Here is a 43,738-nt window from a genome sequence, read left to right as displayed (position 1 = left end):
GGCCGGGGCGGCGGAGGCGCTCGGCGGGTGGTCGTCGTAGGACGGTACGGGCGCGGTGGTGCGGACGGCCAGGGAGCCGTCCTTCCCTCCGGTGCCGCCGAGGACGGCCGTGCCGACGGCCACGGCGGCGACGGCGACCGCGCCGGCGACGACGGTGCCGATGCCCTGGTAGGTCCAGCGCTGCTTCGCGCGGCGGCGCGGCACCACGGCACCGGCCCGGCGGCCGGTGGCGCGACGGCGGCTGTGGCGGGCCGCCGGCCGGCCCGCCCCCCGGTGCGGCCCCGGACGGCCGTGGTGGTCCTGGAGGTCTCGGGGGTCTCGGGGGTCTCGGGGGTGCTGTGCGGTCACTTCTCTCTCCGCTCCGTGTACAGGGGTCGAGGGCCGGCTGCGGGCCGGCGGAGAGGAGACCCGGCACGACCGCCGCGACAACACTTCTCGCGGAAGAACGCGCGCTGCGGGCGGGTCCGGAGCCGGCCGGGGGCGGTGGCAGGGGGGTGGCCGCGCCGCGGCCGGTTCTCCCGTGCCGCCCGGCGTGCGGTGCCGGCGCGACGGCGGGAGACTGGCTCCGTGAGCCAGCGGATCGCGTTCGAGGTGGGCGACGGCGGTGGCGGCACGGCCGTCTTCGAGGTGGACGACGACCTGGTGCCGGTGGAGCCGGAGGGCCTTCCCGGCGGGGCGGTCGCGGGGCGGGCCCGGGTCTCGCTCCAGGAGGCCCTCGACCAGTTGGGCCCCGCCCTGTCGCAGGTCTTCGGCGTGCTGCGCCGGCTGGGGCCCCAGACGGCGGTGGTGGACTTCGGCCTCAAGGTGAGCGGTGAGGGCGGCATCGTCGTGGCGAAGGGCACGACGGAGGTGAACTTCGCCGTGCGCCTGGTGTGGAGGCGCGGCCCCGACCCCTCCGACGACGTGGAGGACGACCCCGGTCCCTCCGGGGGCACGGAGCCGGACGGGAGGTGACCGGGCCCCGGCCGGGCGGTCCCGTACGCGGAACCGGGCGGTCCCGTACGCGGGGCCGGGCGGTCCCGTACGCGAGGTCGGACGGTGGGCGCGGGGGTCGCGGCGGGGCACCGGCCCCGGTGCCCCGACCCGGCGGAACGGCGCCGTCCGCCGGGGTTGTCCACAGGGGTTGCCGGGCCTCCCCGGTACGCGAAAAGATCGTTCCCGATCCGGACGCCGACGGAGGGGGGAAGCGATGAGGCCTCGTCTGGTGTTCGTCCACGGCATCGGCGGTTCCCGTGATGCCGCGGCGGACCTGGAGGAGTGGTTACGCGCGGCGGCGCACGGCGCCCGCGCGGCCGGGCACGGCCGCAGGCTGTCCGGTCTGACGGGAGGATGGGCCGCCGACGCCCGCCTCGCCTACTACGGCGACCTGTTCCGCACGCCCGGCTCCCAGGGGACGGGCGGTGCCGCGGCCGGGCCGCGGGCGGCCGACCCGGACGGGGAACTGGTCGCCGGGCTGCTCCTGGAGGCCGTCGACGAGCGGCTGGCGGACCCGGGGCTGGCGCCGCAGGAGGCCCGGGTGCTGCGCCACGCCCGGGCGCAACTGGCCCCGCCCGGCGGCGCGCAGGGGGTGGGCGCGCCCGGCCGGCACGTGGTGAACGCGCTGACGAGCCTGATGGCGCTGCCCGGGCTGCGGTCCGCGGGCGGCTGGCTGAGCGCCCGGCTCACCGCGGGCACGCTCGGCCAGGTCGCCCGCTACCTCAACCGCGGCGAGCCCGGGCAGGACGGGACGACCCTGGACGCCCGGATCCGCCGGCGGGTGGCCGACTGCCTGGACGGCGACGGGCCGACGGTGGTGGTCGCGCACTCGCTGGGGACGGTCGTCGCCCTGGAGGCCCTGCACGCGCACCGGGGCGAGGTGCCGCTGCTGATCACCCTGGGGTCGCCCCTCGGGACGCGGACGGCGGTGCTGCCCCGTGTGCGGCCCCAGCCGCCGAGCACCCCGGCGTGCGTCGGCCGGTGGCTGAACTTCTGGGACCGCGACGACATCGTGGCCGCCCGCCCCCGGCTGGAGGAGATCGTCCGTCCGAACGCCTCCTCGGTCGGCCCCGTGAGCACCCGGGTCGACTCGGACGGCGCGTGGGTGCACCCGGCCGCCAAGTACCTGGCGCAGGCCGCCGTGGCGGGCCCGCTCGTCGAGGCCCTGACCGCCGCCGCGGAGTCGTGACCGGCCCGCGGCACGCCCTGGTGATCGGGGCGCAGTGCCCCGACCTGGGCCTGCTGGAGGAGTTGGAGGAGGCCGCCCGGGCCCTGCACGACACGCTGACGGCGCCGTGGGCGGGCGGCTGCGAGAAGGACCCGCCGGGCAGGTCGACGCTGCTGTGCGGCGGCGCGGTGACGCGTGCGGAGGTCGAGGCGGCGATCCGGGCGGCGGCGCTCGGCGCGGGCGAGGCGGGGGCGGTGCTGGTCGTGGCGCTGCTCGGCCACGGGATGGCCTCCGGGACGGGTCTGCACTTCATGGCGGGCGACTCGCTGGCGGAGGCGCCGCTGACGGCGGTGGACGTGGGGTCGCTGCTGACGCAGGCGCTGGACACGCAGGGCCTGGCGGGTGTCATCGCCATCGTGGACACCTGCCACGCGGGGAACGCGGTGCCGGACCTGAAGTCCGTCGCCAACGGCATCCGGCAGGGCGACACGCGGTTGTCGCTCCTGATGGGGTCGGGTGCGGCGGAGGAGGCGTACGGGCTGCGGTTCAGCCGGACGCTGGTGAGGGTGCTGCGGGAGGGGTTGCCCTCGGCGGGCGAGACGCTGGCGCCGGAGGCCGTGGTGGAGGCCGTGCGCGGCGACGGCGGCACGGCGGGGCAAACGATCCTGCGGGCCGAGTTCGACGGGGCGCGTTTCGCCCCCGGTCCGCTGTGGCTGGCCCGCAACCCCCGGTACGCGGCCGCCGGCGCGCTGCTGGGCCGCGTCGGGACGGAGGAACTGGCCCGGGTGGTCGAGGCGGTCGGCGGGGCGCCGCCCGCCGGACCGGTGACGACGGCCCGGGACCTCGACGCGGTACGGCACGGACTGGCGGCGGCCCCGCCGTCCCCCGCCCGGGAGTGGGCGCTGGAGGTGATGGACGCGCTGGACGCCGCGGCGCGGACCGTCGCCCTGCTCGGGGCCTGGCCGGGGGAGCCGCTCACCTCGGGGCTGCTGCGGCGGACGTTCACCGCGGCGTGCCCCGGCCCCGTGGAGTCGCCGCCCGCCTCGTCGGGCACGGACCTGCTGCGCGACACGGTCGAGCACCTGCTGCTGCGGGCGCCGGCGGCGGGCGGACGGCGGCTGGGGCCGCTCGTCGACTTCGTGGCGCTGCTGGCGCACGGCACCGGGGTGGACCCGGGGACGCCGGCGGTGCGCGGCTGGGCGGCGGCCCTGGGTGCGGTGATCGACCTGAACGACGCGTTCGAGCGGCTGGCCGACCGGACGCGCGAGATGCGGCTGCGGCTGGTGGTGAGCCTGCACGCGGCCGTCGGCGACGAGTGGCCGGAGTCGCTGGCGGCCTGGCTGCTGGACGGCGGCGAGGTGCGCGACCGCGAGGAGTTCGCGTGCGCTCCGGACCGGGCCGGGGTGGAGCGGCAGTTGGGCGCCGCCCTGCGGTGGGCGTCCCGGCTGGCCGCCGCGATGGACGTGCCGCTGCGCCGGGTGGAGGTCGCCGCGCCCGCCCCGCTGCTGCTGCAGTGGCGCCCGGAGGAGACCGACTTCGGGATGCGGCTGGGGGCCGAGTACGACGTCGTCCTGCGGTGGAGCGACCGCATCCGGCCGCCCGACCACCTGTGGTGGATCAACGACCGGGCGCGCCGGACGCTCCGCGCCATGGAGGAGGGCGGTTCCGGCGGGACGCGGCTGGAGTGGCTCGGCGAGACCGACACCCGGCAGGTGCGGGAGCTGCGCGACCGGCTGCTCGGCGGGCCGCGCGCCCGCGCGGTCGCCCTGGAGCACCGGCCGCCGAACCTCGGCGACATGCTGGAGACGCTGCTGGCGTCCTCCCCCATCGTGCTGTGGCCGGAGGAGGAGGCGGACCGCGTCCCGGCCGAGGCGCGCCGCTACCTGGACGCGTACTGGCACCTGCTGCCCGGTGAGTTCTGCCGGGCGTACCGCGACCGGTGGGGCGGCTGCGGCGCACCGGCCGCCGGGCGGGCGGGCCGCGGGCACCTGGCCCGGCTGCGCACGGTGTGGGACGACGCGGAGTGGCTGGATTTCTGCAGGTGGTTCGAGCAGTTCACGACGGATGGGGAGAGTCCCGCATGACCTGGCAGCCTTTCTACGCGGGAACGGGCACGCCGCGCGAGCGGGTGGAGCTGGCTCCGCCGCCCCCGTGGCGGGTCTTCCCCCGCCGGTCCCTGCACGAGCAGTTCGTCCCCCCGCGGGGCCTGGTCGAGGCGGTGAACGCCGCGCTGGTCCTGCGCCGCCCCCTGCTGCTGACCGGCCCGGCGGGATCGGGCAAGTCCACGGTGATCGAGCAGGTCGCGGCGGAGCTGGAGCTGGGCCCGGTGCTGCGCTGGCACATCACGTCCCGCAGCGGTCTCGGCGACGCCCTGTACCGGTACGACGCCCTGGGCAGGATCCACGCGCAGCGGCTGGAGGGGACGGGCGGCGGCGACGACATCGCGCCGTTCCTGCGGATGGGTCCCCTGGGCACGGCGCTCCTGCCGTCGCGCCGGCCCCGGGCGCTGCTCGTCGACGAGATCGACAAGAGCGACCTGGACCTGCCCAGCGACCTGCTGGACGTGCTGGAGCGGGGTGAGTTCGAAATCCCGGAGCTGGCCCGGTACGGCAGGGACGTGGTGGCCGTCCGGGAGTGGGGCGGCGACGCGCACCACGAGGTGACGCGGGGCCGGGTGCAGTGCACGGAGTTCCCGTTCATCGTGATGACCAGCAACGGCGAACGGGACTTCCCGGCGGCGTTCCTGCGCCGCTGCATCCGTTTCACGATGCCGAAGCCGACACCGGAGACCCTGCTCAGGGTCGTCGCGGCGCACCTGGGCGCCGACGCGGCGCGGTCGGAGGCGGCCGGGGAGCTGGTGGAGGCGTTCGTCGGGCGGCTCACGGCCGGCGAGAGCCTCGCCGTGGACCAGTTGCTCAACGCCGTCCACCTGCTGACCGGGGACGGGGCACCGGACGGCGAGCAGCGGCAGGCCGTCGTGGAGCTGCTGCTGCGGGAGCTGTCCCGTGTCTGACGCGCTGCGCCGGGTCCTGTCCGCGCTGCGCACGGCCGTCCCCCACCTCGACCCGGCCCGGGACGGCGGGGCGGGGCCGGGCGTCGGGCTCGACGGGACGGCGCTGGCGGAGGCCCTCTGGCTGGCGGCCTCGATGGCGCAGGACCGCCCGGCGGCCCCGCCGGCGCCCGGTCCGCCGCCGCCCGCCGCGTCGGGGGGCGGCACACCCGGGCCCGAGGAGGCGGGGCCGCGGGGACTCCCGGAGCGGCCGGCGGNGCAGGCGCCCCNGCCGGCGCCCCCGTCCCCGGCGGGGCGCTCCGCGGGAGACGGGGAGCGCGGGTTGCACGAGCGGCTGCCCGGGGCCGGGGCGCGCCTGCGCGGTCACGCCGTGGCGGCGCCCCGCGCCGCGGGCCTGCCCCGCGCGCTGGAGGTGACGAGGGCGCTGCGGCCGTGGAAGCGCCCGTGGCCGGAGGGGCGGCGCGGCGCGCTGGACATCGAGGCGACCGTGGACGGCTACGCCCGCAGCGGCGAGCTGCTCCCGGTGTTCTCGGCCGCCCCGGAGCGGTGGTTCGACCTGACGCTGGTCGTCGACCGCTCCCCCACCATGCGGGTGTGGGAGGAGACCCTCGACGACTTCGCCGCCGTCCTGGACCGGCTGGGCGCCTTCCGCACGCTCAGGGTGCGAGACCTGCTGTTCGACGGTGCCGGGCGTCCGCGGGCGCCCGGCCAGCTGCGCCAGGCGGACGGCCGGAGGCTGGTCGTCGTCGTGTCCGACTGCGCGTCCGAGCCGTGGCGGGCGCCGCCCGTGTGGCGGCTGCTGCGGGAGTGGGCGTCCACCACCCCGACGGCACTGCTGAACCCGCTCCCGGCGAAGCTGTGGCGGCGCGGTGGGCTGAACCTCCCCACGGTCCGCTTCGCGCCCGCCGCGCCCGGTACCCACCGCAGCCGCGTCCCGCACGAGCCACCCGCGCTGCTCGATCCCACCGGACCGGACGGCGCCCCCCTCGGCGGCACGGCCGCCGGGCCGGACACCGGGCGGGACGACGCGGGGCAGGGGGCCGCGGCAGCGTGGCTGCCGGTCCCGGTGCTGTCGCTGTCGCCGCACTCCCTGGACCGCTGGTCCCGGGCCGTGATGCGCGGCGCCCCCGAGGGCTGCACGGCCGTCCTGGTCCCGCCGGGCGGGCGGCTGCCGGGCCGGTCCCGGCCGCGCGCCGTGCCGCTGCCGCCCGGGGAGGCCGCACGGGGCTTCCTCCGTACGGCCGCCCCCCGGGCGGTGCGGCTCGCGGTGCTGTGCGCGCCGTTCGACCGGTTCAGCCTGCGGCTGCTGCACGTGATCCGCCGGGAGCTGGTGCCCGACGCGACGACCGCCGACGTGGCGGAGGCCGTGACGAGCGGGCTGTTCGAGCTGGAGCAGCCGGCGGGCGGCTCCGGTCCGCTGGAGCTGGTCCTGCCCGAGGAGGCGAGGGCGGTCCTGAGGGAACGGCTGCCCGCGCACGAGGCGTGGCGGGTCCACCGGGCCCTCGACCGCCATGTGGCGTCCCTCGGCGACGGCCGGCCGGGGCCGCGCTCGGTGGCACACGACGCGTCCGGACCGCTCGAACTCCCGGCCGAACGGGAGGCGTTCGCCCGGGCGTCCCGGCGGACGCTGGAGTTGCTGGGGCTCGCGGCGCCCGGGGAGGGGACGGCCGCGCCGGGCCGGGCCGCGCCGGAGGGCGGCGCCGGGGAGCCCGGCGCGTTCCCGCCCCCGCCCGAGAGGTTCGTCGGCCGGGAGCACGCCGTCGACTCCCTCCTCGCCCGGCTCGCGGACCCGGCCGCCGGGACCGTGTGGGTGACCGCGGCCGGGGACGGCCCGGGCGCGGGGCGGACGGCGCTGGCGCTGCACGTGGCCCACCGCTTCCCCGGCGAGCGGCACTACGTGGACATGCGCGGTTCGGGCGGCCACCCCGTGCCGCCCGAGGCGGCGCTGCACCGCCTGCTGGCCTCCCTGGGGACGTCCGGTGACGGTGAGGCGCGCACGGCCGAGGAACTGGCCGCCGGACTGGCGCGGGCGGTCGCCGGGCGGCGCGTGCTGCTCGTCCTCGACGACGTGCCCGAGCCCGCGCGGATGGAGCAGCTGCTGCCGTCCGTGCCCGGTTGCGCCGTGCTCGCCACCACCCGGAGCACGGACGCGCCGCCGGGGTACCGGCTGATGCCGCTGTCCGACCGGGGGGCGGCGGACCTCCTCGCCGCCTGGGCCGGCGCGGAGGGCTCCGAGGAGCGCGCCGCCCTGCGGGAGGTGACGGCCGGCCGCTCGTGGCTGCCGCTCACCCTCCGCGTCCTCGGCTCCTGGATCGCCTCGGGTTCCGCGCCGCCGCTGCCCGAACTGGCCCGGCTGATCCGCCATGCAGGGGCCGGTACGTCGCGGCCGTTGCCGCAGAAGGACTTCGAAACCGTCTTCGACCTGCGGCTGCGGGCTCTGCCGGCCCGGGAGCAGGAGGCGCTGCGCCGCTTCGTGCTCGCCCCGACCGGGGAGCTGACCCGCACGGAGGCGTGGGCCCTCCTCGGTGACGACCGAACCGCCCGCGCCGTGCTCGGCCGGCTGTCCGCCGCGGGCCTGCTGGACCGGCGGGGCGCCGGGACGTACCGCGTTCCGGAGGCGGTGCGCCTCGTGGTGGCCCGGGAGGTCGGGTACGAGATGCTGATGGAGCCGTCCCTCCGGCGGCTCATCGGCCACTACCTCGCCCGCGCCGCCGCGCTGTACGAGGAGGACCACCCCGGCTCCGCCCTCACGGAGAACCTGCGGACACGGGCCTCCGGCGCCGCCGACGACCCGGCCTCGCGGCACGTGTGGCTCGACAACGCCCTGGCCCTGGCCACCACGGCCGACGCCCTGCCGCCCGAGCACCTGGCGGCCCTCCTGCTGCTCCTCCACGCCTGCGGCGCCTCGCCCCCCTACCGGTCGCGGTTCGAGGCCGCCGCGGACGCCGTGATCCGGGTGTCCGCCACGTGGTCCCGGGAGGCGACGGTCCGGCCCGTGGTCGCCCTGGCCCTGGCGCAGCACGCCGCCGGGGCGGTCGCGGAGGCCGCGCTGACCCTGAAGAGGGTGCCGGGCGACTGGTGGGACCGGGACGGGGCCGTGCGCGGACCGGCGAACCGGCTGGCCGGGCAGCTCGCCGCGGCGAGGGGGGCCACGGCCGAGGCCGAAGGGTTCCTGAAGCGGGCGCTGGACGCCTTCCGCGCCGACGGCGACCGCTTCGGCGTGACGGCGACCTGCCTGGACCTGGCGTCGGTCCTCACCCGCCTCGGCAGGACCGACGAGGTGCTGCGGACGGTGACGGAGGCGCTCGGCGGCCACCCCGACCCGGTCCCCCACTCCCTGATACGCAGCGCCCTCCTGGCCCTCGAGGGCGCGTTCGCGGAGGCCGGCAGGTACGGCGAACTGCTCGCCGTACAGGAGGCGCTCCTCGACCAGTACCGGACGGAGGGCGGGGATCCCCGCGCCGAGGGACTGCTCCTGACCCGCATCGCGCGGACACTGGCCTCGCTCGGCCGACATGCCGAGGCCCGGGGCGCCGCCCTGGAGTCCCTGGCGCTTCTGGACGGCCCGGACACGGAGGCGGACCGGGAGGAGGCCCGGCGGCTGCTCGCCGCCGCGCTCGAAGCGGATGCCGGCGCTTCCGCCCCCCTGGGCGCCGCCGGAGTTCACGTCGGTCCCCCGGTCACCGCGATCGGAGCGGACGCCCGCGCTCCGCGCCCCTCGGTCGTCGTCGCCGTGGGGACGGACGGCGATCCGATGGCGACGGGCGAGGCCCTCACGCTCGCCCTGGCCTCCCTGGCCGGGAGCGGCGTCCCCGGGGTGTCGGGCCACCGCCTGCTGGTCGGCGAGGACCGATGCCTGCTGTTCCTGCCCGACGACGCCCCGCTCGGCGCGCTGCTCGGCGGGCTGGCGGAGCGGTTGCCGGACGAACTGGAGGCCACCGGGCGGCACCCGGCGGCGCGCCTGGCCGTCCATGCCGGTCCCGTCGGCGAGGTCGACGCGGAGCGGGCGGAGTCCGATCCGCAGGTGCGGCTCACCACGGCCATGCTGGACTCCGCGGAGTTCCGGGCGCTCCTGGGGAACTTCCCCTTCCATCCCGCCCTGTGCGTCTCGCCCGAGGCGTTCGGCCTGCTCGGCCGCCGGGACGGCGCCGGGCTCGTCGCCGGACGGTTCGTACCGCGCGAGGTCACCGGACCGGACGGCCGCGTCGTGTGCGTCGTCCTCACCCCGCACCTCGACCTGTCCGCGTACGATCCCGAACTGCTCATGCTGGCCCGGATGTTCAACGACCTCGATCCGGACGGGCGGATGACGGCGGCGGCCGTGCGGGAGTCCCTGGACGCGGTGCTCGACCCGGAGGGCACCGGCCGCTACGACGTGGCGGAGCTGGACGAGCGGGAGAAGACCCTGATCGGGTCGCGGCTGGAGCAGGCGCTGTGGCGCGCCTTCCCCGCCGCGGCGCCGTTCCGGCTGGAGCTGTCGCTGGGCGGCGGCCGGGGCCGGGCGGTGTTCTCGCGGGCCGAACCCGGCGACCTCTGCCTGACCGTCCGGGTCCACGACGCGCACGCCCGCTGGTCGGCCGGGCTGCTGCGGGTACGCCCGGACACCACGGCCGCGCCGGCGCGCCGGGACGCGCCGCCACCGCTCGCGGCGGGGGCGGGGATGGCGGTGCTGTGGCTGCACCGGGGCGCACCACTGCCGGAGAACGTGCTGCTGCGCCTGAGCGCGGTGGACCGCGCCGCGATCCTGGCGCCCGCGTCCGCCGCGGACCGTGCGGCGGAGCTGTTCCGGCGGGTGCGGGAGCGTCCGGTGCCCGAGGCGGCGCTGCGCCCCGTGACGCGGCGCCGCGACAGCATCCGCGTGGTCCGGGAGGCCGCCGCGACGCTCCGGGAGGAGGGCGTGCTGGTGGTGGGCGGCAACCGGCGGGGGGGGAGCTGNNGCCGGGGCGCTGCGCATCCCCGTGCCGGACGCGGACGCCTATGTGAGCATGCGGTTGACCCGTCGGCGTCCGCACCACAGCGGCCCCTCGATCCTCGCGGGCGGCGTGGCCTGGGTCGCGGCCGGCCCGGACGACCCGGTGGAGCCGCTCCCGCAGGACCTTCCGGTCCCCCGCCGTCCCCGATGACCCGTCCCCGGTGACCCGTCCCCGGTGGAGTACGGCGGCCGACGGCGGGGGCGCCGGCCCGGCCCCTCCGCGCACGGCGGCCCCGCCCGGCGACTGCATGCCAGCAGACCCTGGTGCGCAGAAACGGGCCGGCTTCCCGCGGGACTTCTCCTGCCGGGGTTTCCTGGCGGAACTCCTTCCATGCCCAGGCCGCGGGGCCCTCTTGCCGGGCGACCGGCGAAGGACAACCGGCTCGGAATGCAGGTCCGTGGCCTGCGGCGCGGGAACGCGGACCGACGGCGTACCGGTCGACCGGTGGGATGAGCACGGCCGACGACATCACTGCGATGGCGAGAACGTCCGCATACGACTCGTCGACCCGACAAGGAAAGGATACGATCACCGACGCTCAGAACTCCGGCCGTTCCTGATCGCCGCGACGGTACGCCCCCGGAGACGGACTGAGCGAATTCCCGACCTCCCGGTCACGTTTCCCGACGAGCACGAACGGTGGCCATGGAAGAACCTCCCCTGGAACGCCTCCGTTGCCTGGTCGTGTGTGCCGGCGCGGGTGGGCTCGCACTCGGTCTGGAACAGGCCGGTTTCGATCCCGTACTGCTCTTGGACAACCGGGCCGTGGCCTGCGAGACACTGCGCTCGAACCGCCCCGAGTGGAAGGTGCTCGAAACCGATCTCCTGGACTTCGACCCGGTGGACCATCAGGCGACCTATGACGTGGACCTTCTGGCCGCCGGTCTGCCTCGGGTGAAGGCGAGCGCCGCGGTGGCGCGTCAGGACAGCGTCGAGGAGATCCGTCTGCTCGAAGCGACGATCATGCTCATGCACGGCGTACAACCACGAAGTCTGCTCATCGAAAATGTCCCCGACCTGGTTTCCAGACCCGCCTACGAGTCCGTCCGCGCGGATATCACCACCGAGCTCGAACACCTCGGGTATCGGCACCATTGGTTCGTCCTCAACGCGATGGACCACGGCGTGCCCCAGGACCGCAGGCAGGGAATCCTGGTGGCTTTCAAAGGGGACACCGGCGAGGACTTCGCCGCCCCGGCGCCCACCGTCGCACAGCCGACCACCGTGGGTGAGGCGCTGGGTGCTTCCATGGCCTCGCGTGGCTGGCCTCATGCGGCCGCCTGGGCAGCGCAGGCCGATCGGGTCGCCCCGACATTGGTCGGAGGTTCCTGGAAACGGGGCGGGGCCGATCTGGGACCCACCGGGTCGAAGCGCTCCTGGGCCCGTATGCGCGTGAACGGCGGCACCGTCGCCGACGAGCCCCCCGGACCCGAGTTCCCTTGGGACCTCTCTCTCGGTGTCAAGGGCATGGTGGCGTTGACCGTCGAGCAGGTGGCGCGGTTGCAGGGGTTCCCTCAGGACTGGTCCTTCGCCGGCCGCAAGACGGCCCGTTACCGGCAGGCAGGACACGCCTTCCCGCCCCCGGTAGGCCGAGCCCTCGGGCTCGCGATCCGGGCCGTGCTGGAACGTTGAACATCGGCGCCCGCACGGTACGCCGGCGGGGCGCTGGGAGACTCCCTGCCGTCATCGGTCGGGCTTCGCACGCAACGGACACCACCGACCGGAGGCATCGACCGCACACCCCCCTCGGAACCGTTCCCGCCCGGACAGGCCGGAGCGGGAGGAGGTCGTCCCCTCCCGTCCGGCCTCACCGCCCGGTGCTCACCGAGTGAGCAGGTGGGAAAAGAAACCGACCGACGGGTCTTCCGGGGTTCCGACGAGGAGGGCCCGGTCGAGCAGGCCGTTGTTGTGCTCGCAGCTGGTCTCCGGGAGCATCACACAGGCGTGACAGGCGGCCAGGTTGGTCCCACCCGCCTCGGAGGTCTCGGTCTCGATGCAGAGCGGGTCGGCGGAGCACCACTCGGCACGGTGGACGGCCGAGTACACGGCCTGGGCCAGGCGGTCGGTCTCGCCCTGGGCCACCAGACCACCGAGACTGCCAGCCGAGTCGCTGGTCGCCGTGTAGATCAAAACGCCGGCCATCTCGTCACCCGCGTAGATCCGCTCGCGGAGCGAGGCGGCCGGGTAACCGGAGTCCAGGCTCCACTCGTTGATCATCACGTGCGCGAAAGTGTGCAGCAGGACCATGCGCGGGGTGGCGGGAGAGTCCGGGACCCGGGTCGGCTCGGAGGCCCGCTCGGCGAGGATCCGCTGGTGCCGGTAGCGGATACGCTCCACGCGGGCGGCGACGGCGGGCAGTTCGGCCCAGGTGTCGAGCCTGTCCTCGTCGAGTCGGAGGAAGACTCCTTCCCCGTGGACCTCCATGGCGGGCAGCCAGTCGGTGGGGGTGAGGGAAAGCTCCGCCTCGTGCCCCTCGGGCGAGGTTTCCGCGTCGATGACCCGTGTGAAGGCCTTGAGGACGCGGACCTCCCGAAGCTTCTTCACCAACATCGGGGTGACCAGGCCCAGGCCGGCGAGCGACTTCCCGTCTCCGGTCGGGGGCTCACAGACGAACTGCTCGGTGTGGGAGCCGGAGCTCTCCGGGTTGCCCGCGCACAGCCGCTCGTACTCCAGGTCTCGTAGGGCGCGGTAATGCTGCTCCTGGTCGAGGTCGGGGCCGTCCTCTCCGGTGAGGTCCTCGACCTCCATCGCGGTGAGCAATTCCATGACCTGTTCGGGGCTCACCGGGGAGGGCACCCCGTCGAAGACGTACTTCAGATGGATCTCGATCTCGGCAGGGGTGGTGCAGGAACGGAGCTTGTCCCAGTGCTCGGCCAGGGGGTGCACCTGTGTGTCGCTCCACGGCGGGATGGACAGGGCCGACCGGAGCACCGGCTGCCATACCGAGGAGGAACCGCGCTGGAGGGTCCGGGGCGGCCGGGAGCAGAGGAGGACGGGGGCGTCCTTCAGCCACGGGCGCCTGCCCTCGCAGCGGATGTTCAGGTCCTTGAGGGCGTCGCGCCGGAAGGATCCCTCCATGGAGACCTCCGGCACCCCGCACGAGCAGGAGAGGACCACCGAACGGAGCGAGGAGGTACGTCCCGAGGAACCGAGGCTCATCCGGCCGCCGCAAAAACCGGCCTCGCCGTCGCCGCGTCGGCCCCGGTGCAGCCACTTCCAGTACGGGAAGTCGGCGATGTGCCCGTCCTCGCAGGCCATCACGAAGCGGGACGGCACCAACGCCTCGGAGCACTCGGCGCACTCGTTCCGTCCGGGAGGCGAGTTGAACTTCCTCACGTGGTCGAGCGCGTGGCACTGGGGGCAGTGGTGCCACAGGGGGAAGCGGCGCACCCGGATGCCGTCGCGGCTGTCGTCGCCGGAGGCGGGTGGGAGGCGGAACCGTTTCACGCCCAGCACACGGGCGAGACGTGGTTCGTGGATCTCCGGGGCTTCGTCACGGGACCACTGCCGCTCGGCGCCGTCGAGACCCGAGACGATGAACGACTCCTGCTCCACGGCGATCAGCGACCCCACGCCGTAGGTGGTGATGGCCTGGGCGCGGCGGACCGTGCCACGACGGGGCAGGCTGCGGGCCGGTGCGGCGGAGCCGTCGGCGCCACGCCGACGGCGGGGAGGGGGCGGGGTCATCGGGATGCCTCCATGAACAGGGCGGACTCGGCGTCGACATCGCGGAGGGACCACAGGGTCTCCCACGCCTCGACGTCTTCCAGGGCGTCGTCGTAGGGCTTGAGCAGCGAGGGAGCGCGGCGTCCGCGCTTCGGCTCGTAGTACAGGCCACCGTGCCTCTCGGCCTGCTCGTACCACCAGTCGACGAACTCGTCGAAGGCGGCGGCCACGTGGGCGACCTCCTCCGCGGCGACCTTCTCGACCCGTTCGAGGATCCGCGGACGGACCCTGTCCCTCAGCTCGTTCAGGAAGAGATCGATGTCCCCCGCGGCCTCGTCGGCCCGGGCGGCGGGGATCAGGATGCGGGCCAAAGCGACGATCACCGCGTGCAGGCCGCGGTCGCGGGCGCGGGCCGAGAAAGGAGTCACCGAGGTGGACTCGACCTCGCGGTAAAGAGCGGAGTGGAAGTGCTGGAAGTTCTCGTAATGGGAACGGTCACGAGGACGGACCGCGTTGAGCATCACCGCCACCAGACCGGGGTGGGCACGACCCACACGGCTGGTGGCCTGGATGTACTCGGCGGTGGTCTGCGGCTGGCCCATGACGGCCATCAGACCGAGCCGGTCCACGTCCACGCCCACGGCGATCATGTTCGTGGCCAGGAGCACGTCCACCACGTCGTCACCCGGCAGCCGACGCTCGATCTGCTTCAGTCGGGCCGGGATGTCGCTGGCATCGACCCGGCTGGTCAGTTCGGAGTAGGTGCCGACCGGGCGGGGCTCACAACCGTCACGGTCGGCCAGGTGCTCCAGGTGGGCCACTACGTCGTCGTGGACCTGGAGTTCGGCGGCGGACAGCAGGCGCAGGCTGTTGAAGTAACCGACCAGCGTCCAGTAAGCGTCGCGCACCTCCTGGGCGGTATCGACCCGCATCGCCTGATGCAACAGGGTGGCGTAGGTGCGGATCAGCAGGGTGGACTGGCTGGTACCGGGGGCGAGCAGGCCCACGTAGCGGCGGGACGCCTTGTCGCGGGCAGGCGTCTCCACGGCGAACCACGAATCGCGGGAGTCCAGCCCTGCGGGCGGGAATTGTCGCACTTCGCGGGAGAAAAGGGCTCTTCCCTGGTCGGCGGCGCGGCGAATGGTGGCGGTCGAGGCGATCACTTTGGGGCGGTCGGCGAGCACGTCGACGGCCGTCTCGTACAGACCGGTCAGGGTGCCCAGCGGACCGGAGATCAAGTGCAACTCGTCCTGCACGATCAGCTCCGGGGGCGGGGTGGAGTCCTGGCGGTCCCGGTTGAAGAGGGCGGCCGTCCGTTCACGCCACGGCATCGAGGCGAACTTGTCGACGGTGGCGATGACCAGGGTGGGCCGCGCCTGGTAGACGGCCTCGTCGACCATGTGCACGGGCAGCCCTCCGGAGAACGCACAATCCGTGCCGGGACAGCGCACGTCCATCCGGACGGCCTTCTCGTCGACCGAGTAGTGGTGGGCGTCGAGGGCCGTCCCACACCACGGACAGGCATGCAGCTGTACCGGGTTCTCCTTCTGGAGCACCCTGCCGGAACGGGCGGCACGGAGCTGTCCGGCGGCGGCCTCCAAGGTGTTCGGGGTGGCGGAACGCCCCACCCACATGCCGAGGGAGATCTCCTCGCGGCCCAGCTCGTCGGGGTTCTCGCGACGCATCTTCTCCATGGCGCAGATCAGAATCGCGGCGCGCTCGAACTGCTGGAGGGTGAGGAGGCGCAGCGTGTACCTCATCAGGACGGTGACACCGCCGCCCGCCGTGCCGAGCCTCATCCGGCGTAGGAAGGCAGTCAGCGCGATCAGCCCCAGGTACGCCTCGGTCTTACCGCCACCGGTGGGAAACCACAGCAGGTCCGATACGCCGCGGTCGGAGTGCTTGGAGTCGTCCACCCCGGACAGGCACAGCAGGACGAAGGCGATCTGGAACGGCCGCCAGCGCGCGGAGGACAGGTCCGGTTCACCGACCTTGCCGCCCTTGCTCCAGGCGCTCCGGGCCCGTTGGGTCGCCATCGCCCGGTTGGCCAGCCGGAACGCCCGCATCAGATCGGGTTTGTCACCCAGCCGCGTGATGCCCTCCCGGATCCGACCCAGAGCCTCCGCGCAGGACGCGACCTGGTCGGACGCGGCCTTCTCGTACGAGGTGCCGGCAAGCGCGGCGGCTTCGCGTCGTTTCCGGTCGATCCACCGCTCGTAGCCCACGGCCAATCCCTTCAGGGCGTCGATCACCTTGGTGTCGGGCGCCGTGGCGAGTCCCAGCATGGTGAGGGCATGGGCGTCGATCTCCGGGTTGGAGTCGGTGAGCAGCACCTCGTGCGTGGGCACGAACTCGGTGCGCACCTCCGCCACGCGCGCAGGCTTCATCTCGGTGAGGCCGACCGGTGGCGGGGTCCAGTCCCACACCGCGGCGCAGCCGTGGCCGGTGGCGAAGGTGGGGGCGTGTCGGTGCAGCAACCGACCGATCTCCAGCTCGGAGTCCACCGCGGACAGGCCGGCAGGGCGTTCCACGAACGCGCCCGCCCCGTTGGCGGCGCGAACCGTCAAACCGGGCTGGAACAGCGCGAAGGCATCCTGGAGTTCCCGCCCGCTCACCCTCTGGAGATTGACCAGGGTGACCGTGACGGTGACCGTGCCGGTCGTCGGCGACGGAGGACGCATACGCACCTCCAGCCGAACCGTGTCATCGACCAGGTCGCGTGAGGCTCCACGTCCCGGGCACGTCACGTCAACTGTGGTGTTCGGCAGGTCCAGTTCCACCCGTCGCCAGCGTTCCCGCTGGTCGGAGGTGGTACGGGCCTCGCTGCGGCGGGCCGGGATCTTGCGGCCCTCCGCGTCCTCCGGTTCGTACACGGCGGCGCGCGCCGAGATCGTGATCTCCCGGCACACGACGGGGTCGACCGCGAAGGTGAGACCGACGGAGGAGGGGCGGCGGCCACCGGGGCCGGGGCGTTCGTCGGCGGGCCCGGAGTCGTCGGCGTTCTCCGTCCGACCCACAGGTGCCTCGTCCGCTCCCTCTTGCTCCTCGTCCTCCTCGAGACGCATACGGGCCTCGTCGTCCGCCGGGCGGGGGAAAAGCACGCCCATGGGGTAGCGGGTGATCGGGGCGTCCTGGTCCAGCACCTCGGCACGGTCCTCGGCGGACGAGTCGACGTCGGGGCCCAGCAGTTCCCGGCGGAGCCGGGCCACCAGGTCCTCCCGAACCTCGTAGTGCGCGGCGTGTCGCCCTGCGTGGATGGTCATCCCTGCTCCTCCTCGATGCCGGTGGACCACCGGAACCGTCCGATTCCGCTGAGGCGCGGAGCGATCCACACCCCGTGGTCGCCCAGGCCGGCGTTGGCCCCGGCGGCGGTGCTGCCGGCGACGGACTCCAGGCAGTCGACCCGCAGACCGGAGATCTCCTCGGGCCACCGGATGTGCCAGGCCGTACCGACCTTGAGGAGGGAGTACAACTCGCTCCTGAAGGCCTCCGAGGCGTCACCGATCTCCCGTCCCTCGTGCAACACCGCGTACCGGGGGCTCTGCTCCGCCCCCATGGGAAGGGTGTCGCGCAGTCGGAATGTCACCGCGTCCCCCGGTCGCACCCGTTCCGACAGGTACGTCTGGGCCCCCAGGGGGTCGTTCGGGGCGTCGGCCGGTTCCAGGGCGCACACGTCGCCGGCTCGCACCTCCACGCCGTCGCGCCGCCACCTGTGACGCGGGTTCGGGACTCCCCGGTACCACCGCCCGGTCGGCTTGTGCCTGAGCACCGTCACCGTGTCCGGAGGGGTGACGCGGTACAGATCCTCCCGGGCCCTGGTCATCGCCACGTAGAGCGCCCGTGCCTCGGCGGGCACGTCGAGTTCGTCGTCACGGCGACGCAGCTCGGCCACGGTGGGAGGGGTGAGCAGCACCACTCGGTCGAATTCCAGCCCCTTGGAGCGGTGCACCGTGGACACGACCAGTCGGGCCGGTTCCGGGTCGGCCAGCTCGTCCGGGAAGCGACGCTCCGCCACCAGTCTGCGCAGCCTCGTCACGTCGAGCGTTCCCCGGCCGGCGCCGCGCGCCACTCCACGCAGGGCCCGCCACACCCGGTCCGGGTCGGTGCCTTCGGGCAGCGACATCCCGCCGAGCAGCTCGCGCAGCCGCTTCTCGGTGAGTGTGAGGGCCTCGGTGCGGCGCAGCAGCTCGGCGACCCAGTACGGCACCGGCCGGTCCTGGAGTGATCGCCGCAGGACGTGTCGCACGCCCCGGGTGTGCAGCAGCTCCGAGACGAGCAGGGCCTGCCGGTTGTCACGGGTCAGGATCGCGCAGGTGCCGGGGAAGGACCGCAGTGAGTCCAGGGTGAACGAGTCGGTGAGAGGACCCGGGTCGGGGAAGTCGAGCAGCAACTCGCGCAGTTCGCCGTGGAGCCGTTCGGCTGCCGCGTCCGCGCCCTCGGGGGCGCTGCCGATGCCCTGTACGGCGGGGCCGAGCGGAAGCGCGGTACGCGCTTCGGGTGTGAGGGCCCGAAAGTTCCGCGTCAGTCGCAGCTCCACCAGGTCGTCGGCGTAGGAGGCACGCACCCAGCGGAGGAAGAGGTCGGCTCGGTCGGCGTACTCCTCCGGGTCCTCGATCTGGAAGTCGTGGATGGCCTGGGCCGAGTCGCCGACCAGGGTGAACCCGCAGGAGTCCTGGAGCCGGTCGAGCAACGATTCCACCATCTCCCGCCGTGCCCCGACGAGGTCCTGCACCTCGTCGACGATCACGTGCGCGGGTGGCCCGGATTCGAGGGACGCGAGCGCACCTTTTTCGATCGCGTCGGTGGCCGCCCGAATGCGCCGGTCGAAGGAAAGCGTCGACCACTCGCTCTCCGGGTAAGCCTGCCGCAAAAGGGAGTAGGCCCAGGAGTCGAAGGTCTGCACCCGTACTCGGCGGGCGTGTTCACCGTGTCGGGCGATACGGTCCTGCAGCTCACGGACAGCGGCGCGGGAGAAGCTGAGGACCAGCAACTCGGATGCCTCCAGCGCCTCCTCCGGATCGATGTGGCCGACGAGCGCGTCCAAGCGGCGCACCAACGTGTGGGTCTTGCCCGTGCCCGCTCCGGCAGTGACCAGCATGCGGGTGTCCCAGGGCTGGTCCACGACGGCCTGCTGCTCCGGGGTGAGGGCCGGACCGTCCTCGGGAGAGGAGATCACTTCTTGCTCCACAGGTGTTCGAATTTGGTGAAGGCGAGAGCGGTGTCGAAGTTGCGGATGTTGTCACGGACGTTGAGGATCAGACAGGTTTCCTTACCTCCGTTGAGGGGGCCCCGCAGACCGCGTCCGATCATCTGCTGATACACGTTCGGGCTGTAGACGGGGCGGGCGACGACCACCGCGCGAGTGGCGGGTGCGTCGAAGCCCTGGGTAAGGACGCCGTAGTTGGTGAGCACCCGCACCCTGCCGTCGCGGAAGTCGCGGACACGGGCACGGCGATCGCTGTCGGAAGTGGTGGAGTCCACGGAGGACGCGGAGATCCCGTGGTCCTTCAGGCGGGCCGTCAGGTACTTGGCGTGCTCCACCGAGGTGGCGAAGACCAACACCGGCCAGTCCTCCGGCATCTCCGCTATCTCCGCCACGATACGGCGACTGCGATCGTGGTCGTCCGCCAGGCGCTGTTCGGCAGCCTTGGACAACAGGCTGAACTGCTCGGCGTTCTCCCGCTCCTGACGGGACAGTTCGATGGTGCCTCCGGTCAGCTCACGGTGCTCGACCTGCGCCAGCACTCCCAGCTCCTGAAGGTGGCTGTAGGGGTCCCCGGAACCGAAGACGCCCTCGTCCAACCGTCGCCCGCCGAAGCGGTTGACCAGTCGGCGGGTTTCTTCCTCTCCGTGGCCACGGAACGGGGTGGCAGTGAGACCGAGCAGGTGCCGCTCGGTCCGGTGCTGGGTCAGGCCGAGCAAGCCCAGGATCTCGGTGTAGCGGGGGCTGGTCGCCACGTGGGCCTCGTCCACCACGACCAGTGCGGCGTCCCTCAGCCAGGCGTACCGGCCGGTGCCCAGGCACACCTGGAGCTTGGCGTCGGTGGCGACGACGAGTTGCGGTCCGTCGACCGCCGGAGCGGCTTCGTTCGAGGTCCACAACCTGTTGATCGTCAGCCGGGTCCGCGCTCCGGCCTTGCTCCAGACGAACTGCCAGCTCTGGACGGCTTGCTCGCACAGTTCCTCGGTCTGGGCGATCCACAGGAGCGGACCCTTGAGATCACCGGTCTGTTTCACCCAACGGATGACGGCCTCGGCGGTGACGCGCGTCTTGCCGGCGCCGGTGGGCAGCGACAGCATGGCGCGCTGCGGGGCCAGCCGGTCCAACATCTCGAAGACGTTGAGGGCGAGCCGTTCCTGGTAGTCGTGCAGGCGCGGGAAGTCACGCGGCCCCTCCACCGTCAGGCTTTGTTCGAGCGTCGGGGCCCGGTAGCCGGCGAAGGGGGCAGGCAGGCCCAGGTCGACGACGAAGGAGACCGCCGCCGAGCCGCCGGTGTAGGACGACGGGGCGTTCGGGAAGCGTTCCTGGATGTCACGGGCGTGAGTCTTGAGGATGGCGTCGCCGTGTGCGTTGAACGCCATCTGCGCGATCCGTAGTCCCGAGGGCTCCCGCCCGTCCAACTCCTGCCGCTCGGCCTCCATCAGGCCTGCGGGAAGTCGGTCGCGTAGTGCCTCCGCACCGATCAGCAGCTCCAGCTTGGCCGTCACGTCCTCGGTCTCGCGCACCGCCTTCAGCGCGGATCGCGCTTTCTCGTCCTGTTCCTGTCGGGCCTGAGCGTCCAGGACCGCGCAGCAACCGACCTCTCCCATCCGCAATCCCAGCTCACGATCGACCGCCCGGAGCACACCGAGCCGATCCAACGAGTCCAGAACCTTGATGACGTTGCCCTGGCGAGCGCTCTCCAGGGACTTGGCACGCGCGCCGTGCGGGGTGCGGACGACTTCTTCCAGCGTGGAGCAGCGCAGCAGGGAGTACGTGCCGACGGAGGCCCCCATCCTCTGGCGTAGCGTCGGGAACTCCTCGGGCAGCGGCATCGCCTCCACGCTCGCCTCGTGGCGGGTCTCCCGGCTGACGACGTCGTCGTGGCGCAGCATGCCCCACTGTTCGACCATCAGGTCGGCGGACGCCTGGTCCGGCATCAGCAGAGCCGGTACCCGCTCGGCCCGAAGCGACCGGTACTCCTCGGGGTTCGCGGCGACCGCGATCTCGCCGTCCTCCCGGGCGTCCCAGGCGTCACCGACACGGCAGCGGGTGAGGGAGTCCTCGGGGAAGTCGATCTGCAGACGGGTCAGCAGGGCGTAGGTGAAACCGACGAAGACGTCGTCCTTGCTCTCCCGGAGTTTCTCCAGGAGCTGCTCCCACTGCTGGGGACGGACCTTCTCGACGCTGTCCGCGAGCCCCAGTTTCCGGGCCTTCTCGGTGCTGACGGAGGCCACGGGGAGCACGTCACGGTAGGCGTCGAGCTGTGGGCCCACGGCCTCCTTGAGGGGTTTGAGACCCTGTGAGGTCCTGACCCGACCATGCCGGAGGAGCATCCAGCGGATCGGGGACTGGGCCGTCCGACGCGTACCGGCCTGCGCACCGATCTGCAGGGTCCAGTTCTCGATCAGCGCGTCCTCGGGCAGCGCCTGCAGGAAGGCGGCACGGGCTTCCTCCGAGAGCCGGGGCAGCAGGTGCAGGGGGCCACCGACCGGGGCACCCTCGATCTTGGTCCTGGCAAGGGTCGGCCGGTTCGCCCGGTCGTCGAGCGTGCGACAGTACGCCGCGTGCGCGGCTTCGCGGTACTCCTCGAACCAGGGCTCCGTCCCGGGCTTGTGGCCGGAAGTGGGGCGGTCCCGCAGACCCAGCTCGCGGAAGAAGCCCGTGTCGTCGGAGTGGAACCGCACGTCCACCGCGACGCCGGGGTCGCTCTCCGCGGTGACGACGGCACCGGGCAACATGCAGTCACGCATGACGCGGAACCGTCCGTCCGCCGTCCGTACCATGAGGACATCCATCGGCACCGGTACCCGCTTGGTCACCTCGTGGCCCACCACGGAGGCGCCCGCCCGGTGGAACAGTTCCCAGAATCGGTTCCACTCCTGCGGGCCGTACGAGGCGAAGCCCTGGTCGAGGATGCTCACGAAACGCCCCCGGACGTCCGCCTCCTGAATGCCGAGAATGGTGAGTGCGGAGGAGAGCGACGGGTCGTCGGAGAGCGTGCGGTCGACGTAGACCAGCGTCTCCCGCAGACCGTCCTCCTCGGTCCGGCGGTACACCACACCGCTCGCCGGGGCGACCAGTCCGTGCTCCTCCGTGAGCACGATCCTGGCCTTGCGGGCCTCGGCGGCGCAGGGAGCCTTCGACTCGATCATGTCCGCGACGATCCGCATCGCCGCCTCGGAAGCCTTCGCCGTACCGTCGCAGACCAGTGCCTCCAACCACTCGATCACGGAGGCCCGCTGCCGTCCGGCCGCTCCCAGAATGTGCTGGATCTTGCCCGATCGCAGATCCGTGGCCTCGACCGAAGGGTGCACCCAGTCGCGGGGCCGCCCAGCGTACGAGTGCCAGGTCCGCAGCCAACGATTCTGCGAGGCACTGTCCCGACCCAGGTCGGGATGGATGTTCAGGTCGTGGGGTGAACGCAGGGTCCCGTCCTGGTCCGGCAGCGACGGGAGCACCGCGGTGGCGGCCCAGATCTGTTCGGTGAGGAGGCGGTCGGCCCAACTGATCACCTCCACTCCTTTGGTACGCCCCGGCAGCAGCGGAAGGTACGCTCCGGGGTCCTCGGCGGGGGCCAGCTCGGGCAACGACTCGACCACCAGGCGGGCCGCGACCCGGATCATCTCGACGTTGAAGGGCGAGGAGTCCAGCAGGTTCTGCCGGTCCTCGTTGGTCTTCCAGGCCCCGTTCAGGATGCCGCTGAGGGTCATCTCGTACTTGGTCGGGAAGAAGGACCAGAACCTGCCGCGTCCGCGGGCTTCGGCAGCACCGAACAGGCCGGTGCGCTCGTCCGGGCGGTAGGCCGGAACCGCCCAGGCCACCTCGATGGACACCCGGTCGTGCAGCTCCCCGGCGTCGCGGCGGGCGGCCTCGGTCGGTTCGTGCGTATGGGTGAAGACCCGCCACCGCGAGGTGGCCGGCGGCCTGCCGACACGCTCCTCGTGGATCGTGTGCAGGCTGCCGTCTCGCTCGACGCGCAGAGCCCGCCGGGCGATCGGACGGGGCCGGCGGTCCTCCAGGACCACCTGACCCACATGGGGGGAGAACAGGTGGAAACCGGACGGGAATTCCTCGCGGTTCTCGTGGCCGGCGGTGCCCTGGTGCCCGTGCATGTCCCTGCCCAACCGTTCGGCCGCGCCGGGCAGCAGCGGCAGGCGAACCACCGTGGTGGCCCATTCCAGGAGCTCGTCCAGGACCCGGTCCCGGAGGCGCTCGGCCGTCATGTCCAACTCGCGCGCCATACGCAGCACGGGTGCTTCGAAGTCGTCCCCGTGCCGCTCGCGCACACCGGGCACGTTTCGGATCGACTCGTACGACCAGGTCCGGTCGAAGCCGAAGCTGCCGGTGCGACTGAAGAACTCGGGGGTGTCGGTCACCACCAGGACCGACTTGACGCCCACGCCGAATCGGCCGATCTGTCCACCGCGCTTGCGGGACATGCTCATCCGCAGGATCGTCTCCGCACCCTCGGGGGTGACCGGGTTTCCCTGGTTGGCGCAGTACAGGTGGGTCTCGGTGAGGACGACATGGATCCGGCAACCAGGCTCGTCGCGCATCTCGTCGGCGGCGTTCTGGACCAGCTCGAAGAGTTGACGGTCGCCGTATCCGCCCTGGGTGATGCGGCGCTCGCCGTTGGCGTGTTCGGGGATCAGGCCCGGATCGACGCGGTAGGTCTCCAGGACACGAAGGGACTGCTCGACGACGGTGCGGATCACGGGGGACTGCGGATCGGCCACGAATGGTTCCACTTCGGGATGTTGGGCGGGCTGGGTGAGCGGCGACGGTGAGCCGCGCGGTGAACACGAGGATGACGGTGACGACGCGCCGACGACCGGCCGGGGTCCGGATCGGGTGACAGGAGTGCCGCGGAGGCGTTCCACGGAGCTGACGTCAGATCAGAAACGATCCTTTTGGTGGTCGATGCCGTCCACGAGGTCGAGGAAGGCGTCCCGGGGCCACGTGGGAGTGGGAAGGGCCTCCCGCATTCGGGGATCGTCGGCGAGGTGGCCGTGCGGTAGGGCGGCGGTGCACATGCGGTCGAACGGAGACCCTTACGAGGGCGACGAGCTACCTACGCTTTCACTTTCGCGGGACGTTCACGAGGAAATGACGCGAGAGAAGAGGAAGCGGAAACGCGCGAAAATGCGTGAAGGCCTCCGGAAAACGGGTGGGGAAGCGACTCCTTAGACATGCGAGGGAATGCGTTGTGGGACATCCCGGTCCGGAAGGAGCCGACTCTCCGGTCCCGTCGTGGTCGCAGGTGGATTAAAGATACAACTACGTCCCGATGGAGGAAGGTTGAGCCGATTGCCATCGAGACGGCCGAAGTCAGACTTAATCACGCATCATTGCCGTGACGCAAGGGCACGTGCGCACCGACCCTGCGCGAGGACCCTCGGGATTCCCCGGCAATTCGACACGAAAAGGATGGAGCGCAGGATTCCGCTTATCGCCCTCCGGACTCCTTCTCCCCACGGAGAACCAGCCTGTCAAAGTCTTTTTGACAGGTGGGCAATTCGTCAACAGCAATGCGGTACGGTGGTCCCCACCTCGTGGACAGGGCACGCAAGCGAAAGCAGGTGGGACGTGAAGGCGGCTGAGGACTTCGGCCCCTGGCTGGCACGCCAGCTCAAAAACGCCAGGAAGAGCCAGACCGACCTGGCGGAGGAGTTGGGCATGACCCGAGCCGCCGTCTCGGCCTGGATCGTAGGCCGCTCGGTCCCCCGGGACGAGACCATCCGGCGTATCGCCGAGGTACTCAGGACCGACCTGGAGACCATCCACACCCGTAGTACCGACGCCCAGGTGGGGCTGCCCGTCTCCTGGTACCACCGACCGGCCCACGCGGACGGCGGCCGTGAGTACGGCAACGCCGCCGCGTTCGCCTTCGAAGCCGACGTCTCGGTCCTCGCCCGCGAGGCCACCCAGAACAGCCTCGATGCGCGCCTGGACCCCGCAGAGCCCGTCCGGATCCGTTACACCCTGCACGAACTCACCGGCGAGGCCCTTGCCCGTTTCCGCGAGGCCATCGAATGGGAGCGGTTGCTCCCCCACTACGAGGCACTCACCGCCGACGGTGGCAGGCAGGGGAAGGTCTCCCGCACGATCGCGGCCGGACTGCGTGACATGTATCAGCACGACCGCTTGGTGCTGCTCCGTGTCGACGACTACAACGCCACCGGTCTGACCGGCGGCGACTACGACAACGGGCTCTTCGCCGCCGTCGTCCGCCGACAGCTCGACAGCCACAAGAAGGACTCTGGGGCGGGCGGCTCCTACGGCCTCGGCAAGGCCACCCTCTGGGCCACCAGCCGACTCGGGCTCGTATTGATCAACTCCACCCTCTCGGAACCCCACGAGGGTCGCACCGAGCGCCGTCTGATCGGCCGGCTCGACCTCCCCTGGCGCGAGGTCGACGGCCTGGAATTCGCGGGCCCGGCCTGGTTCGGGCGTCCGGACCCGGACACCAGGACCGCCGACGTGGCCCGCTCCTGGTGGGCCGACGAGGAGACCGTCGAGAGACTTCACCTCACCCGCGAGAGCGCGGCCCCCGGTACCTCCTTCCTGATCGTCGGCGCCCACGACGTCGCCAGCCTGGCGCCCGTCAACGGCACCGCGGACGACGAGGGGTCCACCGAGGACGACGATTCCGTCCACCGGATGCACGCCCGGCTCGTCGACGCGCTCGGCCGCAACTTCTGGGCCGCGATGACCGGCGGCGGCGACCACAAGCCGCACCTGGAGGCATCCGTCCGCACCTACCGCAACGGCGAGGTCCTCATCCCCGAGGAGCACGTGGATCCCGCCGTCACTCAGCCCTCCCGTACCCGCGCCCTGCGCGCTTTCCTCGAGGGCGACACCGTCGACCGTCTCACCGCTCCCGGTCAGGTCGCCCGCGCCGCGGTTCCACTCAACGTGCCCCTGCGCGGCGGTCAGGTGCGTGGCGGCGTGCCTCACGAGGCGGTGCTCCTGGTCACTCACGCCGAGGACGCCGACGGTCGCCCCAACCGGCTGGTCTCCATGCGAGGAAACCGTATGACCGTCAAGGACAGTGCCGTCACCAACGTCCCGATCGGCACCAACCCCTTCCAGGCCATCCTCCTCACCGGCCGCGCGGCGGGGCAGGACGCCCCCGGCGCGGAAGCCGCCGAGGAATTCCTCCGCGCGTCCGAACCGCCCGAGCACAACAAGTGGGGCCAGACCGAGGAGCTCCGCCTCTCCTACTCACCCTCCGCCCATCGACGTATCGCCGCCCTGACCACCGCTGCCAACAATGCCGTTCGCGACCTGGTCGCCGTACCCCGGGCCAAGCGCCGCAGCGGCGGTGAAGTCAGGATCGCTGGCCGGCTCAAGATGGGCGGCGGCATCCGGAAGAAAGCGCGCGCCGCCGGGGCCGCGGTCCTACCCGAACTGGACAACGTGGATGCGCTGGTCGACGAGACCGGGGCCTGGTCGGTCACCGTCGACCTACGGGTGTCGCCGGGTGTCGACACGGATCGCCCGGTCACGCCGGTCGCCAAGTTCGACGTACGCTCCGGCCCCCGTCCCCCGGCTCCTTGGAAGGACCTCGTCGCCATCAGCGGTTGCGAGGTCGTCGACGGGGCCCTGCACCTGTCCGCCGGCAGCCGCAAGGCCGTCTTCCGGGGTGTCACCGACCTGTCCCGCCACCCGGTCCGAGCCCAACTCACCGGACTTGTCGTCGAACTGCGCGCCGGATAGGGGGAGCAGGCGTGAAGGTCTACCCCTATCGGCGGCTCACCGGCAACGTGTCCTGGCGCGTCGAGAGCGCTCAGCTCAAGACCGAGGGAGAACCCTGGCAGGACGTGGAGAGCAAGTACGTCTCCACAGTCGAACGCGTCGTGGCACTCGGACCGGACGAGGATCGCCCCGACTGGAGCCAGGCCCGGCTCCGACTCTCCGCCGGCCTCCCGGCCAAGGCGTCGGACCCCACCGGCCCCTGGCAGGACGTCAAGGTCGTCGCCGTGCTCACCGAGCGCGCCACCAACACCCGTACGACCGTGGAGCTCTCCCCCGTCACCGACGACGGCCGCACCCGGACCGCCGAGCTGTACATCCATCGCTGTGACCTCCTCGACCGTGCCTCCCTCACCGTCCACGTCGTCGCCACGGTGGACGGTATCGTCGGCCGCGTGATCGCCACCTCCGACACGGAGTGGTTCGTCGATGTCATCGAGGCCACGCCCTCACACGCTCGCGAACTCGACGTCAGGATGGTCGGGTTCGCCTCGGGTGGGGGCCGACTCCAACGTTTCAAGGACTCCCCCTGGCTGGTCGACACCACCGGACGGATCCCCGCCATACGCGTCAACACCGACTTCGACGGGTTGGGTGACCTGATCGGCGCGGACGGCGGCAACGGCGCGGAGAAGGCCGTCCGGGAACTCCTCCTCGCTCAGATGTGTTCCGAGGTCTGGACCGCCGTCTTCCACTCCGCCGTCGGCGAGGTCGAGATCGAGGAGGACGGTACCCCGCTGTTCCCGCACGGTTGGCAAGGCGAAGTGCTCCGAGAGATGCTCCCCGACATGTACCCGGATCGCGATCCGGAGGACGCCCTGCGCGAAATTCACGCAGCTCGCACCGGAGCCTCCGCAACCGGCTGGGGAGAGCTTCAACCCCGAGTCCACTTCGCCGCATCCCGGCGCGCAGGCGTTCCCCGGACGCTTTCCACCACCATTCGTGACCTGGAACGACTCACGCAGGGGGACGACGCATGACCGACCGCCCCAACCACCTCCCGGAGCGCCTGGCACTGCTCCCCAATGCCGAGGCGGTGGAATTCCTCACCGAGGGTCTGCTCACCGGTCGTGAGGACGTGCCGAGCATCAGGCTCAACCAGGTTACCGAACCTCTGCCGCACGCCGACCGACGCGGTGATCTGCCGCCCATCCGGGACCTGACCGATGACGCCATGGCCTACTGTCGGAACAACGGCCTCAAAGCCACCCGGGCCGACGCCTGGCTCGCCCCGCGCCTGCACGCAGCCCTCCGGCTCACCCGCCGCGAAGCCGCCGACCCCGGATTCTGGAATTACCTCGCCCTCGGAGTCGCCCCGGACTACGTGGTCTGGCGACACCTGTCGGAGCCCAAGGACGGCAAGATCGCCAAAGTCGCGGCGGACCGCTTCCGGGGGCAGTATCACAAGCAGGCCTTCGCCCGTTTGTGGTGGGCGGCCGAACTTTTCCGTGACGGTCCGGACTACGACCCCGTCGTCACGGCCTGCGGCAGTCAGGACATCCTCAACACCGCCCTGCGCATGTCCGTGATCAGTCACCGCCCCACCGCCCAGGCGATCGTCCGGCTGGTCGCGAAGGGAGTGGTCACCACCGGCCGCGAGGTCAACGCCCTGGCCGGAGCCGTCAACGCCTCGGCCGCGACATTGATGTACGACGTGATCGCTCCCGACACCGAGCGCGACTCCCGTCCGCTGCTCGACTGGATCGACGAGGCCGAGACTGCCCGTCAGGTCTCACGAAACGCGCTCCCGACCGGTCCCGACGAGGAACCGACGCCGGAACTCTCCGTGAGCGCGCTGGTGGACTACTTTTCCGACCTCTTCGCGGACGCACCGGTCCGGGGACGCGACGAGTCGACGGAGGTCGAGGGCGGGGACTGATCCTCGGGCTTCGGGCAGTCGGGCCCGCAACCGTCGGAAACCCCGCAACCCTCCTTGCGCAGAGTGGCGCGTTCCTCGTCGGCGGCGTTGCGCCAGTTCTCCCGCAGCCTCTCCTCCGGCGGGAGAGGCAGAGCCAGCGCCGCCGCAAGCACGTGCATGCCGAACAGCGGGGGCACGGCATTCCCCACCTGCTGCGACCGGTCACCTCCCGACCAGGGGTAGTTGGGCGGAAAGGTCTGGAGGATGCCGGCCTCGGAAATGGTCATGCGAGCCGGGGTGTGGGGAGTACCGTCCGGGTGCCGGACGGCGTTGCGGGAGACCTTTCCCGTCACGGTGAACGACGGTTGTCCACTCGTGCGGACCCCGCGCTTCTTCGGGTCACCGCCGCTGCCGTAGTTCGACACGATCTCGAAGGCGGACTTCCTGCCCTCAGGCCTCTGCTTCGTCGCCCTGAGCACTTCCCACATCGACACCCAGGGCCGACGAGGCGTGACCCCCTCCACTTGCAGTGCGGTCTGGGCGGCATGCGCCACCGCCCTCTCGTCCTCGGGGCCGCCCTGCTTCGGATCGAACGGATTGTAGGTGTGGTGAGTGGGGTCGGGAAGCGGAGGAACGCCATGCCCGGCAAGCCGCGCGATCAGGATCGCGCGGCGGCGGGTCTGGGGTACGCCGTACGCCTCGGTGGGCAGAGTCACGACCTCGGCAACCTCGTACCTCACTCTTGTCCCGTCCTCACGGAGCAGCCCCTTTTCCAAGGCCTGCTTGTAGACCCCCCAAAGGCCCCTGACCGCGGGTACCTGCTCCAGGACGATCACGTCGAACGGCCGTCCCTTTCGGTTGGAACAGCCGAGAGCCGCGATCGCGTACCGGAGGGGTTCCAGGACCAGAGCGGTTCTGGGGTCGCCGCCCATCTCCTCCAGTCGCTTGTCGATCTCTTTCTCGCCGACGCCTTCCACCAACTCGTGAACGAGCTTCTCGACGTCGTCCAAGGCCTTGCGCCCCGCGCCGTTGCCGGCCACCGAGTACGTCTGACATGGGGGGCCGCCCGCCAGTACGTTCAGTCCCTCGGGCAACTCGCCGAACCTTTTCCGACGCACCTCGCTGACATCCGCATGCCATGTCGGGAGTCCGGCCGCGTAACGCGTCTCGCAGGCGTCCCGGTCCCACTCGATCCCGAGAGAAGGGACCTCGAGGATGTGCGCGGCTACGTCGAGACCGCCCGGGCCGGCAAAGAGGTCCAGAATGTATGGGTGCTCAAGGAAACGAGCAGGCGCGTCCGGGCTGGTCATGCGGCGAAAGTCTAGCCTGCAACAGTCGATGCGGCCTACGGAGTCGGCGCCTCCGTCCCGAGCCCGCCCTCATCGTGAAGACCGACCTCCGGACGGACCGTCGATGGTCGGCGTCGTCCCTTCATCGCACGTCGTGCCCACACCAGGGAAGCGATCCGCTCGGCGGCCTCGGCCGCGTCCTCGTGCTCCCAGACACGAACCGACAGCCATCCCGCCTCGGCGAGGCGGGCATCGGTGTCGCCGTCCCGGGCGCGGTTTTTTTCGATCTTCTCCCGCCAGAATCCGGCGTTGTTCTTTGGCCATGTCGCATGCTCGGGGCATCCATGCCAGAAGCAGCCATCGACGAAGACCGCGACGCGCGCCGGGCCGAAAAGGATGTCTGCCTCGCGGCGCACGCCTCTGAGCGGTCTGCGGTGGACCCGGTAACGAAGTCCGGTGGCGTGCAGGATCCTGCGGAGGGCGATCTCGATGGCCGTGTCGCGACTGCGTTGGTTGCTCATCCGAGAACGCGTCTTCGGGGTGGTCTCCAGAGCGGACATGACCTCATTCTGGCGCAGCGAACCCGGCCGCCGAGTGGCCCGGACACCACCCCTCCGGCCGGTCCCCCAACCGCCACCGCCGAGCGGGCGGGCCGTCGGACCGTCAGTGGTAGGCGTGGACGACGGCGTGGCCCCTGCCCCGGGCGATCATCCGCTTGTTCACCGGTGTGGTGACCAGGAAGGCGACGGCGAACCCGCCGAGCAGCGCCCCCCAGAACAGCCCGTCCGACAGGTGGGCGTCCATCGCGCCCGGGACGAGGAGGATGACGCCGTTGTCGACCAGTTCCATCACCGCGATCGAGACGGTGTCCGCCGCCAGTGCGACCCTGACGGCCGTCCTCAGCGGCAGCCCCGCCCGTACGACCGCGAACAGCGTGAAGGAGTAGCCGAAGAGGAAGGCCAGGGTGATCGCCAGGATCATCGTCGGGGCGTCGCCCCACCGCAGGGCGGTCCCGACGACCATGCCGAGGATCTCACCGACCGCACATCCGGTCAGGCAGTGCAGCGTCGCCCTCGCCGCGGTGCCCCAGGACGCACCGGGCGCGTGCCCGCCGCGGCGGGTGCCCTCGTGGTGGGGTGCGGTGCCGTCGTGGTGAGCGTCGTGGTCCATGACGTCCATCCCCTTCATCTCGGAGGTGTCCCGCTCCGACCGCAAGAACCACATACCCCTCCGGGGTATTCCCCGATCGGGGGTGAGGGGGACGGAAAGGGCGCGGCCGGCACCGGCGGGCCGTGACGGCCGGACGCGAGGACGCGCCGGGCGGGCGTCGGCGGCGCCCGCCCGGCCGCCGGTCCACCGGTCGGCCGGCCGGCAGACCGGCAGACCGGTGGACCGGTGGACCGGCAGACCGGTGGACGAGCAGTACCGGCGGGCCGGTACGGCGGCCACCGAACCGACGACCGGCCGGCGGGCGGGCGGGCCGGTCAGTCCCTGCCGAGCAGCTCGTTCATCCGGGTGATCTCGGCGGTCTGGGAGGCGATGATCGCTTCGGCCATCTTCTTGGCGGGCCCGTACGCGCCGTCGGCCCGCTCGGTCTCGGCCATGGCCACCGCACCCTCGTGGTGCCTGATCATCATCTCCATGAAGGCGGTGTCGAACGCCTTGCCCGAGGCGCTCTCGAGCCTCTTCATCTCCTCGGCCGTCATCATGCCGTCGCCGTGCGCCGAATGGTGCCCGGCTCCTCCCGCCGGAACCTCCTCGCCCCAGGAGGCCAGCCAGCCGGACATCGTCCTGATCTCCGGGTCCTGGGCCTTCCTGATGTCCTCGGCGAGCTTCCTCACCTGCGCCGACTCGGCTCGGCCGGGTGCGAGGGCGGCCATCTCGACGGCCTGGCGGTGGTGGGGGATCATCCCCTGGGCGAAGGCGATGTCGGCCGCGTTGTGCCGGCCCGGCGAGGCCGGAGCGGACGGGGACTTCGCGGTGTGGCCGTCGTGCCCGGCCGTGCTGTCGCCGTTTCCGCCGCAGGCTGCCAGGAGGAACGCCGCGGCGATCACGGCGGCGGTACGACGGACGAGGGAACGCTTGCTGTTCATGGTGTGCGACTCCTTGCGCGCGACCACGGCGGGGCGCGCGGGTCTTCGGGACGAGGGACCGGGGCACGGCGTGCGTCACCGGGACGAACGGGCGAGGACGCCGTGCGGGCCGCTCTATATCCGAAGGAGCTGGAGTTCGGAGAGGTCGGGCGGCGCCCGGTCGCTCCCGGCCGGTGCCATGGCCGGCGCCACCGGAACGGAGGAGCGGAACTCTTCCGTCAGGTCGCGGGCCGGGGCGGGCGGCGCGTACGCCGAAGCGGTACCGGCCGCCGCGCAGGTCCCGTCCGCGTGATCGGAGTGGTCCGGCGTGCCGTCCGTGTGCGAGCACCCCTCGGCCGCCGCCCTGTCGTGACCGGGGGCGGCCGTCGCCTCGGCCGCCGCCCTCTCGTGACCGAGGGCGGGGGTGACGCGGGCTCCGTCGGGACCCAGGGCGTGCATCCCGAGCAGGCCGGCCAGCACCACCGCCACCAGCAGCACGAAGGGCCGCCCCGCGAGGCGGCGCCCCGAACCGGTGCCGACGATCACGAGCCCATCGTACGGCCCGCCCCGGGGCCGCCCCCGGACCGGCCGGTGCGCCACTTTGGGGTTTCCCGCGGAAACACCGAAGGCCGTGCCGGATTTCTCCGACACGGCCTTCGACCTGCGTATTCGCAAGTCGGGACGACAGGATTTGAACCTGCGACCCCTTGACCCCCAGTCAAGTGCGCTACCAAGCTGCGCCACGTCCCGATGCATCGTCCCGGTCGTCGCCGGGCGAGCACGCAAGAGAACATTACCCCACCGCGCGGACAGATTCGAAAGGCCCGGTGGACGCGGGCGGCCGAACACCTACCCGCCGGCACGTCAGCACGTCAGCACTGCGGGCCGCGGGCTGCGGCCCGCGGGTGGAGCACCGCCGTGCGCCGGCGCCTCGCGGTGGCCCGGTGGCCGCGTGACGTGGGCCGCTGTTCCCGGAGTCCGGCTTCCGGTCCCGGCGGCCCGCGAGATCCGGCCGCGGGGGCCGACCGCGGAGCCTGAGCGCGGGACCGGTCGCCCGTGCGGAGCATCGGCCGGCATCCGGGCCTCCGACGGGAGGCGGGACCGGTGGCGGACACGGCGACCGGACGCGCACGGCCGGATCGGCGCGGGGCGTACGGGATGACGGCACGCTCCGTTTCCGCCTCCGCCCCCGGACGGTGCGGGAGCCGCCGGGCCGGGGCGGACGCCTGGAAGGCGCGGCGCACGCAGGGCGCCCGTGCCGAACGGGGACAATGGGCGGATGGACAGGACGCGGAGGGACCGCGACGCGGAGGGCCGTGCCCGCAGCGCGCGACCGCGGGACGGATTGGGCAGGCCGCTGCCGTACGGGGCACCGGGGGTGGAACGGCAGCCCGAGGGGGTGGAGCGGTCCCCCGGGGCCAGCCTGCGGGAGGCGCAGCGCCTGCTGGACGCGGGGTTGCCGTTCCACGCGCACGAGGTCCTGGAGGACGCGTGGAAGGCGTGCGGCGGGACGGACCGGGAACCGGAACGCGAGCTGTGGCGGGGGCTGGCGCAGCTCGCGGTCGGGCTGACGCACGCGGCGCGGGGCAACGCCGTGGGCGGGGCGCGGCTGCTGCTGCGCGGGGCGGACCGGATCGGTCCGTACGGGGGCGGGGGCGGCGCTCCGGGGCCGTACGGGATCGACGTGGACGGCCTGGTGACCTGGGCGCGGTCCTTGTCGGAGCGGTTGCGCGGGGACGCGGGGGGTGCTCCCGGCGCGGCGGGCACGGCGGGCACGGCGGGTACGGCGGGCACGGCGGGTACGGCGGACACGGCGGACACGGCGGACACGGCGGACACGGCGGACACGGCGGGCATGGCGGGCACGGCGGGTACGGCGGGCATGGCGGGCACGGCGGGTACGGCGGGCATGGCGGGTACGGCGGGCATGGCGGGCACGGCGGTGGACCCGGTCGCGGAGGCGCCCCGGCTGACGGGACGCTGACCGGCCCGGAGGCCCGGCGGCCCGGAGGCCCGGAGGCGCGGAGGCCCGGAGGCCCGGAGGCCCGGAGGCCCGGAGGCCCGGAGGCCCGGAGGCGCGGTGCGCCCGGCGGCCCGGTCCCTCTTCGCACGGAGAGCCGGCACGTCCGGCGGCCCGGTACGCCCGGTGCGAAGCGCCTGGCGGAAGGGGCGGAGGCGGCGGTGCGGTCACCCCTCGCCGAGCCGGTCGCGCAGGACGGCGGCGTGACTGTGTTCCGGGTCCCTGGCCGCCGTCAGGAGGGTGAGCGGCCCCCGTCGTGCGAGCTGCCGGACGCGGTCGAGGGCCTCGGCGGCCCCGGGTTCGTCGAGCTCGGCCTCGTACCGGCGCCTGAACTCCTCGAACACCTCTCCGGAGGCGCCGTCGGCCGCGTGGAACCAGCGGCGGAGTGCGGTCGACGGGGTGAGGGACCTGGGCCACTGGTCGATCCGCGCGTCGGCCTTGGCGAGCCCGCGCGGCCACAACCGGTCGACGGGCACCCGCGATCCGTCGCCCGGCTCCGGGGGCTCGTACACCCGGCGCAACCGGACACGGGGCGCGGAACGACTCACGTCCCCAGCCTCCCCCCGTCCCCGCCGTCCGGCAACGCCCGCGGGTCGACCCGGCGACCCGGAACCCGGGCGCCCGGCACCCCGTAGGAGCGTCGGCGCTCCGGCACCCCGTGAGGGCATCGGCACCCCGCCCCTCGTACGGCCCCCGGAGCCCGTGAGGGCTCCGGCATCCCGGTGCCTGCGCGCCCCGGTCGGCGCGTCCTCCGCCGGAGGCCCCGCCCGGCCGGGGGCTCGCGCCTACGCGCGCTGCCAGAGGGCCGGCGCGTTCGGCGGCTCCCAGCCGGCCCGGGCCTGGTGGGGCTGGAGGCAGCGGTAGGTCGCGCCGCCGTGCGCGACCCGGTCGCCGGCGTCGTACACGGTGCCCGCCGTCCAGGTGCCGCCCGGTTCGCCCGGCGGCAGGGCAGGGCCCGGCTCGGCGGGGTCCGCGGTGGTGAGGGTCAGCCCGTACGTCCGGAGGAGCGGGTTGATCGGCTGGTGGTACGTGGTGCCGCCGGTCCGGCAGTCGCCGGAGCCGCCCGAGGTGACGCCCTGGGCCTGGCTGCCGGAGAGGAACGAGCCGCCCGAGTCGCCCGGCTCGGAGCACACCGAGGTGCGGGTGAGGCCGCGGACGGTGCCCTGCGGGTAGGTGACGCTGACGCCGTGCTGCTGGATCGTCCCGCAGCGCCACCCCGTGGTGGACCCCGACCGGCAGGTCGACGCGCCGACGACGGCCTGCGCCGAACCGGTGACCCGCACGTTCTGGCCGCCGGCTCCCCTGACGTACGGGGTGGAGCGCCAGTCGGCGTTCACGGCCACCCACGCCATGTCGCGGCCGGGGAAGGCGGACCCCTCGAAGACGCCCTGCGGGACCCGGTTGAAGCCGCTGGTAGGGGTGGTGACGCGGCCGCAGTGGCCGGCGGTCGCGAAGCCGTGCCGGGTGCCCTTGGTGACGGCGAAGCCGACCGAGCAGCGGCCGCCGTCGCCCGTGTGGTACGCGTCGCCGCCCCGGATGTCGTACATCGGGTGCGGGCGCTCGGCGGACGCCTCGACGTGGACGAGGGACCGGTCGACGCCCGCGGTGTCCAGGAAGGATTCGGCGGCGGCCCGTCCGACGGCGCGGAGGGTGACGGAGTTGGCGCGCACGTCGACGTACCAGACGGGCACGTCGAGGGTGTCGGTGTGGGCCGCGGCCCGGTCGAGGGCCGCCTTGGCGGCGTCGAGCACGGCCAGGGAGCGGCCGACGACCCTGGCCTCCGCGCCGGCCTCCCGGATCACCGGGACGTCGGCCGGGTCGGTGGTGGCGACGGTGAGGGTCTCCGACTCGGCTCCCCCCACCCAGGCGCCCGCGTAGTCCGCGCCGAGGGTGCTGCCGAGGCGGCCGGCCACCGCGCCGGCTTCGGCCTCGTTCACCAGGCGCTGCCGGGCCTGGGGGGCGGTCAGCCCCAGGTCCCTCTGCATGGCGGCGAGCAGGTCGGGGGACGGCTGGTCGGCGCCCATGCTCGCCGCCGCCGACGGCGAGGCGGTGACGGGCGGGACGGGCGCGGCGGACGCCGCGCCGGGGAGCACGGTCGGCACGAGCGCGCCGACGGCCGCCGCGGTGGCGACCCACGCGGCTCCGGCGTGTCTGTGGGGCATCTGGGGTTCTCCTCGGTTTCGGTGGGGGGCCGAGACCGTAGGTCTTGCCGAAAGTGCCTCAGAAGATGCTCCTTTTCCCCTGCTTGGGCGCCATGGGAGGGCCTGAGCCCTCCGGGCGGCGTAACCGCGGGCGGGAGCGCCGCTCCGGGTCGCGACGGCCCGCTCCCCCGGCGGCGGGCACGCGTCCGGTGCCGCCGGTGCCGCTCGCGTCACGGCCGGGGCGCCGCCCGTTCCGCGCACCGCCCGCGCCGATCGGGATCCGCCGCCCGCCGTGTGCCGCCACCCGGGGAAACCGGCGCGGAAATGCGCGGGAGGGGGCCTGTCGAGAGGGGGGCGATCACGAGATATCTTGATGTCGAGCAATGTTACAGACGTGGAGCGGAGCACCCGGTGACTGACTCGACCATCATCTACACCCACACTGACGAGGCCCCGGCCCTGGCGACGTACTCGTTCCTGCCCGTGGTCCAGGCGTACGCCTCGACGGCCGGCGTCAGCGTCGAGACCCGCGACATCTCGCTGGCGGGGCGGATCATCGCGTCCTTCCCCGAGCACCTCCGGGAGGACCAGCGCATCGACGACGCGCTGGCCGAGCTGGGCGAGCTGGCCAAGACGCCCGGCGCCAACATCATCAAGCTGCCGAACATCTCGGCGTCGATCCCGCAGCTGAAGGCCGCCGTCGCGGAGCTGCAGGAGAAGGGCTACGCCCTCCCGGACTACCCGGACGACCCGAAGACGGACGAGGAGCGCGAGATCCGCGCCCGGTACGACAAGGTCAAGGGCAGCGCCGTCAACCCGGTCCTGCGCGAGGGCAACTCCGACCGCCGCGCCCCCGCCTCGGTCAAGAACTACGCCAAGGCGCACCCGCACCGCATGGGCGCCTGGACGGCCGACTCCAGGACGAACGTGGCGACGATGGGCGCCGACGACTTCCGGTCCACCGAGAAGTCCGCGGTGATCGACGAGGACGGCGCGCTGCGCATCGAGCTGGCCGGCGAGGACGGCACGACGACCGTGCTGCGCGAGTCCGTGCCGGTCCTGGCGGGCGAGGTGGTGGACGCGTCGGTGATGCGCGTCGCGGCGCTGCGCGCGTTCCTCGACGAGCAGGTCGCCCGCGCCAAGGCCGAGGGCGTGCTGTTCTCCGTCCACCTGAAGGCGACGATGATGAAGGTCTCGGACCCGATCGTCTTCGGCCACGTGGTCCGGGCGTTCTTCCCCAGGACCTTCGCCGCCTACGGCGACGTGCTCGCCGGCGCCGGCCTGAGCCCGAACGACGGCCTCGGCGCGATCCTGAAGGGCCTGGACTCCCTGCCGCAGGGCGAGGAGATCAAGGCGTCCTTCGACGCCGAGCTGGCCGAGGGCCCGGCCCTCGCCATGGTCGACTCGGACCGCGGGATCACCAACCTGCACGTGCCGAGCGACGTCATCGTCGACGCCTCCATGCCGGCCATGATCCGCACGTCCGGCCACATGTGGGGCCCGGACGGCAAGGAGGCCGACACGCTCGCGGTCCTCCCGGACAGCAGCTACTCCGGCGTGTACCAGGCCGTCATCGAGGACTGCCGCGCCAACGGCGCCTTCGACCCGGCGACGATGGGCTCCGTCCCGAACGTCGGCCTGATGGCGCAGAAGGCCGAGGAGTACGGCAGCCACGACAAGACCTTCGAGATCGCGGCGCCCGGCACGGTGCGCGTGGTGGACGGGGCCGGCCGGGTCGTCCTGGAGCAGCCGGTCGACCGCGGCGACATCTTCCGGATGTGCCAGACGAAGGACGCGCCGATCAGGGACTGGGTGAAGCTGGCCGTCACCCGCGCCCGCGCCACCGGCGCCCCGGCCGTGTTCTGGCTGGACGAGGGCCGCGCCCACGACGCGCGCCTCATCGAGAAGGTCAGGGCGTACCTGCAGGAGCACGACACCGAGGGCCTGCGCATCGAGATCATGCCGCCGGTCGAGGCGACGAGGTTCTCCCTGGAGCGCATCCGCCGCGGCGAGGACACCATCTCCGTCACCGGCAACGTGCTGCGCGACTACCTGACCGACCTGTTCCCGATCCTGGAGCTCGGCACGAGCGCCAAGATGCTGTCGGTGGTCCCGCTGATGAACGGCGGCGGCCTGTTCGAGACGGGTGCCGGCGGTTCCGCCCCCAAGCACGTCCAGCAGCTGGTCAAGGAGAACTACCTGCGCTGGGACAGCCTGGGCGAGTTCCTCGCGCTGGCCGTCAGCTTCGAGCACTTCTCGCAGGCCACGGGCAACTCCCGCGCCAAGGTCCTGGCCGACACGCTGGACCGCGCCACCGCGACGTTCCTCAACGAGGACAAGTCCCCGACCCGCCGCGTCGGCGGCATCGACAACCGCGGCAGCCACTTCTACCTGGCCCTGTACTGGGCGCGGGAGCTGGCGCGGCAGACCGAGGACGCCGCGCTCGCCGAGGCGTTCGCGCCGCTCGCGCGGACCCTCACCGAGCAGGAGGGCACGATCGTCGAGGAGCTGGTCGCGGTGCAGGGCCGGCCGGCCGACATCGGCGGCTACTACCAGCCGGACCCGGAGAAGGCGGCGGCGGTCATGCGCCCGTCGCAGACCTTCAACCAGGCGCTGGCCTCCCTGAGCTGACGCCGACGCAGTACGCCCCGAAGGCCGCACCGGACGCCGTCCGGTGCGGCCTTCGCCGCGTCCGGCGGGCGCTCCTCCGCCGCAAGCGTTGAGGAACGATCGTTCTTGACCGATCGTTCCTCAACCGTCTACGCTCAGGCCATGGGCCGACCGAGAACGTTCGACGAGGCCGAGGTGGTCAGGGCGGCGGCGGAGCTGTTCGCCCGCCGGGCCTACGACGGGGTGTCCGTCGACGACCTGGTGGCGCACCTCGGCGTGCACCGCAACAGCCTGTACAAGGTGTTCGGCAGCAAGCGCGGGCTGTACCTGGCCGCGCTCAGGTGGCACCTGGAGCACCGGGTGCGACCGCTGCTGGCGCGGGTGCGGAGGTCCTCCGACCCGGCCGGGGCGCTGGAGGACCTGGCGGTGTCGCCCGACCGGGGCGCGGACCTGGACCTGCTGCTGCTGGCCCTGGCCGAGCGCGCCCCGGTGGACCCCGAGGTGGCCGGCGAGGTCGCCGGCGTGCTGCGGGACCTCGACGCGGCCGTCGCGCCCGCACCGGGCGCCGCGGCACCCTCCGGCGGGGCGGCGGCACGGCCCGCGCACCCGCCGACCGCGACGGCCCTCGGCCTGCGCCTGCGCCTGCGGGCCGCGGCCGGGCCCGAGGGCGCCCCTTCCGACCCCGTCCACCCACCCCGAGGCTGAGGAGCTTCCATGGCAGACATCCGCATCGCCGGCGACACCCTGATCGTGGAGATGGAGGGACTGGACAAGCTCTGGGCGCTGAAGAGCCGTCTGGAGATCCCCCTGGCGAACGTGCGCGGCGCCACCGCCGACCCCGGCGTGGCCAGGGAGCGGAAGGGGTTCCGGGCGCCCGGCACCCACCTGCCCGGCGTGATCACCGCCGGGACGTTCCACCTCGACGGCGAACGCGTCTTCTGGGACGTGCGCGACGGCTCCAGGGCCGTCGTCGTCGAGCTCCGCGACGAGCGGTACGCCCGCCTCGTCGTCGAGGTCGAGGACCCGCGGGCCGCCGTGGCCCTCATCGAGAGCGCCCTCGCCCCCTCGGCCGGTTAGGGCCCGCCGCCGGGCGCGGGCCGTACTCGCCGGCCGCCGGGGAGCGGACGGGCGAACTCCCGCTCCCCGGCGGCCGGTCACCCCGTACCGCACCGGGCCGCCGGCGCGCGCTCCCGCCGCGGGAGCGGGTCGCGCGGGCCGGTCACGACCCGGTGCGCGGCCCGGAGTCCTCGCGGCGCCGGAGCCGGAACCGGTCTCCGGCGCCGCGGGGCGTGCCCGGCGGGCGTCAGTGGCCGCGCTCGATCCAGGCGGGGAGGTCGGGCTTCTCGGTGCCGATGGTGGTGTCCTCGCCGTGGCCCGTGAGGACCTTCGTCTCCGGCGGCAGGACCAGCAGGCGCTCCCGGATCGAGCGGATGATGGTCGGGAAGTCGGAGTAGGACCGGCCGGTCGCGCCGGGGCCGCCCGCGAAGAGGGTGTCGCCGGTGAACACCGTGTCCAGCTCCGGGGCGTACAGGCAGACGGCCCCGGGGGTGTGGCCGGGCGTGTGGAGCACCCGCAGCTCCAGGCCGGCGACGGTGATGCGCTGGTCGTCCGCGAGGTCCCCGCCGGGCTCGACGCCGGGGTGGGTGTGCTCCCACAGCACCCGGTCGTCGGGGTGGACGAGCACGGGCGCGCCGGTCGCCCGGGCCAGGGCGGGGGCCGCGTTGACGTGGTCGTTGTGGCCGTGGGTGCAGACGACGGCCTTCACCGTGCGGTCGCCGACCGCGGCGGCGACGGCATCGGCGTCGTGGGCGGCGTCGATGACGACGACCTCCCGGGCGTCCCCGACGATCCAGACGTTGTTGTCGACCTCCCAGGTGCCCCCGTCGAGGCTGAACGTACCGGAGGTGACGACGCGTTCGACGCGTACGGCGGCGTTCACAGGACCACCACCGAGCGCAGGACGTCGCCCTTCCGCATGCTGGTGAAGGCGTCCTCGACGTCGTCGAGGGCGATGGTCTCGGAGACGAAGGCGTCCAGGTCCAGGCGGCCCTGGAGGTGGAGGTCGACGAGCATGGGGAAGTCGCGGGACGGCAGGCAGTCGCCGTACCAGGACGACTTCAGCGCCCCGCCGCGGCCGAAGACGTCCAGGAGGGGGAGTTCGAGCTTCATCTCGGGGGTCGGCACGCCGACCAGGACGACCGTGCCGGCCAGGTCGCGGGCGTAGAACGCCTGCCGGTAGGTCTCCGGGCGGCCGACCGCGTCGATGACGACGTCGGCGCCGAAGCCCCCGGTCAGTTCGCGGACCGCCTCGACCGGGTCGGCCTCCCCGGCGTCGACGGTGTGGGTGGCGCCCAGGCGGCGGGCGGTGTCCAGCTTCCGGGGGTCGAGGTCGACGGCGATGATCTTCGCGGCCCCGGCCAGCCGGGAGCCGAGCACGGCCGCGCCGCCCACGCCGCCGCAGCCGATGACGGCGACCGTGTCGCCGCGGCCGACGCCGCCGGTGTTGATCGCCGCGCCGATGCCGGCCATCACGCCGCAGCCCAGCAGCCCGGCCACGGCGGGCGAGACGGCCGGGTCGACCTTGGTGCACTGCCCGGCCGCGACCAGGGTCTTGTCGGCGAAGGCCCCGATGCCGAGGGCGGGCGACAGCTCGGTGCCGTCGAGGAGGGTCATCTTCTGGCAGGCGTTGTGGGTGTCGAAGCAGTACTGCGGACGACCGCGGCGGCAGGCTCGGCAACGCCCGCACACGGCGCGCCAGTTGAGGATGACGAAGTCGCCGGGGGCGACGTCCGTCACGTCGGGGCCGACGGCCTCGACGACGCCGGCCGCCTCGTGCCCGAGGAGGAAGGGGAAGTCGTCGTTGATGCCGCCCTCGCGGTAGTGCAGGTCGGTGTGGCACACGCCGCACGCCTGTACCGCGACCACGGCCTCCCCCGGCCCCGGGTCGGGTACGACGATCGTCTCGATGCGCACCGGCTCGCCCTTCGAGCGGGCGATGACGCCACGTACGTGTTGAGGCATGGAGAGGAACCTTTCCGTTGGCCATGAGAAGAGGGTCGACGGCGTGTCACCGGGCGGCGCGGCCCTCGCGCCCCGGTCCGCGGGTTCCCGCCCGGGGGCCGGGCGGGAGGCCGGGCGGCTGCGGCTCTCCCCGGCGCCGGAACCCGGCCCGGTGCGGGTCCGGGACGGCGGGACGGCGCCGGTGCGGCCGGTACGGGGAAGGGGTGCGGGGCCGCCGGCACGGGTACCGCCGCCCGGGGTGATCCGCTGCCTGTGCGCGTCCCGTCGATCACCGTACAGAGGGTACTGCCGCCCCGCCCCTCCGGCAGGACCGGGACGGCGGGGCGTCCGGGCGGTGCCCGTGGGCGGGCGTCAGGCGCCGGCCCCGTGCCAGGGCGCGTCGGGGCGGGNNGGGCGTNCGCGGGCGGTGGTCCGCAGCGCGTACACCGGCTCGTCGCCGGGGACGGGCCCCAGGTAGTCGTGGCCGGTCAGGTGGCACCAGGCCGGCAGGTCGAGCGGGGCGGCGGGGTCGGTGGCGATTACGTGGACGACGGTCCCCGGGGCGGCGCCGTCGATCTCCGCGCGGAGGCGGAGCAGGAGGGTGACGCAGAGGAGGCCGGTCCCGTCGACGGTGATGCCGGGCTCCGGGGTGCGGGGGGCCGCGGGGCTCCTCATCGGTGGCGGGCGGTGGCGGCGGCGACGGGCAGGAGGGCGAGGGCGAGGACGCCGCCGGTGAGGGCGAGGGCGGAGTAGCTGGTGGCGGCGACCATGAAGCCGGAGGCCATGCCGCCGGCGGCGCCGGAGACGGCGACGGCCACGTCGATCGTGCCCTGGGTCCTGGCGCGGGTGGCGAGCGGGACGGTGTCGGTGATGATCGCGGTCCCGGTCACCAGGCCGAAGTTCCAGCCGAGGCCGAGGAGGGCCAGGGCGAGGGAGAGGAGGACGACGGAGTCTCCGGGCACGGTGGCGGCGAGGACGCCGGCGGCCAGGAGGGTGGCGCCGGAGGCGGCGGCGATCCTCGTCCGGCCGTAGCGGTCGACGAGCCGGCCGGTAAGGAGCGAGGGCAGGTACATGGCGCCGATGTGGAGGGAGATGACGAAGCCGGAGGCCGCGGTGCCGTGGCCGTGGTCCTGCATGTGGACCGGGGTCATCGTCATGATCGCCACCATGACGAGCTGGGTGAGGACCATGACGAGCGCGCCGAGGACGACGCCGCGGCGGCCTTCGCGCGCGGGGGCCGCCGGTCCTTCCCCGGCGGCGGCCGTATCGCGTTCGGCGTCGGCGAGGGCGCGGGCCAGGAGGAGCGGGTCGGGCCGCAGCCGCAGGGCGAGGACGAGCGCGGCGAGGAGGTAGGCGGCGCCGGAGAGGAGGAAGGGGCCGGCGAGGTGGGGGATGCCGAGGCCCTCGGCGAGGGCGCCGGTGGGGGCGGTGAGGTTGGGGCCCGCGACGCCTCCGAGGGTGGTGGCGACGAGGACGGTGGAGACGGCGCGGGCGCGGTGGCCGGGGGCGGCGAGGTCGGCTCCGGCGTAGCGGGCCTGGAGGTTGGTGGCGGTGCCCGCGCCGTAGACGAGCAGGGCGGTGAAGAGCAGGGCGGGACTGTCCAGGACGGCGGCGGCGATGACGCCGGCGCTGCCGAGCGCGCCCGCGAGGTACCCGGCGGTGAGGCCGGGGCGGCGGCCGCGGGCCTGGGAGAGGCGGCCCACCGCGACGGCGGCGACGGCGGACCCGGCGGTGAGCAGGGCGCTGGGCAGGCCGGCGAGGCCGGTGGAGCCGAGCATGTCCTGGGCGAGGAGGGCGCCCACGGTGACGCCCGCGGCGAGTCCGGCGCCGCTGAGGACCTGGGAGGCCACCAGGACGCGCAGGATGCGGCGTTGTGCCGCGGCGGTGTCGGGTACGGCGGCGGAAGGGGCCTGGATGGCGCTGGTCATGTCTCTTTCCGGAGCGTGCGGCGGTGCGGCGGGCGGCGGGACGGGGTGGCGCNNNCGCACATCTCCGAGC

28 protein-coding genes, 1 tRNA gene and 3 pseudogenes are annotated in these 43,738 nt (G+C 73.2%); 15 read left to right on the top strand and 17 right to left on the bottom strand.

Annotated features, from left to right (window positions below; translation table 11 throughout):
* On the bottom strand, positions 1-204 hold a 204-nt coding region (locus tag MW084_RS19170), incomplete at its 3' end, for a hypothetical protein (RefSeq protein ID WP_275563707.1).
* A 363-nt stretch (positions 205-567) separates the two neighbouring features.
* On the opposite strand from MW084_RS19170, the gene MW084_RS19165 reads away from it, so the two are divergent.
* From MW084_RS19165 to MW084_RS19130, 8 genes and pseudogenes are all read left to right on the top strand, one after another.
* The gene (locus MW084_RS19165; RefSeq protein ID WP_010470746.1) at positions 568-954 is read left to right on the top strand and encodes a CU044_2847 family protein; all 387 of its coding nucleotides are present in this window, start codon (positions 568-570) and stop codon (positions 952-954) included.
* A 235-nt stretch (positions 955-1,189) separates the two neighbouring features.
* Entirely contained in the window at positions 1,190-2,164 is a 975-nt protein-coding gene (locus MW084_RS19160; RefSeq protein WP_029553513.1) for an RBBP9/YdeN family alpha/beta hydrolase, read from the top strand.
* Positions 2,161-4,227 carry a vWA-MoxR associated conflict system protein gene (locus tag MW084_RS19155; RefSeq protein WP_010470742.1) on the top strand — a complete coding sequence of 689 codons (2,067 nt, stop codon included), beginning with the start codon at positions 2,161-2,163 and terminating at the stop codon, positions 4,225-4,227. Before MW084_RS19160 ends, MW084_RS19155 begins: the two co-directional genes overlap by 4 nt.
* Positions 4,224-5,156 (top strand): AAA family ATPase, encoded by a 933-nt coding sequence (locus MW084_RS19150; protein ID WP_010470741.1) that lies wholly within the window; start codon positions 4,224-4,226, stop codon positions 5,154-5,156. The genes MW084_RS19155 and MW084_RS19150 overlap by 4 nt, the downstream gene beginning before the upstream one ends.
* A pseudogene (locus tag MW084_RS19145) lies at positions 5,149-5,410 on the top strand (hypothetical protein); the annotation flags it as partial. The gene MW084_RS19150 and the pseudogene MW084_RS19145, both read left to right, overlap by 8 nt.
* A gap of 13 nt (positions 5,411-5,423) precedes the next feature.
* A pseudogene (locus MW084_RS19140) lies at positions 5,424-10,088 on the top strand (NaeI family type II restriction endonuclease); the annotation flags it as partial.
* 2 nt (positions 10,089-10,090) lie between these two features.
* A partial coding sequence (locus MW084_RS19135; protein WP_275563706.1) for a NaeI family type II restriction endonuclease occupies positions 10,091-10,276 on the top strand: 186 nt, incomplete at its 5' end.
* Between the two features lie 495 nt (positions 10,277-10,771).
* Complete coding sequence (locus MW084_RS19130) at positions 10,772-11,758, top strand: DNA cytosine methyltransferase (protein WP_039829289.1); 987 nt, start codon at positions 10,772-10,774, stop codon at positions 11,756-11,758.
* 189 nt (positions 11,759-11,947) lie between these two features.
* On the opposite strand, the gene drmB is transcribed toward MW084_RS19130, so the two are convergent.
* From drmB to MW084_RS19110, 4 genes are read right to left on the bottom strand one after another with little or no spacing between them, the layout of a single operon-like run.
* Positions 11,948-13,813, bottom strand: coding sequence for a DUF1998 domain-containing protein (gene drmB, locus MW084_RS19125; RefSeq protein ID WP_010470735.1), 1,866 nt, complete (start codon positions 13,811-13,813; stop codon positions 11,948-11,950).
* Entirely contained in the window at positions 13,810-17,055 is a 3,246-nt protein-coding gene (locus MW084_RS19120) for a helicase-related protein (protein WP_010470734.1), read from the bottom strand. Before MW084_RS19120 ends, drmB begins: the two co-directional genes overlap by 4 nt.
* Positions 17,052-18,968, bottom strand: coding sequence for a UvrD-helicase domain-containing protein (locus MW084_RS19115; protein WP_010470733.1), 1,917 nt, complete (start codon positions 18,966-18,968; stop codon positions 17,052-17,054). Before MW084_RS19115 ends, MW084_RS19120 begins: the two co-directional genes overlap by 4 nt.
* Positions 18,965-23,731 (bottom strand): sacsin N-terminal ATP-binding-like domain-containing protein, encoded by a 4,767-nt coding sequence (locus tag MW084_RS19110; protein ID WP_010470732.1) that lies wholly within the window; start codon positions 23,729-23,731, stop codon positions 18,965-18,967. The genes MW084_RS19115 and MW084_RS19110 overlap by 4 nt, the downstream gene beginning before the upstream one ends.
* A gap of 850 nt (positions 23,732-24,581) precedes the next feature.
* Between MW084_RS19110 and MW084_RS19105 the strand changes: the two genes are divergently transcribed.
* Genes MW084_RS19105 through MW084_RS19095 form a run of 3 tightly spaced genes read left to right on the top strand, consistent with a single transcriptional unit; the run spans position 24,582 to position 28,629 of the window.
* Positions 24,582-26,714, top strand: coding sequence for a helix-turn-helix domain-containing protein (locus MW084_RS19105; protein ID WP_010470731.1), 2,133 nt, complete (start codon positions 24,582-24,584; stop codon positions 26,712-26,714).
* 11 nt (positions 26,715-26,725) lie between these two features.
* Complete coding sequence (locus MW084_RS19100; RefSeq protein WP_010470730.1) at positions 26,726-27,730, top strand: hypothetical protein; 1,005 nt, start codon at positions 26,726-26,728, stop codon at positions 27,728-27,730.
* The gene (locus MW084_RS19095; protein ID WP_010470729.1) at positions 27,727-28,629 is read left to right on the top strand and encodes a DUF6339 family protein; all 903 of its coding nucleotides are present in this window, start codon (positions 27,727-27,729) and stop codon (positions 28,627-28,629) included. The genes MW084_RS19100 and MW084_RS19095 overlap by 4 nt, the downstream gene beginning before the upstream one ends.
* Here the strand turns inward: MW084_RS19095 and MW084_RS19090 are convergent.
* The 6 genes from MW084_RS19090 to MW084_RS19065 all read right to left on the bottom strand — a co-directional run bounded on the left by MW084_RS19090 (position 28,554) and on the right by MW084_RS19065 (position 32,719).
* Positions 28,554-29,918 (bottom strand): DNA cytosine methyltransferase, encoded by a 1,365-nt coding sequence (locus MW084_RS19090; RefSeq protein ID WP_010470727.1) that lies wholly within the window; start codon positions 29,916-29,918, stop codon positions 28,554-28,556. The genes MW084_RS19095 and MW084_RS19090 overlap by 76 nt on opposite strands.
* Positions 29,919-29,953: 35 nt before the next feature.
* Positions 29,954-30,457: a very short patch repair endonuclease gene (locus tag MW084_RS19085; protein ID WP_010470726.1), complete on the bottom strand. Its 504-nt coding sequence runs from the start codon at positions 30,455-30,457 to the stop codon at positions 29,954-29,956.
* Positions 30,458-30,560: 103 nt separating this feature from the next.
* Positions 30,561-31,067, bottom strand: a complete 507-nt coding sequence (locus MW084_RS19080; RefSeq protein WP_029553509.1) for a DUF4396 domain-containing protein — start codon at positions 31,065-31,067, stop codon at positions 30,561-30,563.
* Between the two features lie 314 nt (positions 31,068-31,381).
* A complete protein-coding gene (locus MW084_RS19075) occupies positions 31,382-31,990 on the bottom strand; it encodes a DUF305 domain-containing protein (RefSeq protein WP_029553508.1) in 609 nt (202 codons plus the stop codon).
* A 114-nt stretch (positions 31,991-32,104) separates the two neighbouring features.
* Positions 32,105-32,515 carry a DUF6153 family protein gene (locus MW084_RS19070; protein ID WP_010470723.1) on the bottom strand — a complete coding sequence of 137 codons (411 nt, stop codon included), beginning with the start codon at positions 32,513-32,515 and terminating at the stop codon, positions 32,105-32,107.
* Between the two features lie 130 nt (positions 32,516-32,645).
* Positions 32,646-32,719, bottom strand: a tRNA-Pro gene (locus MW084_RS19065).
* Positions 32,720-33,248: 529 nt separating this feature from the next.
* Here MW084_RS19065 and MW084_RS19060 point away from each other — a divergent pair.
* Positions 33,249-33,731, top strand: a pseudogene (locus tag MW084_RS19060) (DUF309 domain-containing protein); the annotation flags it as partial.
* A gap of 425 nt (positions 33,732-34,156) precedes the next feature.
* On the opposite strand, the gene MW084_RS19055 reads toward MW084_RS19060, so the two are convergent.
* Together MW084_RS19055 and MW084_RS19050 are read right to left on the bottom strand one after the other, a co-directional pair.
* Positions 34,157-34,537, bottom strand: coding sequence for a DUF488 domain-containing protein (locus MW084_RS19055; protein WP_029553507.1), 381 nt, complete (start codon positions 34,535-34,537; stop codon positions 34,157-34,159).
* A gap of 237 nt (positions 34,538-34,774) precedes the next feature.
* The gene (locus tag MW084_RS19050) at positions 34,775-36,151 is read right to left on the bottom strand and encodes a carbohydrate-binding protein (RefSeq protein ID WP_010470720.1); all 1,377 of its coding nucleotides are present in this window, start codon (positions 36,149-36,151) and stop codon (positions 34,775-34,777) included.
* A gap of 390 nt (positions 36,152-36,541) precedes the next feature.
* On the opposite strand from MW084_RS19050, the gene MW084_RS19045 reads away from it, so the two are divergent.
* The 3 genes from MW084_RS19045 to MW084_RS19035 all read left to right on the top strand — a co-directional run bounded on the left by MW084_RS19045 (position 36,542) and on the right by MW084_RS19035 (position 39,817).
* A complete protein-coding gene (locus tag MW084_RS19045; RefSeq protein ID WP_275563705.1) occupies positions 36,542-38,761 on the top strand; it encodes an NADP-dependent isocitrate dehydrogenase in 2,220 nt (739 codons plus the stop codon).
* Between the two features lie 141 nt (positions 38,762-38,902).
* Positions 38,903-39,445 carry a TetR/AcrR family transcriptional regulator gene (locus MW084_RS19040; protein ID WP_029553796.1) on the top strand — a complete coding sequence of 181 codons (543 nt, stop codon included), beginning with the start codon at positions 38,903-38,905 and terminating at the stop codon, positions 39,443-39,445.
* Between the two features lie 9 nt (positions 39,446-39,454).
* Positions 39,455-39,817, top strand: a complete 363-nt coding sequence (locus tag MW084_RS19035; RefSeq protein ID WP_010474455.1) for a hypothetical protein — start codon at positions 39,455-39,457, stop codon at positions 39,815-39,817.
* Between the two features lie 226 nt (positions 39,818-40,043).
* Here MW084_RS19035 and MW084_RS19030 read toward each other — a convergent pair whose 3' ends face one another.
* From MW084_RS19030 to MW084_RS19015, 4 genes are all read right to left on the bottom strand, one after another.
* The gene (locus MW084_RS19030) at positions 40,044-40,679 is read right to left on the bottom strand and encodes an MBL fold metallo-hydrolase (RefSeq protein ID WP_010474456.1); all 636 of its coding nucleotides are present in this window, start codon (positions 40,677-40,679) and stop codon (positions 40,044-40,046) included.
* Positions 40,676-41,761: an S-(hydroxymethyl)mycothiol dehydrogenase gene (locus MW084_RS19025; protein WP_010474457.1), complete on the bottom strand. Its 1,086-nt coding sequence runs from the start codon at positions 41,759-41,761 to the stop codon at positions 40,676-40,678. Before MW084_RS19025 ends, MW084_RS19030 begins: the two co-directional genes overlap by 4 nt.
* Positions 41,762-42,159: 398 nt before the next feature.
* A partial coding sequence (locus MW084_RS19020; protein WP_275563704.1) for a sulfurtransferase TusA family protein occupies positions 42,160-42,415 on the bottom strand: 256 nt, incomplete at its 3' end.
* The gene (locus tag MW084_RS19015; protein ID WP_010474459.1) at positions 42,412-43,668 is read right to left on the bottom strand and encodes an MFS transporter; all 1,257 of its coding nucleotides are present in this window, start codon (positions 43,666-43,668) and stop codon (positions 42,412-42,414) included. The genes MW084_RS19020 and MW084_RS19015, both read right to left, overlap by 4 nt.
* Positions 43,669-43,738: the final 70 nt, after the last annotated feature.

The sequence above is a fragment of the Streptomyces sudanensis genome (genome assembly GCF_023614315.1).
GTDB classification, from domain to species: Bacteria; Actinomycetota; Actinomycetes; order Streptomycetales; family Streptomycetaceae; genus Streptomyces; species Streptomyces sudanensis.
This window is presented reverse-complemented; position numbering and strand designations above follow the sequence as displayed.

Coding starts and splice junctions, on each gene's coding strand:
- MW084_RS19160 (WP_029553513.1), top strand. CDS start 1,190: ATGAGGCCTCGTCTGGTGTTCGTCCACGGCATCGGCGGTTCCCGTGAT.
- MW084_RS19150 (WP_010470741.1), top strand. CDS start 4,224: ATGACCTGGCAGCCTTTCTACGCGGGAACGGGCACGCCGCGCGAGCGG.
- MW084_RS19130 (WP_039829289.1), top strand. CDS start 10,772: ATGGAAGAACCTCCCCTGGAACGCCTCCGTTGCCTGGTCGTGTGTGCC.
- drmB (WP_010470735.1), bottom strand. CDS start 13,813: ATGACCCCGCCCCCTCCCCGCCGTCGGCGTGGCGCCGACGGCTCCGCC.
- MW084_RS19120 (WP_010470734.1), bottom strand. CDS start 17,055: ATGACCATCCACGCAGGGCGACACGCCGCGCACTACGAGGTTCGGGAG.
- MW084_RS19095 (WP_010470729.1), top strand. CDS start 27,727: ATGACCGACCGCCCCAACCACCTCCCGGAGCGCCTGGCACTGCTCCCC.
- MW084_RS19090 (WP_010470727.1), bottom strand. CDS start 29,918: ATGACCAGCCCGGACGCGCCTGCTCGTTTCCTTGAGCACCCATACATT.
- MW084_RS19085 (WP_010470726.1), bottom strand. CDS start 30,457: ATGTCCGCTCTGGAGACCACCCCGAAGACGCGTTCTCGGATGAGCAAC.
- MW084_RS19080 (WP_029553509.1), bottom strand. CDS start 31,067: ATGGACCACGACGCTCACCACGACGGCACCGCACCCCACCACGAGGGC.
- MW084_RS19075 (WP_029553508.1), bottom strand. CDS start 31,990: ATGAACAGCAAGCGTTCCCTCGTCCGTCGTACCGCCGCCGTGATCGCC.
- MW084_RS19050 (WP_010470720.1), bottom strand. CDS start 36,151: ATGCCCCACAGACACGCCGGAGCCGCGTGGGTCGCCACCGCGGCGGCC.
- MW084_RS19040 (WP_029553796.1), top strand. CDS start 38,903: ATGGGCCGACCGAGAACGTTCGACGAGGCCGAGGTGGTCAGGGCGGCG.
- MW084_RS19035 (WP_010474455.1), top strand. CDS start 39,455: ATGGCAGACATCCGCATCGCCGGCGACACCCTGATCGTGGAGATGGAG.
- MW084_RS19025 (WP_010474457.1), bottom strand. CDS start 41,761: ATGCCTCAACACGTACGTGGCGTCATCGCCCGCTCGAAGGGCGAGCCG.
- MW084_RS19015 (WP_010474459.1), bottom strand. CDS start 43,668: ATGACCAGCGCCATCCAGGCCCCTTCCGCCGCCGTACCCGACACCGCC.